This window comes from Vibrio sp. 1731 (genome assembly GCF_033339955.1).
In the GTDB taxonomy this organism is placed as follows: Bacteria; Pseudomonadota; Gammaproteobacteria; order Enterobacterales; family Vibrionaceae; genus Vibrio; species Vibrio alginolyticus.
In genome coordinates this window covers 229,911-287,581 of the sequence record NZ_JAWOVO010000003.1, presented here as the reverse complement: position 1 = coordinate 287,581, position 57,671 = coordinate 229,911, and the positions used below count along the sequence as shown (strand labels likewise).

Annotated in this window: 51 protein-coding genes and 1 tRNA gene (1 of these 52 only partly in view); 31 read left to right on the top strand and 21 right to left on the bottom strand. The window is 45.1% G+C overall.

All coding sequences use genetic code 11. The features are described from left to right. The 17 genes from R7035_RS05980 to R7035_RS05900 all read left to right on the top strand — a co-directional run. Window positions 1–1,062, top strand: the 3' portion of a protein-coding gene (locus R7035_RS05980; protein WP_318146015.1) for a TonB-dependent siderophore receptor. The gene continues 1,032 nt to the left of window position 1, outside the view; the window shows 1,062 of its 2,094 coding nt (coding positions 1,033–2,094); its start codon lies off the left edge, out of view; its stop codon occupies window positions 1,060–1,062. 74 nt (window positions 1,063–1,136) lie between these two features. Then, the gene (locus R7035_RS05975; RefSeq protein ID WP_085569258.1) at window positions 1,137–1,904 is read left to right on the top strand and encodes a DUF3450 domain-containing protein; all 768 of its coding nucleotides are present in this window, start codon (window positions 1,137–1,139) and stop codon (window positions 1,902–1,904) included. Next, a complete protein-coding gene (locus R7035_RS05970; RefSeq protein WP_085569257.1) occupies window positions 1,905–3,272 on the top strand; it encodes a MotA/TolQ/ExbB proton channel family protein in 1,368 nt (455 codons plus the stop codon). It begins immediately after the preceding gene. Continuing rightward, window positions 3,272–3,826, top strand: a complete 555-nt coding sequence (locus tag R7035_RS05965) for a MotA/TolQ/ExbB proton channel family protein (protein ID WP_017635540.1) — start codon at window positions 3,272–3,274, stop codon at window positions 3,824–3,826. The genes R7035_RS05970 and R7035_RS05965 overlap by 1 nt, the downstream gene beginning before the upstream one ends. Beyond that, entirely contained in the window at window positions 3,823–4,227 is a 405-nt protein-coding gene (locus R7035_RS05960) for an ExbD/TolR family protein (RefSeq protein ID WP_005374257.1), read from the top strand. The genes R7035_RS05965 and R7035_RS05960 overlap by 4 nt, the downstream gene beginning before the upstream one ends. Beyond that, on the top strand, window positions 4,227–4,847 hold the full coding sequence (locus tag R7035_RS05955; protein WP_005374256.1) for an energy transducer TonB: 621 nt from the start codon (window positions 4,227–4,229) through the stop codon (window positions 4,845–4,847). Before R7035_RS05960 ends, R7035_RS05955 begins: the two co-directional genes overlap by 1 nt. Beyond that, window positions 4,844–6,016 (top strand): tetratricopeptide repeat protein, encoded by a 1,173-nt coding sequence (locus tag R7035_RS05950; protein ID WP_017635539.1) that lies wholly within the window; start codon window positions 4,844–4,846, stop codon window positions 6,014–6,016. Before R7035_RS05955 ends, R7035_RS05950 begins: the two co-directional genes overlap by 4 nt. A gap of 133 nt (window positions 6,017–6,149) precedes the next feature. Next, complete coding sequence (locus R7035_RS05945; protein WP_318146014.1) at window positions 6,150–6,779, top strand: PepSY-associated TM helix domain-containing protein; 630 nt, start codon at window positions 6,150–6,152, stop codon at window positions 6,777–6,779. A gap of 21 nt (window positions 6,780–6,800) precedes the next feature. Continuing rightward, window positions 6,801–7,340, top strand: a complete 540-nt coding sequence (locus tag R7035_RS05940) for a DUF2271 domain-containing protein (RefSeq protein ID WP_053349400.1) — start codon at window positions 6,801–6,803, stop codon at window positions 7,338–7,340. A gap of 15 nt (window positions 7,341–7,355) precedes the next feature. Then, complete coding sequence (locus R7035_RS05935) at window positions 7,356–8,186, top strand: DUF4198 domain-containing protein (RefSeq protein ID WP_005374252.1); 831 nt, start codon at window positions 7,356–7,358, stop codon at window positions 8,184–8,186. Window positions 8,187–8,228: 42 nt separating this feature from the next. After that, a complete protein-coding gene (locus R7035_RS05930) occupies window positions 8,229–8,549 on the top strand; it encodes a hypothetical protein (RefSeq protein ID WP_005374251.1) in 321 nt (106 codons plus the stop codon). After that, a complete protein-coding gene (locus tag R7035_RS05925) occupies window positions 8,546–9,097 on the top strand; it encodes a DUF6162 family protein (protein WP_005374250.1) in 552 nt (183 codons plus the stop codon). The genes R7035_RS05930 and R7035_RS05925 overlap by 4 nt, the downstream gene beginning before the upstream one ends. Before the next feature lie 22 nt (window positions 9,098–9,119). After that, on the top strand, window positions 9,120–10,046 hold the full coding sequence (locus tag R7035_RS05920) for a metal ABC transporter solute-binding protein, Zn/Mn family (RefSeq protein ID WP_005374249.1): 927 nt from the start codon (window positions 9,120–9,122) through the stop codon (window positions 10,044–10,046). Next, window positions 10,046–10,774, top strand: coding sequence for a metal ABC transporter ATP-binding protein (locus R7035_RS05915; RefSeq protein ID WP_213961621.1), 729 nt, complete (start codon window positions 10,046–10,048; stop codon window positions 10,772–10,774). The genes R7035_RS05920 and R7035_RS05915 overlap by 1 nt, the downstream gene beginning before the upstream one ends. Next, window positions 10,774–11,649: a metal ABC transporter permease gene (locus R7035_RS05910; RefSeq protein WP_005393560.1), complete on the top strand. Its 876-nt coding sequence runs from the start codon at window positions 10,774–10,776 to the stop codon at window positions 11,647–11,649. Before R7035_RS05915 ends, R7035_RS05910 begins: the two co-directional genes overlap by 1 nt. 22 nt (window positions 11,650–11,671) lie before the next feature. Beyond that, the gene (locus tag R7035_RS05905; protein WP_205391281.1) at window positions 11,672–12,541 is read left to right on the top strand and encodes a metal ABC transporter solute-binding protein, Zn/Mn family; all 870 of its coding nucleotides are present in this window, start codon (window positions 11,672–11,674) and stop codon (window positions 12,539–12,541) included. A gap of 215 nt (window positions 12,542–12,756) precedes the next feature. Beyond that, window positions 12,757–13,806 (top strand): porin, encoded by a 1,050-nt coding sequence (locus R7035_RS05900; protein WP_005374238.1) that lies wholly within the window; start codon window positions 12,757–12,759, stop codon window positions 13,804–13,806. A gap of 218 nt (window positions 13,807–14,024) precedes the next feature. Here R7035_RS05900 and R7035_RS05895 read toward each other — a convergent pair whose 3' ends face one another. The 4 genes from R7035_RS05895 to speA form a co-directional block, all read right to left on the bottom strand. Then, complete coding sequence (locus R7035_RS05895; protein WP_213961614.1) at window positions 14,025–16,190, bottom strand: S9 family peptidase; 2,166 nt, start codon at window positions 16,188–16,190, stop codon at window positions 14,025–14,027. A 311-nt stretch (window positions 16,191–16,501) separates the two neighbouring features. Continuing rightward, on the bottom strand, window positions 16,502–17,707 hold the full coding sequence (gene emrD, locus R7035_RS05890) for a multidrug efflux MFS transporter EmrD (protein WP_005374234.1): 1,206 nt from the start codon (window positions 17,705–17,707) through the stop codon (window positions 16,502–16,504). A gap of 409 nt (window positions 17,708–18,116) precedes the next feature. Further along, the gene (gene speB, locus R7035_RS05885) at window positions 18,117–19,037 is read right to left on the bottom strand and encodes an agmatinase (protein WP_064369506.1); all 921 of its coding nucleotides are present in this window, start codon (window positions 19,035–19,037) and stop codon (window positions 18,117–18,119) included. Window position 19,038: 1 nt separating this feature from the next. Next, window positions 19,039–20,949, bottom strand: a complete 1,911-nt coding sequence (gene speA, locus R7035_RS05880) for an arginine decarboxylase (RefSeq protein ID WP_064369690.1) — start codon at window positions 20,947–20,949, stop codon at window positions 19,039–19,041. Between the two features lie 323 nt (window positions 20,950–21,272). Between speA and R7035_RS05875 the strand changes: the two genes are divergently transcribed. Further along, window positions 21,273–21,998, top strand: a complete 726-nt coding sequence (locus R7035_RS05875; RefSeq protein WP_033906547.1) for an MBL fold metallo-hydrolase — start codon at window positions 21,273–21,275, stop codon at window positions 21,996–21,998. Between the two features lie 66 nt (window positions 21,999–22,064). Here R7035_RS05875 and R7035_RS05870 read toward each other — a convergent pair whose 3' ends face one another. The 3 genes from R7035_RS05870 to R7035_RS05860 form a co-directional block, all read right to left on the bottom strand. Next, window positions 22,065–22,493 carry an ATP-dependent zinc protease gene (locus R7035_RS05870; protein WP_318146013.1) on the bottom strand — a complete coding sequence of 143 codons (429 nt, stop codon included), beginning with the start codon at window positions 22,491–22,493 and terminating at the stop codon, window positions 22,065–22,067. A gap of 65 nt (window positions 22,494–22,558) precedes the next feature. Beyond that, on the bottom strand, window positions 22,559–23,464 hold the full coding sequence (gene rimK / locus R7035_RS05865; RefSeq protein WP_005374224.1) for a 30S ribosomal protein S6--L-glutamate ligase: 906 nt from the start codon (window positions 23,462–23,464) through the stop codon (window positions 22,559–22,561). A 329-nt stretch (window positions 23,465–23,793) separates the two neighbouring features. Further along, window positions 23,794–24,408, bottom strand: a complete 615-nt coding sequence (locus R7035_RS05860; RefSeq protein WP_025768062.1) for a TetR/AcrR family transcriptional regulator — start codon at window positions 24,406–24,408, stop codon at window positions 23,794–23,796. A 155-nt stretch (window positions 24,409–24,563) separates the two neighbouring features. Between R7035_RS05860 and R7035_RS05855 the strand changes: the two genes are divergently transcribed. After that, a complete protein-coding gene (locus R7035_RS05855) occupies window positions 24,564–25,577 on the top strand; it encodes an MBL fold metallo-hydrolase (protein WP_318146012.1) in 1,014 nt (337 codons plus the stop codon). Window positions 25,578–25,672: 95 nt separating this feature from the next. Then, entirely contained in the window at window positions 25,673–26,017 is a 345-nt protein-coding gene (locus R7035_RS05850) for a DUF5329 family protein (RefSeq protein WP_025768060.1), read from the top strand. Here R7035_RS05850 and R7035_RS05845 read toward each other — a convergent pair. Both R7035_RS05845 and R7035_RS05840 read right to left on the bottom strand, forming a co-directional pair. Then, the gene (locus R7035_RS05845) at window positions 25,985–26,884 is read right to left on the bottom strand and encodes a LysR family transcriptional regulator (protein WP_005384184.1); all 900 of its coding nucleotides are present in this window, start codon (window positions 26,882–26,884) and stop codon (window positions 25,985–25,987) included. The genes R7035_RS05850 and R7035_RS05845 overlap by 33 nt on opposite strands. Before the next feature lie 1,332 nt (window positions 26,885–28,216). Next, entirely contained in the window at window positions 28,217–28,555 is a 339-nt protein-coding gene (locus R7035_RS05840) for a YggL family protein (RefSeq protein ID WP_054701928.1), read from the bottom strand. 266 nt (window positions 28,556–28,821) lie between these two features. On the opposite strand from R7035_RS05840, the gene R7035_RS05835 reads away from it, so the two are divergent. Further along, window positions 28,822–30,858, top strand: a complete 2,037-nt coding sequence (locus R7035_RS05835) for a PhoX family protein (protein WP_130546491.1) — start codon at window positions 28,822–28,824, stop codon at window positions 30,856–30,858. Between the two features lie 99 nt (window positions 30,859–30,957). On the opposite strand, the gene R7035_RS05830 is transcribed toward R7035_RS05835, so the two are convergent. Next, a complete protein-coding gene (locus R7035_RS05830) occupies window positions 30,958–32,349 on the bottom strand; it encodes a 6-phospho-beta-glucosidase (RefSeq protein WP_318146011.1) in 1,392 nt (463 codons plus the stop codon). 147 nt (window positions 32,350–32,496) lie between these two features. Next, window positions 32,497–34,557, bottom strand: coding sequence for a sensor histidine kinase (locus R7035_RS05825; RefSeq protein WP_215810458.1), 2,061 nt, complete (start codon window positions 34,555–34,557; stop codon window positions 32,497–32,499). Between the two features lie 178 nt (window positions 34,558–34,735). Here R7035_RS05825 and R7035_RS05820 point away from each other — a divergent pair, with 178 nt between their 5' ends. Next, window positions 34,736–36,085 (top strand): sigma-54-dependent transcriptional regulator, encoded by a 1,350-nt coding sequence (locus R7035_RS05820; protein WP_085569250.1) that lies wholly within the window; start codon window positions 34,736–34,738, stop codon window positions 36,083–36,085. 43 nt (window positions 36,086–36,128) lie between these two features. Here R7035_RS05820 and R7035_RS05815 read toward each other — a convergent pair whose 3' ends face one another. Together R7035_RS05815 and brnQ are read right to left on the bottom strand one after the other, a co-directional pair. After that, window positions 36,129–37,337, bottom strand: coding sequence for a GGDEF domain-containing protein (locus R7035_RS05815; protein ID WP_054576191.1), 1,209 nt, complete (start codon window positions 37,335–37,337; stop codon window positions 36,129–36,131). A gap of 103 nt (window positions 37,338–37,440) precedes the next feature. Then, window positions 37,441–38,751 (bottom strand): branched-chain amino acid transport system II carrier protein, encoded by a 1,311-nt coding sequence (brnQ, locus tag R7035_RS05810; protein WP_238852839.1) that lies wholly within the window; start codon window positions 38,749–38,751, stop codon window positions 37,441–37,443. Window positions 38,752–39,587: 836 nt separating this feature from the next. On the opposite strand from brnQ, the gene R7035_RS05805 reads away from it, so the two are divergent. From R7035_RS05805 to R7035_RS05785, 5 genes are all read left to right on the top strand, one after another. After that, entirely contained in the window at window positions 39,588–40,598 is a 1,011-nt protein-coding gene (locus R7035_RS05805) for a TAXI family TRAP transporter solute-binding subunit (protein WP_017635521.1), read from the top strand. An 88-nt stretch (window positions 40,599–40,686) separates the two neighbouring features. After that, window positions 40,687–42,810 carry a TRAP transporter permease gene (locus R7035_RS05800; RefSeq protein WP_226083315.1) on the top strand — a complete coding sequence of 708 codons (2,124 nt, stop codon included), beginning with the start codon at window positions 40,687–40,689 and terminating at the stop codon, window positions 42,808–42,810. Between the two features lie 8 nt (window positions 42,811–42,818). Then, on the top strand, window positions 42,819–44,051 hold the full coding sequence (lhgO, locus tag R7035_RS05795; RefSeq protein WP_053307131.1) for an L-2-hydroxyglutarate oxidase: 1,233 nt from the start codon (window positions 42,819–42,821) through the stop codon (window positions 44,049–44,051). Window positions 44,052–44,246: 195 nt separating this feature from the next. Continuing rightward, the gene (locus tag R7035_RS05790; protein ID WP_005374179.1) at window positions 44,247–44,942 is read left to right on the top strand and encodes a glycoside hydrolase family 19 protein; all 696 of its coding nucleotides are present in this window, start codon (window positions 44,247–44,249) and stop codon (window positions 44,940–44,942) included. Beyond that, entirely contained in the window at window positions 44,887–45,414 is a 528-nt protein-coding gene (locus R7035_RS05785; protein WP_258490556.1) for a hypothetical protein, read from the top strand. Before R7035_RS05790 ends, R7035_RS05785 begins: the two co-directional genes overlap by 56 nt. Before the next feature lie 42 nt (window positions 45,415–45,456). Here the strand turns inward: R7035_RS05785 and R7035_RS05780 are convergent, their stop codons facing one another. From R7035_RS05780 to R7035_RS05770, 3 genes are all read right to left on the bottom strand, one after another. Continuing rightward, window positions 45,457–45,849 carry a cystatin gene (locus tag R7035_RS05780; protein WP_206957432.1) on the bottom strand — a complete coding sequence of 131 codons (393 nt, stop codon included), beginning with the start codon at window positions 45,847–45,849 and terminating at the stop codon, window positions 45,457–45,459. A 174-nt stretch (window positions 45,850–46,023) separates the two neighbouring features. Continuing rightward, window positions 46,024–47,022, bottom strand: a complete 999-nt coding sequence (cydB, locus tag R7035_RS05775) for a cytochrome d ubiquinol oxidase subunit II (RefSeq protein WP_054574502.1) — start codon at window positions 47,020–47,022, stop codon at window positions 46,024–46,026. A gap of 10 nt (window positions 47,023–47,032) precedes the next feature. Further along, a complete protein-coding gene (locus R7035_RS05770) occupies window positions 47,033–48,421 on the bottom strand; it encodes a cytochrome ubiquinol oxidase subunit I (RefSeq protein WP_017635517.1) in 1,389 nt (462 codons plus the stop codon). 159 nt (window positions 48,422–48,580) lie between these two features. Here R7035_RS05770 and R7035_RS05765 point away from each other — a divergent pair, with 159 nt between their 5' ends. Both R7035_RS05765 and R7035_RS05760 read left to right on the top strand, forming a co-directional pair. Continuing rightward, the gene (locus R7035_RS05765) at window positions 48,581–49,825 is read left to right on the top strand and encodes an NADH:ubiquinone reductase (Na(+)-transporting) subunit B (RefSeq protein WP_318146010.1); all 1,245 of its coding nucleotides are present in this window, start codon (window positions 48,581–48,583) and stop codon (window positions 49,823–49,825) included. Window positions 49,826–50,123: 298 nt separating this feature from the next. Continuing rightward, the gene (locus tag R7035_RS05760; RefSeq protein WP_053307136.1) at window positions 50,124–51,524 is read left to right on the top strand and encodes a tryptophanase; all 1,401 of its coding nucleotides are present in this window, start codon (window positions 50,124–50,126) and stop codon (window positions 51,522–51,524) included. A 78-nt stretch (window positions 51,525–51,602) separates the two neighbouring features. Here the strand turns inward: R7035_RS05760 and R7035_RS05755 are convergent, their stop codons facing one another. The 3 genes from R7035_RS05755 to R7035_RS05745 all read right to left on the bottom strand — a co-directional run bounded on the left by R7035_RS05755 (window position 51,603) and on the right by R7035_RS05745 (window position 52,477). Continuing rightward, on the bottom strand, window positions 51,603–52,214 hold the full coding sequence (locus R7035_RS05755) for a DUF2913 family protein (RefSeq protein WP_005384170.1): 612 nt from the start codon (window positions 52,212–52,214) through the stop codon (window positions 51,603–51,605). A 32-nt stretch (window positions 52,215–52,246) separates the two neighbouring features. After that, a tRNA-Leu gene (locus tag R7035_RS05750) sits at window positions 52,247–52,330 on the bottom strand. Continuing rightward, on the bottom strand, window positions 52,295–52,477 hold the full coding sequence (locus tag R7035_RS05745; RefSeq protein ID WP_021035910.1) for a hypothetical protein: 183 nt from the start codon (window positions 52,475–52,477) through the stop codon (window positions 52,295–52,297). Before R7035_RS05745 ends, R7035_RS05750 begins: the two co-directional genes overlap by 36 nt. A 412-nt stretch (window positions 52,478–52,889) precedes the next feature. Between R7035_RS05745 and R7035_RS05740 the strand changes: the two genes are divergently transcribed. Continuing rightward, window positions 52,890–54,098, top strand: a complete 1,209-nt coding sequence (locus tag R7035_RS05740) for a NupC/NupG family nucleoside CNT transporter (RefSeq protein WP_017635515.1) — start codon at window positions 52,890–52,892, stop codon at window positions 54,096–54,098. Window positions 54,099–54,152: 54 nt separating this feature from the next. Here R7035_RS05740 and R7035_RS05735 read toward each other — a convergent pair whose 3' ends face one another. Next, window positions 54,153–55,241 carry a DUF3541 domain-containing protein gene (locus tag R7035_RS05735; protein ID WP_182015788.1) on the bottom strand — a complete coding sequence of 363 codons (1,089 nt, stop codon included), beginning with the start codon at window positions 55,239–55,241 and terminating at the stop codon, window positions 54,153–54,155. Between the two features lie 69 nt (window positions 55,242–55,310). Then, entirely contained in the window at window positions 55,311–55,916 is a 606-nt protein-coding gene (locus R7035_RS05730) for an alpha-ketoglutarate-dependent dioxygenase AlkB (RefSeq protein ID WP_318146019.1), read from the bottom strand. 132 nt (window positions 55,917–56,048) lie between these two features. On the opposite strand from R7035_RS05730, the gene R7035_RS05725 reads away from it, so the two are divergent. After that, on the top strand, window positions 56,049–57,401 hold the full coding sequence (locus tag R7035_RS05725) for a diguanylate cyclase (RefSeq protein WP_318146009.1): 1,353 nt from the start codon (window positions 56,049–56,051) through the stop codon (window positions 57,399–57,401). Window positions 57,402–57,671: the final 270 nt, after the last annotated feature.

The following is a 57,671-nucleotide window of genomic DNA, read 5'->3' as shown; positions in this document are numbered from 1 at the left end:
GATGTGACGACGGACTTTACTTTGTTCGGTACGGAAAACACGTTGTTAGTGGGCGCTAACTACTTAGATTACAGTTATGATCGCTTTATGGCATTTCATAATGAGGCGAGTATTGCGCCAGGAGAAACGGTGCCTAAGCCTAGCTATAGTAGTTCGAGGAAATCACCAACAGCTGAGTACGATACTTGGGGTATCTACGCGCAAAATATGATGACGATTAATGATTACTGGCAAGTGCTTGCAGGTGTTCGTTATGACGAAAAGCGTGATGATGAACTGACCGAAAACCAAGTTTCTCCAAAGTTAGGTGTGATATTCCACCCATCGACGAATGGCTCGGTTTACGTTCAGTATTCTGAAAGCTTCATGCCTCAAGGTGAAGTCAGCAACGGTAGTCGTACCTACATCAATGAAGGTGAGAAACTCGACGCTGAGCGTGGTATCTCTTATGAAATCGGTACGAAGTGGGAACTGTTTGATCAGCGTTTATTTGTATCTGGTGCTGTGTTTGATATCACGTTAGAGAACATCTCGCTGGATGTTGAAAGCGGCAAAGACGCGGGCGGCAATCTCCTACACAAGAAAACGCAAGGTGGTGAGCAAGTTCACAAAGGCGCTGAGTTAATGGCTCAAGGTTTTGTGAACCCAGAGTTGTCGCTAACCGCTTCTGCAATGTATTTGGATGCAGAGCTTAAGAAGGCAGAAAGATATGAAGGTAACCGCCCTGTAGACGTGCCAGAGTTCTCGGCAAGTCTATGGTCTAGCTACAAGGTTCAAGACAACACTAACTTAAACCTTGGTTTGATTTATGAAGGTGATCGCTACGGTGATGCAAAGAACACCTTCAAGAAAGATGGCTACGCTCGCGTTGATATGGGCGTGTCATACAAACATAAGTACGATGAGAACTTGGATATTATTGCTCGATTCAATGTCGAAAACTTATTCGATACTGACTACTTCGCAGGTGGTGGTAGCACGAATGGCGAGCAAAAAGGTGCGAGTGGGGTTGTGGTTGGAGAAAGCCGCAACTACATGGCAACAATCCAGTTCAAGTACTGATAACAATTTGATTATTAAAGGGGAAGGGTAGTCTTCCCCTTTGGTCGTTTTTGGAACACAGAAATATAACTCGTATGAATCTAATGAAATCAAGTATCGCTCTGTTGATATCATCGGTTTTGATTCCCGCTCACGCGGCGAACTTAAACGATGCACAAGCTGTGCAGAGTAAAACAAACCAGTCGTCGGCGGTAAGCCAAAAACGTATTGATGCAAGCGCAGAAAAATCACTTACTCTAGAAGCTGAAATTGAGCAGCTGCAAGAGGAAGTCGGTAACTTGAAGATTTATCGCGATCATCTTGCAAGCCTTGTTGAAAGTCAAAATCAAGAAGTTGATAGCTTGAACGAGCAAATTGAGCAGATTGCTCAAACTCGTCAAGGTGTCGTGCCTTTGATGTATCACATGCTTGAGGGCTTAAAAGTGCTCGTCGCTAACGACAAGCCTATACGCAAAGCGCAACGTGAGGAGCGAATTGCAAAGCTGGATTCCATGATGACGCGTGCAGACGTTGCGGATGCAGAGAAGTTTCGTCGTATTTTAGAAGCGTACCAAATTGAAATGGATTACGGCACCAAGCTTGGCGTTTACCAAGGCAAGATTAACCTGGGTGACAATGAAGTTGTGGAGGCGGACATTCTCTATTTAGGCCGTTTGTCTTTGGTAGCGCGTAGCTTATCTGGTGACACATTTTGGAGCTGGTCGCAGCAACAACACGCATGGCAACAAGTGGGTTCTGAGCAAAAATCAGAGCTAGACAAAGCGTTCGCTATGGCGAATAAACAGATCGCGCCGAGCATGTTAACTCTGCCAGTGTCGTTAACCGCTGCGGAGGGCAAATAAATGATGAAAAAATGGTTATCGGTTGCATTAATCTCGACAGCCGCATTAATGCCTCATACAACTTTTGCTAGTGATGCGTTGTTACAAAAGGCGCAGCAAGAAAATCGTCAACAGCAATCGCACAATGTCGCGCGTGAATCAGGTTTTAAGCAAACAGAGCAAGAGCTACAGACTATAAAGAATAAATTGGTGGCAGAGCGGGCTGCTCTTCAAGCAGAAGCGGACTCATTAAGTGTTACCTTCGGTGAAAATGAAGCAGAACTGGCACAGCTAGAAGAAAAGTTGCGTCTAGAAACCGGGAGCCTAGGTGAGTTATTTGGCGTCGTTCGCCAGAACGCAAAAGAGCTAGAGTCTGAGCTAAAAAGCTCAGTAACCGGTGTTGATGCAAACTCATATCAGAAAGATATCGATGCTATTGTTGCGGCTAAATCACTGCCAACGTTGACCCAACTTCAGGCGATGTGGCGCAGCATGGAAGAACAAATCAAAGCAAGCGGTGAAATGGCAAACGTCTCTTTCACACTGCTAAATGGCGAAGGTCGTGAACAAACGGTTAATGGTGTTCGTCTTGGTTCTATGGCGCTGCTGGATAAGACTGGCTACGTTAAGTGGAATGGTCAACGCGGAGACGCGGTAAACTATCTTCGTCAGCCTGAGAACGGTCCAACAGCGAATACTATTTCCTCTGGTGACATTGATGCACTTGTCATTGATCCGTCACGTGGCATTCTTCTTGAACAGCTTGCAAACTCACCGACTTTGGCTGATCGCCTAAATGCGGGTGGCGTTGTCGGTAAAATCATCCTTGGTTTATTGGCTATCGGCCTATTGATTGCGCTCGTACGTGGTGCATCACTGATGATTTCGCGCCAGAAAATCATGAAGCAACTGAAAACCCCAGCGCAGCCAGGAGACAACCCTTTGGGTCGCGTGCTAGCGGTATACCAGAAAGACAAGCATCGCAGCGTAGAAGCGTTAGAACTACGTCTTTTGGAAGCTGTTGTTGATGAGCAAACCCACCTAGAAAAAGGGTTGTCGATGCTTAAGCTTCTTGCAGCTCTAGCTCCTATGCTTGGCCTACTAGGCACGGTAACGGGTATGATCGAAACCTTCCAGGTCATCACTCAATTTGGTAATGGTGATCCGAAAGTAATGGCGGGTGGTATTTCAATGGCACTTGTGACTACCGTACTTGGCCTTGTTTCAGCCATGCCTTTGCTATTAGCGCACAACGTATTGAGCTCTCAAGCAGAAAATATTCGCAGTATCTTAGAAAAACAAGGCATCGGTTTAGTTGCAGAACAAGCTGAGCGTGATATGCCGAGTAACAAAAGCCATTCTAACACCTTAGCGGAGAACGCAGCGTAATGGAGCAGATCCTACTCAGCACATTGGGTTTGATCAGTGAGGATTGGGCCACAACCTTGATGAGCTTTATGCAGCAAGGTGGTCAAATCCTATGGTGGTTGGCCGCCGTCGTGGCGGTGTGCTGGCTGTTGGTTATGGAGCGAGTTATTTATCTCACAACGGTTTTCCCTGGGGTAAAAAAACAGCTTTGTGAGCAGTGGCAAGCAAGATCAGAGCACCACTCTTGGTACGCGCATCAAATTCGTGAAGGATGGATTGCAAAAGCGCAAATCGAACTGCGCCAAAACCTATCGACTATTAAGCTACTTGTGGCGGTTTGCCCAATGCTAGGGTTGTTAGGGACGGTGACAGGCATGATTACGGTGTTTGACGTAATGGCATCGCAAGGCAGCAGCAATCCGAAATTGATGGCTTCTGGTATCTCACTTGCTACGCTGCCAACCATGGCGGGTATGGTAGCAGCGCTTGCGGGCATGTTTATTCATGCTCGCCTTAGCAAAGTGTGTGAACGAAAAGCTATCCAGTTAGAACAATCTTTAAGGAGTCAAAAGTGAGACTCGGACGCAGACCTAACCAACAAGATGAAGCTCAAGTCGATTTAACCTCGATGCTTGATATCGTCTTCATCATGTTGATCTTCTTCATTGTGACCAGTTCGTTTGTACGTGAATCCGGTGTAGAAGTGAATCGCCCTCAGGCTTCTAATGTAGTAAGCCAAAAAGACGCGGGCATTTTTATCGCAGTAACGGCAGCGAATGATGTGTACATCGACAAACGAGTGGTTGATATTGAGCGTGTTGAGGCCTCTATTGAGCACCTGTTACTTGATCAGCCTGATGCTTCGTTAGTTATCCAAGCTGACGAGCATGCTTACAATGGCACTGTCGTGAAAGTGATGGACGCTGCAAAGGCGGCAGGTGTGAAGAACATTGCATTGGCGGCGGAGAAACCTTAATGGGCAGGCTGTTACTTGCACTACCAGCATCACTGTTAATTTCTGTGAGCTTGTTTAGCTTTATGGCGTGGATGGTTGATAAAGGCAACCAGCGTGCGCCAGAAGCTTCAGAAGCCGTTCGTTTTGATATGGTGATGGTAGAGAATGAAGCAGACGTGCAGCGTCGTCAACGTTCAGTGCCGGAGCAACCAGAACCACCTCAAGCGCCGGAGCCAATGGATCTGTCTCAAGCTGACACTCAAATGGAACCAATGAGTCAGATGACGCCAGTCAGTGCTTTAGGTTTAAACACTGCCCTTGAAGGCATCGCGATTAGTGCACCAAACTTGAAGGGAACAATGGGCAACCAGCAAGCACTGCCGTTGTATCGTGTTGATCCTCGCTATCCAAGTAAGGCGCTGAAACGTAGAGTGGAAGGTTATGTCATTATGCGTTTCACGATCGATGCAACTGGACGACCAAAAGATATTGAAGTGATCGAGGCTGAGCCCGAGCGCATGTTTGAAAGGGAAGCAATCCGTGCGCTTAAAAAATGGAAGTATCAGCCAAAAGTTGAGGATGGTGTGTCAATTGAGCAGTTCGGACAAACCGCTAAAGTGGAGTTCAAGTTAGCCAAATGATGAAAAAATTCTTAATCGGTACGGTATTAAGCCTGAGTGCACTCTCAACCATTGCCAGTGAGTTAAGCCAATACACCGCAGCGAGAGTTCAACGAGCACATAATTTGGCTCAAGAAGAGAAACTGAAAGAAGCGATTTCATCTCTTGAAGCTATGGAGCTTTCTCGTGGATATGACCAAGCTTATGTCGCTCGAATGTTGGGTATTTTTTACTGGCAGAACGAGCAAACTCAAGCGGCGATTAAGCAACTTGAGTTGGCAGTCAATAGTGGTTTGCTACAAGATGAGCAAGCATGGCAAACCCGAAAAATGTTGGCTGATATACTGCTGAACGAGCAACGTTTTTCTAAGGCTTTACCTCATTACTATGCCTTGAGCAAAAACATTCCTAAAGGTCAAAAAGCGCATGAGCTATGGCTGCGTATTTCCCAATCTCATTATCAACTGAGTCAGTGGCAAAAAGTGCTTTCAGCAATGGCTCGTTATGAGAAATTTGGTCAGCCAGACAAGCTTGGCGCATTGTCGATAAAGCTTTCTGCTGAGCTAGAACTGAAAAAGTGGAAGCCGGCAATCTCGACCATCAAACGCTTAATCGTGATTGAACCTGAGCGAATTGAATGGTGGCGTCAGCTTGTTGCTCTATACCTACGGGTTGATGACAACAAACGTGCCCTAGACTCTTTGGCGTTGGCAAAACTGAAAGGGTTACAACTTAGCCAAGATGACTTAAAGCTGCTGGCACAATTGTACGCGAAACGAGGTATTCCTGAGAGAGCTGCGTTGGTGATGAACGAGCTAGAGGATGTAAACTCGAATAGTAAGCTAAAAGCTCAGCAAGCAACGTATTGGCAAATGGCAAAAGAGTGGGAAGAGTCTATTGATAGCTGGCGTATTGCAGCTCAGCTAGATAGGCAGTATTACTGGAACTATTCTCAACTGTTGGTGCAAGAAGGCCATTATAAAGATGCCATTGCCGCGCTCGATAAGGTCAGAGGTCGTAAAGCGGATGTTGCACTTATCAAAACTCGCGCTTACTACAAACTTAAGCGGTTTGACGATGCGCTCGCTAATGCCAAAAGAGCGAATGAGATTAAGCCATCGAATCAGGCAAAGAGTTGGGTTAAGTATCTATCACAGCTACGCAAAGTAGAATCGACGCAGAACTCATAGCGAACATTTTTATTAAATACCCGAGCTCAGTCTCGGGTATTTTTTTGTTTAAAGTAAACAATGTAAATTAAATGCCAATACGAATGATTATCACCTAAATTATGCCCCACATTTATTGGTGATGATTGTTTCTATGTTGCTTAAAAGCAAAGGTGTTCAAACTTGGGCTCGCCGCCTACATATCTATATTTCGATGGCTCTTCTCTTAGTTACGCTGTTTTTTGCAGTAACTGGTATTACCCTCAATCGCCCCGAATTGTTTGAACGCAGCGAACCTATCATTCAACAACATACTCTGACGGTTCCGCACTCAGTTTTATTCTCACATTCAGATACCTTTCAACCTAATCGTGAAGGGCTGGTGGCTTTCTTGACTAAAGAAACCGAGCTTCGCGGCACTCCCTCCGCACTAGATGTGTATACCGAAGTTGAGCAAGGTGAGTTGTTACTCGGAGAGCTTTCTATGGATTTTAAAGGCCCGGGTTATAACGCTACGGTCTTTATTGATATGACTACTGGTGCAGCAGACGTCGAAACGACGCACTACGGTATTGTTGCGCTGCTGAACGATCTACATAAAGGACGCAACAGTGGTGGGATTTGGAAGTGGTTTATCGACGTCACTGCGCTTTTTATGGTGTTTTTTGTTCTTACAGGCGTGTGCTTATTACTGCCTAAGAAGAAGACGCTCAGAACGTCAATGCAATGGATGAGCTTTGGTACGTTACTGTCGCTCGTAATTTATTTTGTTGCTGTTCCATAACAGCTTTTTTAGAGAACACTTATGTTGAACACAGGAAGATTTTTCCGCCGTAATCACTTTTGTAAAGCCGCTTTGATCGCGGCTTTTGCTCCTTTCTCTCTTTCCGCGGCGCCTATACCAGATAACGCGAAGGTCGACTTCGAACTCGAACTTCCAAAGATAGATACCTCAATGTATGCACGCCCTTATGTGGCGGTTTGGGTTGAAAACGATCAGCGTAAACCGGTTAAAACCATTCAGTTATGGGTAGGGAAAGACGAATGGTTAAAAGATCTACGCAGCTGGTGGAGAAAAGCGGGTCGTTATGATCGTGAACTTGTTGATGCGGTGACTTCTGCAACACGTCCTGCTGGTCAATACCGCTTTGTCTGGGATGGAACCAATGACGCAGGGAAGCGTTTGGAACAAGGAAATTACACGTTGTACGTCGAGGTCGTTCGTGAACACGGTGGGCGAAACTACTTACGTCAAAAAATAACGCTAGCGGACAGTGACGTGCGCTATGAGCTTAAACCAACACAAGAGACGGGTGTCATCACCGTCAATTATCAAGTTAAGTGATTAAAGGACACAACAATGAAAACCAAAATGAAAGCAGTGGCATTGGCGAGTGTAATGGCAATGGGATTGGCTGTAACCACCACCGCACAAGCACATCCACGTTGGGTTCTGCCCTCTCACTTTACGGTTTCTAAAGAAGGCGGTGACTGGCTGACATTTGATGTTACTGCCTCTCACGGAACGTTTGTTTTTGATAAGCCTGCGGGTAGTGATCAGGCATTTGTGGTGATGCCGGATGGCCGCTCTGAGCGTCCTAACTTTGTTGTTCGTGGCAAGCGTCGCTCTATGTTTGATTTCTTTTTTACAGAAGAAGGCACGCACAAAGTCGCGATTAATAATCAGCCGAGCTACTACACACAATACAAAGCGGGCCGTCGTGATACGGTGAAATGGGCGCGAGCAAACAAAGCTGAGCGTGGTGACGTGCTTCCTGAGCAAGCGCGTGATGTGGTTACTCAACTAAGTTACACCCGAGCAGAAAGCTACATTACGGTTGGTATGCCAACGGACAAAGCGTTGGAGATTGAAGGCAAAATGCTGGAGATGAAACCGATCACGCATCCATCGGACATCATTGAAGGTGAGCCTGTGACTTTCCAGTTTTTCTTTAACGGAGAGCCACAAGAGGGCGTTACTGCTGAGATTACACGTGAAGGTACCATGTACCGAAACCATCAAGAACAAATCGATGTGGTGAGCGATAAAGATGGCAAAGTGATCTTCACGCCAGAAGTCGCCGGGCGCTACTTAATGAAAGCGAACTACAAAGGTGAATTAAAAGATAATCCATTGGCGGATAAAGCGAGTGCCAATGTTCACCTTACGTTTGAAACTCAACTTAACTAATCGAATTAGGCTCAGCAATTGCTGGGCCATTTTGGAATTATCATGAATAACACTTCTCTTCTAAAAGCGGTTTTGCTTTTTTCTGGATTTGCGTCCTTTCACGCTGCTGCACATTTTCCTCTGATGAGCTGTCACTTGGCGCAAGATAAAGTGATTTGTGAAGCGGGCTACTCGGATGGATCGACAGCGGTCGACTACGATGTCGAAATGTACGATTACGACGACAATCTGATCGCCAAAGAAAAAACAGATAAGCGTTCCATCGCAGAATTTACTCACCCTGAAACAGATTTCTATTTGGTATTTGATGCCGGACATGAAAGCCCGGTGGAAGTGGATATCGTTGAGCTGAAAGAGAAATGAGTGTACAGAAAGTTCGCCCTGATGATGGTAACCGAGAAGGAAAGTGGGTCGCACTGACAATCGCAGCAATTCTCAGTTCAGCAGCCATACTTATGCCCTACCATCAGGTCGCGACTGAAAAGCCAGACATGCAGTCTCATCAAGTGTTAATCACGGATTTACATCAAAATGAGTTGGGGTTGATCGCTGAGCTTAAGCTCGCTCATGAAGAGATTCGTGATTTGCAGTTAGATACCGGAACTTGGCCTGAGATCTCTGATATGGAGGTGCTTTGGATTGCTCCGTTCGTGAAAGACCAAAACTGGAAGCGTAAAGGTTCTCATCAGTGGCAACGAATTGATGACGGTGTCTACATTGGCGTGAAGACCAGTGCCCAAGGCTCTGCTTCCATGCTGTTGGATAGCCGCAGTTCTCAAGCTGATATTTGGTTTAATGATTCTAGCCGTTCGTTAAATGTGGAGGGACTAAGCGATCTAGCTAAACGCCACGATTTCGGGTGGAAACAAATCGTTCTGTCAGACTCTTCCTCTCATTCTCACGCCCATTAAGACAACATAATTGATAAGTACTATGATCAAACGCTCTCTTTTACGTCGTATTCTTACAGCCACCGCGTTATTGACGGTGTCTTCTACTGGCTTTGCTGCCGATAAACTCAGTATTGGTATTACGCTTCAACCTTATTACAGCTATGTTAAAGCCGTTGTTGGTGAGAAGGCGGACATCGTTCCTTTGGTTGATGCTGGTTTTAATCCTCACAACTATTTGCCACAACCTAATGATCTTAAGCGCTTAAATGAAATGGACGTAATAGTGATCAATGGTATTGGTCATGACGATTTTGCACTGAAAGTGATCAAGGCTTCTCAGCGTGATGATCTCGTGGTTATAGAAGCGAACAAAGAAGTGCCTTTATTGCCCGCTATGGGGCAGTCTGTTGGTCAAGGAGCAGTGAACCCTCACACCTTTGTCGGTCTATCAACAACCATTCAAAAGGTTTACACCATCGCGAGTGAGCTAAGCCAATTGGACCCAGACAATGCTACGTTCTATCGCCAAAATGCTCGTAAATACGCGAAAACATTTCGCCTGATGAAGCGTGATGCAATGTTGTCTCTTGGTGAGTTGGACACGGCTGGTATGAAGGTGGCGACAACCCACAATGCTTACGGATATATCCTTCAGGAGTTTGGTGTTGACGTTGCCGCTGTCATTGAGCCTGCTCATGGTGTAGAACCAAGTGCAAGTCAGCTACAGGAAACGATAGAGAAAATTCGTGAATCGGGCATTGATGTTCTGTTTTATGAGCTCAATATGCCGAATCGCTTTGTTGATACCATCGAAGAGGCGACCGGGGTGCAGCTTTATCGCTTTTCTCACATGACTCACGGTGAGTATGAGGCTGATAAAGTCGAGGTTGAGATGCGAGATAATGTGGAAACACTAATCGAAGCCATGAAATTTGTGGCGAGTAAGCGAGCAGGGGAAAAGGCGTGATGACTGGACCTTCCGTTTCCTTAAGTAACGTGGGCATAAAATACGCCGACAATATCATTTTGCAGAACATCAGCGCCGAATTCGAGAACGCGAAATGTCACGTGATTATGGGACCGAACGGCGGTGGTAAAACCTCTTTGCTTCGTTCGGTACTTGGACTCACGCCATTTTCGGGAAACATAGCGCTCAATTGGCCAGAACCATCAGCTGCATCGGGGAAGATAGGGTATGTGCCACAAAAAGCGATGTTTGAAGCAAGCCTCCCGTTAACCGTGATGGATTTTGTACTGCTTAACCAAACTCGTATCCCTCTATTTTGGCGACGTAAAACGAAACAAACTCAACATGCCCTGGCCCAGCTGGATCGCGTGGGTATGGCAACGCGTAGCGACCGTCGTATGGGGCAACTCTCTGGCGGTGAGCAACAGCGTGTTTTGTTTGCGCAAGCTTTACTGGATGAGCCCAATTTATTGGTTTTAGACGAACCTACAACTGGCATGGATGAGCAAGGTGTTCGATATCTTGAAGGTTTGATTCATGAAGTCGTTGGAGAAGGCAAAACGGTACTGGCAGTACACCATGACGTGACCGCAGTGCGCCGTTTAGATGCGCAGGTCCATGTTGTAAATCGTCAAATTGTGGCGTCAGGGCACCATTCAGATGTACTAAGTCCTGATCGTATAGAAACATTATTCAAGCACTACACAGCAAAAGTGGAGGCTGCATAATGGATTGGTTGCGAGAGTTAGCGGTTAGCGGCGTTGAAGCTGGATGGTTAAGCGATAGCTTTTCTTATGCTTTCATGGTGAACGCAATTGTTGCAGCGCTGATATTAGGACCATTACTTGGTGGTCTTGGTACATTAGTCATCGCCAAGCGACTGGCTTTTTTCTCTGAAGCGGTTGGGCATGCTGCGCTTACCGGAATCGCGATTGGTGTGTTGCTCGGTGAGCCGCCAGAGAATCCGATCATCGGATTGTTTAGCTTTTGTATGATTTTTGCGCTGTTGCTTCACTTTGTTCGTAATCGTACGAATGTACCTTACGACACACTGGTTGGGGTTTTTCTTGCACTAGCGTTAGCGGTTGGTGCTGCGCTGTTAATGTACGTTGCTCGCAAGATCAACATTCACATGTTGGAGAACGTGTTGTTTGGCTCGATCTTGACTGTGACGGACAACGATATCCTTATTTTAGCGATCAGTTGTTTGATCATATTACTGCTTCTTATTCCAACGTTTAACCGCATTTTGCTGACTTGTATTAGCCCGGATATTGCACGTGTACGCGGCTTTAATACCAGCTTTTATGATTACTTATTTGTCATGATGATCACCTTGGTCACCATCGCCGCGGTAAAGATTATTGGCGCTGTATTGGTTGGTGCATTGCTACTGATTCCTGGTGCAACGGCTCGGTTATTGACTAAACGCATGGGCAGTTTTGTTCTCCTTTCTTCTTTATTGGCAACCATTGCGTGTTTAGTAGGAACCATACTGCCGATGGAGCTTGAGCTACCAGTGCCATCAGGCGCATCCATCATCATTGTTTCTGCGGCATTTTTCCTAACAGCAACGGTTTACCGAATTATCCAAAAAGCGTAACCCTTTTTATAAAGTAATGAACATGAAGATAAAAAAATTAGCGATAACTTTTGGTTTGGTTATAGCGACAACACTTCCATCGTTGGCAAGCGCCAAAGACATTTTAACCAGCACTCCCGTCACGTACATGTTGTCTGAGCAACTCATGAAAGGTACAGGGATAGAGACTCAGTATCTGCCTCCAAAGCGTTACGGCGTTGAGCGTCTTGAGAACTGGTTCGCAAATAAAGGTACAGAGCAAGTTAAGCAAGCGGGTCAAGCCGCGACGGTTGCTATTACTCTTGGTGCGATTTGGAAACAAGACCCGACTTATGTTTACGCTCGACAGGGCAACATTCACTTGATTGAAATCGATGCATCACAGGCCATTTCTCCTAGAGCTCAAGGAGTTGCAGTACTGACATTGGAAAACGGGTCAACATCGAAGTACGCATGGCTGAACCCTACAAACTTAATCCGAATGGCGGGTATTGTTGGAGAGGATCTACAACGTGTATATCCTGAACACCAAAAGACGATTCAAACGAATCAACAGGCTCTTATGCTCAATGTGCGTGAACTGATCAACCAACAACAGGCAGAGATCTTCGATAAAGGCATCGATTCAGTGGTACTGATGAGTGAGTCACTAGAGGACTTTGCCTCTGGCAACCAATTGTTTGTGGTTGGGCGCGAATTTAAGCCGGAACTCGAGTGGACAGAAGAAGACAAATTATCTTTAAAAGCTCAGTTTGAGCAAGATAAAACGCTATGGTTAGTGACGGATAAACGACCGTCGAAAACCTTGACATCGCTTATTAAACCGAGCCGCATACTGCAAATTGATGTTATTGACCGCTGGGGCAGTAACGGTATCAAAACTGAGAAGCCACTCGCACGTTGGGAGATGTGACACGTAAAAAGCCACAGATTTTATGATGGGGAATGAAAAGTTCCCTATTTTTTTGTGATTAAGTTCAAAATGTGAGCATTGATACCACTGGTTGCATAAGAAAGTGTTTGTTTCATTTCTATTTCATTACTACTTTGTTATGTGTTCGTTGCGATTGATTCGGATTTAATCTGTTTCTAAGCGAACCGGTACAAACAACTATACGGATGTTAACAATGAAAATGAAAACTCTAGCCGTTGCAGTGGCGGCACTAGCATGTGGTTCACAGGCCTTCGCAGCAGAAGTTTACAACAGCGATGGTACATCTTTATCGATCGGCGGTCACGTTTCAGTTGGCGTGGGTGAGTATTTCGAAGAAGAAGTAAAAGTTCACCAAGTGTCTCCACGTATCAATGTTGCGGGCAAGAAAGACATTGGCAACGGTATCACTATCGACGCTAAAGGCGAATGGGCACTTAACTACCTAAATGGTGGTAGCCAGTCGTTTTCAACTCGTTTGGGCTACATCGGCGCGACCCACCAGCAGTTTGGCCGTTTAGTGGGAGGTACACAGTGGTCTCCGTACTACGATGTCGCTGGCGTTGCGGATCTACCAATCGCGTTCGCGAACGACTTTTTGTACGACAATCACAACAATCTAGGTACTGGTCGTGCTGAAAAAATGATCAGCTACCGTAAAAGCTTTGAGTTTGGCGAAGGTTTTGCTTTCAACCTAGGTCTTGGTTGGCAAGGTGAAAATGATGATAGAGGCCTATCATTACAACAAAACCCTAACACAGGTCTTCCAGAATACGTTTCTAAAGGCAGCAAGTATGACCAACGTGGTCAAATCGCACTGAGCGGCTCTGTTGCGGGCTTTGGTCTAGGCTACGTATACAGCGGCGGTGATGTTGAGAATTCTGGTCTAGGTACTAAAACTGCTGAATCACACCTTGTTTCTGTAAATTACGGTGAGTATGGCTCTGGTCTGTACGCAGCTGTTGTATATGGCATGAACGAATACTTCTACGAGATGCGTGAAGAAACTACTCAGATTGAGGGCCTACTAGCGTACGGAGTCAACAATTGGACGTTCAGCGTTAACTACGAAGGTGTAGAAGACGACAAAGACAACAAGACAGTTTCAAGCGAAACTGCGCTACAAGCAGAGTACGCAGTAACTCCTGCATTCGTTACTTTCGCTGGTTACCAGTTTGACCTAGGTAACGACTACAACAATGAAGAGAACGACTACTGGACTCTAGGTGCTCGTTACTACTTCTAATAAATAGGCCAGTTTCTACTGCCTAAACACATTTATTGTGTTAACGCCTACTCGTTGTGAGTAGGCGTTTTTCTTTCTGCTTTCCTTTGGCTATAAGAGACGCTGGTCGTTCTGTGCTTAGGTAACCCCACTCCTTGTTTAGAGAGTGCGTCTATAAAAAATGCCCGCAACTTGCGGGCATTTTTGTTGTTAGAAGAGATGCAGTTCTATTAATACGCTTATTTTTTATCGAGTAAATCGAGGAAGAAGGCATACTCTAGCGCATCTTCTTTTAAGCGCTTAAATCGACCAGATGCGCCGCCGTGTCCGGCTTCCATATCGGTTTTGAACAACAAGACGTTATCGTCTGTCTTCATTTCACGAAGTTTGGCGACCCACTTCATTGGTTCAAAGTACTGTACTTGAGAGTCGTGCAAGCCAGTCGTTACCAAGATGTTCGGGTAGTTTTGCGCCTTGATGTTGTCGTAAGGCGAGTAACTCAACATATAGTCATAGTATGTTTTGTTATTTGGGTTACCCCATTCATCATACTCATTGGTGGTCAATGGAATTGATTCATCGAGCATAGTGGTTACCACGTCCACAAACGGAACATGTGCACCGATACCGCGGTACAGTTCTGGTGCTTGGTTGATGATAGCCCCCATTAAGAGACCTCCTGCAGAGCCACCAACAGCGAAGACTTTATCTTTCGCGCCGTAGCCTTGTTCAACCAAACCTTTAGTCACATCAATAAAGTCGTTGAATGTGTTTTGCTTGGTTAGTTTTTTACCGTCTTCATACCAAGGGCGGCCAAGCATTTCAGATCCACGAATATGAGCAATGGCGTAAACAAAGCCGCGATCCAACAGACTCAAACGTGTCGAGCGGAAAGTTGGCTCAATGGTTGCGCCATAAGATCCATAACCATATTGGTAGAGTGGATTCGTACCATCTTTCTTAAATAAGTCTTTACGATACACCAAAGAAACGGGTACTTCTTTACCGTCACGGGCTGTGACCATGATGCGTTCTGATTGGTAATTGTTAGGATTAAAATCACCAAGTACAGGTGTTTGCTTCATGACTTCTGACCCGCCCGTTTTTAGATCGAAATCGTAGTAGGTTCCTGGAGTGGTTAAACTGCTGTAATAAATACGAACTTTCTCGTTATCCAGCTCTAGGTTACCTGTCAAATAGGCAGCAAACGCATCGTCATTAAATGTGAGGGGGAATTCTTTTCCTGTTGAAAGCTGACGTACAGTGACGCTTGCTAGGCCGTTAGAGCGCTGCTCATAGACGATGTGATCATCGAATAACTCGAAGTCGACAAGTTGAGTGTTGTTGTCTGCCGCAATCACATCTTGCCATTTAGAGCGGTCATGCATGTCATTTTGATGAACTTTCATCAAACGGAAGTTGACGGCTTGATAGTTAGTATAAATGTAGTACCAATCGCCTAGCTTAGAAATACTGTATTCAATGCCATCTTCACGAGGATAGAACGGTTTCGCCTTTGCTTTAGGGTTGTTCGCATCAATAATAGAGACCCCACTGGTTTCTGTACTCGAATGCCAGATATAAATATCTTCGCCATCTTTGCTTTTGCTTAGTGAGGTGTAATAGGCGCTGTCGGTTTCCTCAAAAATCAGCTCATCGCTGCTTTGTGGTGTGCCCAATACATGACGATAAACTTGGTAGCCCAATAAGGTCTGTGGATCTTTTTTGATGTAGTAAAAGGCGTTGTTATCGTTCTGCCATGCGACAGCGCTTGAGGCCCCTTCGATTTCATCTTGTAGGTAATTGCCTGTTGTCAGGTCTTTGATCTTAAGGGTGTACACGCGGCGGCTTAATGTGTCTTCGCCATACGCCAATAAGTTTTCATTCGGACTAACGTATAGGCCGCCGATACTGAAAAATTCATGTTCTTTTGCTAGTTCATTGACATCTAAAATGATTTGTTTGTCTTTGCCTGCAAAGTCTTTAGCTCGCAAATGGACTTCGTACTCGTTATCTCCGGTCACTTCACTGGAGTAGAAGTAGTTGCCTTTACGAACAGGTACTGAGTTGTCGTCTTTTGCGATACGCCCTTTAATTTCTTCAAATAGCGTATCTTGAAGTGTTTCAGTGTGCTTTAGAACGGTTTCTGCGTACTGATTTTCTTTCTCTAGGTGCTGTAAAATTTCAGGGTCTTTACGTTCGTCGTCACGCATCCAGTAGTAGTTATCAACGCGGGTATCGCCATGAATAGTCATCGCGTGAGGGACTTTTTTCGCAACCGGAGCTTGAGTTTGTTGAGCAACGATCTGTGTTTGGGAGTATTGAGTCATGCTAGGAATTCCTTGATTGCTGCATCCGGCGACAAGCGCGACCGAGACGGCCAACGTAGTTAAAGTGAAACGCATCTGATTTTATCCTTATTGTACACCCAAGTGGCCTCATCCTGAGGGCTGGGCTTTCATTTTGTTAGTGGTTTTCAGTTGTCCATTCTTTGTTATGGGGTATACCGAAAAAGTGAGAATCCTCAATATTTCCGAGTTGGATACTCAATTTGAAGAGAGCTGAAAACACATTGTGTAAGCAGCTGTTATTTTTAACAAATATCAATTCGAAAGTTAAATCATTCTCATCGGGAAATCGATATAGTGTGATATGAAAAAAGGGACACACTTGTTGAGTGTGTCCCTTTTGGATTTTGAAAGTAAGCTGATAATGATCAGATAACTTGCGGTACTTCGTTTGAGTGATTGTGTGCTCGATTCACCCACATTAACCCAAGCATTGCAATTACCGACATTGCCATCATCAAAATGCCCAAAGGCATCTGGTTATGCGCTGGAAATAGTGACGCGAGCAAAGTTGCGACACCTGCCCCCAAGTTTTGCATGCCACCCAATGTCGCGCCTGCTGTTCCTGCATGGTATGGGAATGGCGCAATCGCTCCAGTTGTTGCTGCTGGGAAGAGAATACCCGCACCCAAAAAGTACACGGTTGCGCCTCCAACCAGCGTTAACGCCGTGGTCAAACCAAACAAGCCTGGGATGAGCACAATAGCAGAGCCCACAAAAATAGAGACCAAGCCTACGTTTAAAGCACGACGCTCAGAGCGACGTCTTGCGATGTAGCTAGATAAGCCTGCGCCCACCAAGTAACCTGGGATCGGCAATATAAACAGCAAACTTACCGTTGTTGCAGGTAATTCTAATACCCCACCCAATAACACCCCAGCCGCCGCTTCGAATACACCCACACCAGCGAATGTTGCAACCAGGCAAATCAAAAAGCCTTGAAATCGACGGTCAGACAAAACGTGTTTGTAGCTTTTGGCTACTGGTTCGAATTTACGTTTCTCTTTTGGTAGCGTCTCCATCATGCTTGTCATCATGGTGATCACAACTGCGATAGCAAATAGCGCTAAGAACAAGTAGCTCGACCGCCATCCGAAAGCTTCTGTTAGGTAACCGCCTAATACTGGTGCCATTAATGGTGAGAAAATCACACACATGCTAATTAAGCTGTTTGCTCTGTGTAGATCAGAGCCTTCAAAGCAATCGCGAGTCAGAGTGCGTGACATCGCACCGCCGCAGCCAATACCTAAGCCTTGGATAAAGCTACCAATCAAGAACCATTCAAATTGATGTGCAAATAATGCTACCAGTGTACCCGCGATGTAGATAAGCAGCCCGACGATGATGATCGGTTTGCGTCCCAAGCGGTCCGATAGTGTGCCATACGCAAATTGCGACAAGCCATATGGGATTAGGTAACAAGCCATCACAGCTTGAAGTGATGACGCAGATACCAAAAACTCGCCCGCCATATGACCGATTGAAGGCACGTACATTGTCTGGGTCATTTGACCCACGGCAGTCAATATAGCGATTAAAAAGGTAAGTTTCGCTAATGGAAACGAAGCAGACATTTGCGTATCTCTCCAAAAAATTTAAGACGTAAAAACCCTTAGCGCTCTTTTACAGAGTGCCAACTGAATTCTTGTTTTGCGGGGGTATTTGCGCGAGATAATAGTGCTTGCTTGTATAATTAGCAATCGAAAAGTGTGAAGTTGAGCAAGATAAAAATCTATGATTTCAATTAGAAAAACTAATCCGATTTTGTTTTCAAAAAGCGGTGCATTTCTTTGTCTAATTACGTTAAATCTTTTACTTTTCGTGAATAGAATGAGCCTTATAGGTAACTGGTTTTAATGGTTAAAGTGCAAAAATAAAGCGTCTGCTCGGTTGATCTGAGTTCAAGATGAAACGAGTGAATAAAAGGTAGAGGAAGGCATCAGAAAGAAAAGGGAGCCGAAGCTCCCTTAGAAATGATTATGTCTATTCGCGCTCAGATGCGTATGCGTAAAGCATTTCTAGTGCGATGGTTGCTCCCGCTAGTGCGGTAACATCACTGTGGTCGTATGGAGGCGATACTTCGACAACATCCATACCCACGATATTCATGCCGGCTAAACCACGAATAATTTTCAGCGCTTTGTCTGAGTTCAAGCCACCACAAACTGGTGTACCAGTTCCCGGTGCGAAGGCCGGGTCTAAGCAGTCGATGTCAAAAGTGACATATACTGGCTTGTCTGCGACGGTGCGACGAATTTCTTCTAGGATCTCGTTCACCGACATGTCATTCGCTTGCATCGCATTAATCACATTGAAGCCGTGATCTTGCTGTTTGTACTCCGTACGAATGCCGATTTGTATTGAGTTCTTTGCTGAGATCAAACCTTCTTTCGGCGCATGGTAGAACATCGTACCGTGGTCGTATGAACTGCCATTTGCATAGGTGTCCGTATGAGCATCAAAGTGAATCAAAGCCATTTGGCCATGATGCTTCGCATAGGCACGCAGGATAGGTAGCGTGATGAAGTGGTCACCGCCCAATCCCAACATGGTTTTACCACTTTTTAGAATTTCACAGGTTGCCGCTTCAAGGCGGTAAGTAAAATCTTCCGCATCACCGCAATCGAACACGAGATCACCTGCGTCGATCACTTTCAGTTTATCCAATACGTTGAAGCTCCAAGGGAACTTCTTACCTTCCCATGCCAAGTTGACTGAGGCACGGCGAATTGCATCTGGACCCATACGCGCACCTGGACGACCAGATGTTGCCATGTCCAGAGGGACTCCCAACACCACAACGTCTGCGTCTGCCGATACCGGGTTACGAATGTACGGCAGACGTAAAAACGACATAGAGTTGGAGTAAAGCGAATAATCAGTTTTAGTAAACAAATCATTCATATCAGAAGTCCTCTAAATAGGTGTATCCTGCTAGACCTTGTTCTAGTTCTGCTAGGATTTGTGCTTGTTCATTGGCTTCAACTCGCTGTGAAACCAATTGTTTATAATTGTCACGAATCGCATCCACGTCGATATGAACGTAGCGCATCATGTCTTCTACACTATCACCTTCGTTGATGTAACTGATCTCAAATTGACCACGTTCATCAACATTGACTACAGCACTGTGGGTATCACCAAATAGGTTGTGCATGTCACCAAGGATTTCTTGGTATGCGCCTACTAGGAAAAAGCCCATTAGGTACGGTTTGTCTTTGCTCCAAGCTGGTACAGGTAGCGTGCTCTCGATGCCTTGACCATCAACGTAGTGATCGATCGCGCCATCAGAGTCACATGTGATGTCCAACATCACTGCACGACGCTCTTCCGCCTCGCCAAGACCAGAAAGTGGCAGAACAGGGAACACCTGATCAATACCCCAAGCATCTGGTAGAGATTGGAAGAGAGAGAAGTTCACGAAGAACTTATCTGCAAGACGTTCGCTCAACTCGTCCAGAATCGGACGGTGGAAGCGATTCTTAGTGCTCATCTTTCGGCTTAATTCGAAGTAAATGCGTAGTGACAATTGTTCTGCCCACGCACGTTGTTCCAAGTTAAGCACGCCTGTAGCAAATTGAGAGTGCACTTCTGCCAAATCACTTTGGGTATCATTGTAAATCTCAATTAACGCACGAGCGTCTGTACCATCTTGTAAGTTTTCCCAGTTTCGCCACATGTTTTGTAGCAAAAGCGGAGCGTCATCATCAAGCTCATGTACTTCTTCCGGTAGGTACGACTCGGTACCAATTACGTTAGAAATCAATACAGCGTGGTGCGCTGTTAGCGAGCGACCCGATTCCGAAATGATCACTGGCATTGGTTGTTCGTATTGCAGACACACATCGCCCACTGTGTTCACGATATTACGTGCGTATTCTGCAAGGCCGTAGTTCATCGAATTCGATGATTGGCTGCGTGTGCCGTCATAATCCACTGCCAAGCCGCCGCCCACATCGAAGTACTCGATGTTTGCACCGAGTGCGCGTAGTTCGCAGTAGAAACGTGCAGACTCGTTCACACCATTGCGTACATCACGGATGTTTGCCATCTGTGAACCAAGGTGGAAGTGAACCAGTTGCATCGCGTCTAGGTTGCCTTCGCGTTTAAGACGTTCAATAACGCTAAGCACTTGCGATGCTGATAAACCAAACTTCGATTTTTCACCGCCACTTGCTTGCCATTTCCCTGCGCCTTGAGAGGCGAGGCGAATGCGTAAACCAAGGCGCGGTTTTACACCCAAACTTTTCGCTTCTTCTAGTACCAGATCCAGCTCAGAAAGCTTCTCTAGTACGATGAATACCTTGTGACCCAGCTTTTCACCGATCAGTGCAAGACGCACATACTCACGGTCTTTGTAGCCATTACACACGATCACGGAGCTACCTTGTTGAGCCAATGCAAGTACCGCCAACAACTCTGGCTTGCTACCCGCTTCAAGACCAAGCTGCTTGGTTTCTAGTTGAGCTTGGCTCGCTAGAATTTCATCCACCACTTCACGTTGTTGGTTTACTTTAATTGGGTACACCAACAAGTATTTGTTTGGATATTGGTATTCTTCAATTGCTTGGTTGAATGCGTGGCAAATACCATGCACACGTTGGTGCACGATTTGCGGGAAGCGTACTAATACAGGCAGATTTAACTGCTTCGCTTCTAGCTCATTTACAATAGCGCTGAAAGGGATTTGATGTGCACGATCACTACGTGGTGATACATATACTTCGCCTTGGTCATCAATGCCGTAGAAACCTTGGCTCCAGTAGTGAACGTTGTAGTCCGCGCGGATGCGGTCTAATTTAGTTGCTTTTTCCAACTCGATTCTCACAAAAATGTACTTAACTCCTTAATTAATTAGAAGGAAAAGTACAAAAAAGCAAATCATGAGGTATTTACCTCATACCCTGACACGAACTCCGTGTGCGCGCATTAACGGATAAAAGGGCCCTTGAGTCTAATGATTAAAATCTATCATCTCGATTATGATTTGTTGTCGTCGCTACGTGTGAATATTTGTTTACCGAAGCGTCCATTCTGCTGTTATAGTTGGTCTGACCAGTAAGGATTCGGTCATGAAGCATCTCACTAAAATAAGGACATATTTTGCAGCTGCACAGAATTCAGGGGTACATTCAGACCATGTATCTCGCCGAATATTCCGATAAATTATTGTTGCTTGATGGTGCCAGTCGAGCAGACATCCCTCATCTTAAAGACTTTATTGAACATCAACTCCATCGTCCTTTTTCTGACCTAAAGTTGGTTGTTGTGACCCACATGCATCCAGACCATGCTGGTGGTGCGCACAAACTACGTGATTTAACAGGATGTAAGCTATTGGCCGCAAAGCGAGAGAGCCAGTGGTATAGCGGTGTAGACGGTTGGCTAATGCATTTGACCGATTTAATGTTAGCACGCTGGATGGCGAATCGGATGCGTAAACCAAAGCAAAACCTGTGGTATTCCCGCAAGTTAAAGCCAGATATTGAACTTATTGATGGAGAGTTTATTCCTGGATTTGATGATTGGCAGGTGCTAGAAACGCTAGGGCATACTGATCGAGATCTGTCGGTTTATCATTCTGAACAAGATGTGCTGTATGTGGCGGATTTAATGGTGCAGGTGAAAAAGCATCTGATTGCGCCGTTTCCCATATTTCATCCGAATCAATATCGGCAATCATTAAAGCGTGTGTTTGAGATGAATCCGCAATGTTTGCTTCTGGCACATGGGGGAGAGGTGACTTTGGATGAAAAAGCGTATCAGCACATTTTGAATACAGCGCCGACTAAGCCAATGACGCACTGGCGAGTGACAAAAGTTAAAGCGAAGGGATTGTTGTTTGCGTTATTTCGTAGGAAGTAGGCGAAGATAAAGCCAGACGAGTGATGCTCAACAAAAACGTTCGATCACTCATCTGAAGCTACGGGGTTAAGATGCCAATAAGTGAGATTGGCTAGGATCAACGAGCACTTTGTCTGCCATGCCTTGACGACCTAACAACATCATGTAAGTCATTTTTTCACGGTTAGTCAACGTAATGTCGATTGGCCATTGTTGGTCGCCCATACGCAGCATCGTCGTGATCACGCAGCGGTGCTCAAAAGTACCGTTAGAAGATTTAACCTTACGGTTTGCTTTTAGTTTCGCTGTGCAGCGAACCACTTGTTCTAAATGGTATACATCTGGGTGCAGATCGAATGCAACATAAGACTGACCATCTTTTTCAAAGCAATCAATATTGTCTACATGTAATGAAGAGGTTTGAGCGCCTGTATCAATACGCGCTTCAAGGTGAGTAATCCCTAACTCTGGCAAGCAAATAGATTCGGCATTCCCAATGATCATTTTCTGATTCATAGTGTCATCCTAGCGACGAGTAACAAGAGAGCCGGTTTTTGGCTCTCTTGTGCGTTAAACAAAAATCAACCTTTACCGCGAGTACGGTTTGAATTTGGCTTAGCGTTTTTCTCGATAAAATCGAAGATCATACCTGCAATGTTTTTACCAGTTGCTAGTTCGATGCCTTCTAGACCAGGGGAAGAGTTCACTTCCATTACCACTGGGCCATTTTTAGATTGAAGGATATCCACACCACAAAGGTTCAAGCCCATCACTTTCGCTGCATTTACAGCGGTCGCACGCTCTTCTTTGCTCAAACGCACGAGTTGTGCAGAGCCACCACGGTGAAGGTTAGAACGGAACTCGCCTTCTTTTGCTTGGCGCTTCATTGCGGCAATCACCTTATTACCGACAACAAAACAACGGATGTCCGCGCCTTTTGCTTCTTCGATAAATTCTTGCACCATGATGTTAGCTTTCAAACCCATGAAAGCTTCAATCACGCTTTCTGCCGCTTTATTTGTTTCAGCAAGTACAACACCAATGCCTTGAGTGCCTTCTAGCAATTTAATCACTAGAGGTGCGCCACCAACGTTTTTGATCACGTCCTGAATGTTGTCAGGATGGTGAGCAAAGCCAGTGCGTGGCAAACCGATGCCTTTACGTGATAGCAGTTGTAATGAGCGCAACTTGTCACGAGAGCGGCTGATCGCGACAGATTCGTTGACACAAAATGTACCCATCATTTCAAACTGACGTACAACAGCAGTGCCGTAAAACGTAATAGATGCCCCAATACGTGGAATAACAGCATCGTATTGCGGTAATTCTTCACCCTTGTAGCGGATCTTAGGGTTGTTGCTCGTAATGTCCATATAACAGTGAAGCGTGTCGATCACATCGATTTGATGCCCACGTTCTTCACCCGCCTGTTTTAGGCGCATGGTTGAATATAAATTCTCATTACGAGAGAGAATAGCAATACGCATGGCAATTCCTTAGTAAGTCAGTACCAAATTAAAATATAAGTATAGAGCATAGAATGCAGTAGGCAGGTGATCATGTTATGACATAACCTACTTACTTCAACGATTTAGAATTGTGGTTGAACAACCACGTCGTCAGAGGTGCGCACCTTAGGGCGTTTTTTTGTGAGATGAAAACGAAAAAGCATCGTCGACACGACAAAAATATTTTATCGAACGCTCACGCCTTGCGGTATGAGACTGTCAAGGGTGAGATAAATAAAATTGAGCAAAAATTTCATCGCTTTGTCACGAATTATCGCTTAAAAAAGCGGCCAATTTGACCGCTGTTTTTAGCTGTTTTGATAGTGACTTAAAAAAAGTTCCGCCGTTTGGGTAGCTAACAGCCTAGATTCTTCATTCGACAAAGAGGGGCGAATTCCCATTAACTGCGGCCAGAATGCACTGCCTTTAAGTAAGTTGTGCAATTGAGTGCTTGCTATATGTACATCATCAATTTGCAAAGCGCCACTGTTCGATTTCTCAGTAAGCCAGCGGTATAGGGCGGTTTCCTGTTTCGACATTTGTTCTGCTTGTTCTTTGAGATCTTCCGGCTTAAATAAGAAGTGCCCAAATGCCACTTTTGCCAGCTCAATATAGTTTGGTTCCGTTACCACAATGATCTCGCTGTAGAGTAATTCAATCAATTGATCTTTGAGTGGCAGAGTGGCCAAGCGTTTAATATCGCTTTCCATCATTGACGAACGCCAAAGCTCAGTCAGCAACTCCGTCACGATCGCTTCCTTAGAAGGGAAGTGATTATAGACCGTGCGCTTAGAGACTTGTGCGATTGCAGAGAGCTTATCCATGCTGGTGTTTTGCACCCCAAACTCTTGGAACGCTTGCCTTGCCGCGCATAAGATGGCTTCTCTTTTGGTTTCGCTACGACTTTTTCTTTTTACATTCATAAGCTTGCTAATTTAAGAAGATCATTTCTTGATCTATTTTACACTAAGTAGTTTACTTTTGATAATTAGAATGTAAACTGCACTGTGTAGTTTACTTTTGTTCGGGTTAACTTTTTATGAAAAAAACTTTGCTAGCCACAGTAGGAGCGTTCGCGATGGGTACATCCATGATTTCTTGTTCTAATGTTGATACTGAAAAAGCGCCAACATACCCGGACAAATTTGCAAATACAGAGTTGGAATACAAAAGCGGTTTGGGCGACATGTTCGAAATCATGAAAGCGTATTTTACGACTGGGCGCCTTAACCCAACACCAACGATTGAAATTCCAGTGCATGCGATCACAGCGCGGCAACTGTTAGAAGAGCAAGATGACCTCATCTATCGTCTGGGTCACTCAAGCGTATTAATGAAGCTCGATGGAAAACTGGTGATGACCGACCCTGTATTCAGTGATCGCGCGTCTCCTGTGAAATGGGCTGGGCCAAAACGTTTTCACAAAACTCCCATCACGATAGAAGATTTGCCAACTATCGATGTGGTGGTGATCAGTCATGACCATTACGATCACCTAGATAAAGCTTCTATTAAAGTGCTAGGCGACAAGGTGGGCACTTTCTTGGTGCCGTTAAAAGTTGGCCAATTACTGGTGAATTGGGGTGTACCCAAAGAGAAAGTGATCGAACTAGACTGGTGGGAGTCACACTCTGTTGACGGCATTGAATATACACTAACTCCGACTCAGCATTTCTCTGGTCGAGGTTTGACAGACCGCGATACGACTCTGTGGGGCAGTTGGGTTATCAATGCACAACAACACAAAGTGTTCTTCAGTGGTGACTCTGGTTACTTCAATGGCTTTAAAGAGATTGGCGAAAAGTACGGTCCGTTTGACTTCACCATGATTGAAACAGGTGCGTACAATGAACTCTGGTCAGACATTCACATGTTCCCAGAGCAAAGCGTTCAAGCACACATCGATGTGCAGGGCAAAGTGATGATGCCGATCCATAACAGCACGTTTGATTTATCAATGCACGATTGGAATGAGCCAATGCAACGCGCGTTAGATATTAGTGAAGAGCGCGGTGTAACGTTAGTGAGCCCTGAGATTGGTCAACGCTTGGCGATTGCGGAGCCTCAGCCTGCTCAGGCATGGTGGCAATAATTGCTGAGCTAAACAGTCAAACACCAGAATAGTTAAGTCACTTATCAGTAGTTACTATTAGTAGTTATGTGGTCAGGGATAAGGATAAAGGTGCGATGAAAGCAAAGTGGACGTTGTTACTTACATTAAGCATTCTGCCTACCTTTGCACTAGCAGGGGTAGAGCAAGATATTTCGACGTTGATAAAACGAGTTGAGCAATCCTCTTGCACCTTTATCCGCAACGGCAAGGCGTACACTAATCAAGAAGCGGCAGAACACATGCGCAATAAATGGGATTACGCCAAAGATGACGTTGATTCCGTGGATGTGTTTATAAAAGAGGTCGCGTCAAAGAGCTGGTTATCTGGCAAACCATATTGGGTGGATTGCCAAGACAAACGCATTACCAGCGAAGAGTGGCTAACATCATTGATGCGCACCACCGATCACATCCAATAACACTTCTTTGATGGTCTGATAGCGCAGAGGTAGAGCACGACTGCGCTTACGAACTAGAAATAGCTCTTCACATACAGTGTTTTTCAATTGAGCAATGTGTAACGTGTCTTTTAGCGGAAAATTGTCGACCGCACTTTGAGGCAGCACGGTGAAGCCAAGTCCTTTGCTGACAGGTAGCAAAATTTGGCTCAATTGATTTACGTAGCCGGATAATGGTAAATCGCTCATCTTAATTTCTTGGAGCTGTGGTTCTTCACACTGGTCAAAAAACAGCGTCATGTAATGCTCAGCATCAGGGTGGCTAATGACACCACAGTCATGCAAGAGTTGTGGCGTTATCTGCTTATTTTGATAATGCTTTGGCAGAACCAAGCACAACCTCTCTTTACCAATTCGCTCACTGTGAAACAGACCTTTGTTGGGAACATCAGTCACGATACCAATATCGATGTGCCCTTGCGTTATGGCGTTGAGAATAGATTGATTTGGCGCGGCTTCTAAATGTAACGATAAGCTCGGGTGCTGTTTTTGCTTCTCCAAAATGGGCCCATACAACATTAACGCCATTGCACCAGAACAAGCCAGTTTACAGTGGCCTGAAAACGCATCATCAAAACTGAGCTCTTCGAGCAGCTTCTTCTCTCTATCTTCTAACTCGAGCGCATATGCGTAGACAATCCTGCCTTGTTCGGTTAATTCGAAGCTTTTGTTTTCGCGCTTGATCAAGGCATGCTGACAACTTTGCTCTAATTTTTTGATGTGTTGGCTGACGCCAGGCTGAGTCATAAAAAGTTTTTCTGCAGTTTGCGTAAAATGACCGACTTCAATCAATGTCTTAAATGTATGTAACCAAACAGGATTAAGCATAGTGTGTGATTTTCTGAGAGCTTCGTTGGGAGACGTAAAGAAAATGATAGCACGGTGTTTTATGAAAACAGAGAAGACTTAAACGATAAAGATGAATCGCTATCAATACATTACAGACAAAATAAAACCCCGCCTGGTTTCCCAGACGGGGCTTATTCTTTTTCGCAGCAATCCAGCTACTAATAGGTGCTCCCTGCATCTATCCTTGATTGTGGCTAAGTCCTTTAACCGAGTTCCTTGTTCATCGCCTTCCTAGCGGTGTCCATTCTTGCCTATCATCCTGACGGGCGAACTCTATCCTAGAGCTTAACTACTTCCTTGCTGACAACTCATCCTAAGCTATCAAATCTTCATCCTGAAGATACCCAATCCTTTAGGCTTTTTTCCTGTTCCCGCCAACATCCTGTCGACAAGTTGAGTATTGATGTTTTGCTGATTTGACTCAATTAACTTTTCTAAATTATTTTTACTTATTATTTTAAGTGAATTTAAATATTACTTTTAAATCATATATTTAATGTTTTTTTCTGGCATTGATCTTAGAGGTGATTAATCTATTTGCTTACAACTCTTGTAAGAGATCTCGCACAAGTTTGGTGGTGAATGTATTAATGTGCGCTTTTTGTTCCGAGTTCTGTGGATTGAACTGGATCACAATGCGTTAAAAGGGAGACGATAAAGATGAAAGTGAATTGATCTTGAGTAGAGATTTGTTTGAAAAGAAATAAAAATTCTTGCGGTTTTTATAAACAGTATGGTAAATCTGAAATGCCCACCTTGTTAATCCTTATTAAGATTCAATGACAGTATAAGTAGGGAACTTGATTGCCATTTTTCTGTCATATCTGGTGAGTAAGTTAACTGTGTCAGATAGATAATATGCCGTTTGCCAGTAAAAACAGGCTGCAAGATATCGGTAATTATCATTATGTTGTGAAATTGGTCACGGTTAAATGATTGATTCCCTTATAGATTGAAGGGGATACGACCTTAGACAATAAGCTCCATGAGGAGCGTTACTTATATAAGATGAGGGACTTTACTATGAAAAAGACTAGAAGAGCTCAGCTACATCGTGTGCGTATTCAATACTGGAAAGACACGAAAGACGCCCCAGCTAAAAAATCATAGTTAATTATACCTAAAGGCACGAGCTGGCTGTGGAACGCAGTTTCCCGTTGATTGCCAGCTCAAAAATGCCACAATCACTCCGCGCAACTTCCCAAGCACCCTATTTTTAATATCGCATTCTTCCAAAAATAAAAAAGCCAGTCTTAAGACCAGCTTTCTCTACCATTTATTGAGCTCTGCGTATTACAGGTTGCCCTTTAGTTACAGGTAGTTGGCGTCAACTAGTTCGCCCGCTTGCGCGCTTTTCACTTCTGGGCGTGCTTCTAACCATTTGATAACTTGCGCTTTCTGTTCTTCAGTCGCACTGCCGTAACGGTTAGTAGAACATAGGAAGCCTTCAAACAGTTCTAGACCACCGCCACCGAAGCAAAGACCAAGCTCGTCAATGTAGTCGATAAAGTCATCAACGAATGCATCGTAACGGTCGAAGTCGTTAATGTCTGTTTCACAGCTGATCTCGAAACCTAGGATTGCGAACTCACCTAAGAACAGCTTTTTACGGATACGACGGCTCTTGTTATCGATCTTGTCTAATTTCATGATTATCTCTCGTAGATGATTTGATTTCGTACACCTTATACCTTCTATCATACTTTAGCCCAAGTAAAATCAGAATGAAGCGATACAGTTGGTGATTATGTGACCAGAATTTAATTGCTTCGTTAGCTGTGTTGGTTGGTTTGCAGTATTGTTGAAACACAAGTTTCATATGTTTTAAGCACTTTTGTCATTTTTCTTATCCAAACTTCTTGCCGTTCAACTAATCACTTATTTATTAATTAAACTATAAGATCGGGAAAGTAAAAATGAGCAAGGAAACCTTTGACGCGACGCGTTATAACCAAAGTGAAAACAAACCATTTGAAGAAGTATTAGAAGCGAGCCTATCTCGACGCAGCATTCTAAAAGGTGGTTTAGGTATCAGTGCGATGACAGCGTTTGGTGCTTTCGGATTGGCTGGTTGTAACTCGTCTGACTCAGGGAGTACAGTAAGCAGTGGTTCGGGCGCATCTAAAGCCGTTCTTAACTTTGAATCTATCCCTGGCTCACTCACTGACGCAGTTTCAATTCCACAAGGCTACACCGCACAAGTACTAGTACCTTGGGGAACACCACTTAATGCGCAAGGCAGCGCATGGCAAAATGATGGTACCAACACCAGTACCGATCAGTTAAATGCGCTAGGCATGCACCATGACGGCATGCATTTTTTCCCATTGAACGATAGCACTACAGATGGCTTGCTATGTATTAACCACGAGTACATCGACACATCAGCACTGCATCCAAATGGTCCGACGGTTGAAAATGGCGTACGTACCATTGTAGATGAAGTGCGCAAAGAGATTAACGCGCACGGTGTGTCAGTGGTTCGCATTCAACTGGAAGACAACATGTGGAAGTTGGTTGATACCGATCCACTAAACCGTCGTTATACTGGTGCGACAGTCATGGATTTGTCTGGCCCGGTGGCCCACACATCTTTAACTGTCACTCGTTTCTCGCCAGATGGCAGCCAAGCGCGTGGTACGTTAAACAACTGTGGCAACGGCTACACGCCGTGGGGCACGTACTTAACGTGTGAAGAGAACTGGCCAGGTTACTTTGTTAATGCCGGGACTCGTACAGAAGAGCAAGATCGCATTGGTGTCGATGATCAAAGTACACGCTACTTGTGGGAGACATTAGCAGGAAATTCAGAAGAGCGTCTTGATGAGTTCTCTCGCTTTAATGTGGCTCCAACAGGAGCAAGTGCGATGGATGATTACCGTAATGAAGCCAATGGTCACGGTTACATTGTCGAGATTGACCCTTACACGCAAAACTCACGTGCGAAGAAACGTACTGCGCTAGGTCGTTTCCGTCACGAGGGCTGTACTTTCGGTAAGCTTGAAGAAGGCAAACCAGTGGTATTTTATTCTGGCCACGATTCTCGCTTTGAATACCTATACAAATTTGAATCTGCGGCAGCGTGGGATCCAGCAGATGCTAACCCTGATAACCGCTTGGCGATGGGTGACAAGTACATGGACGAAGGCACACTGTATGTGGCGCGCTTCAATGAAGACAGCACAGGTACTTGGTTACCATTAACGCTTGATAGCGTAACAACCGCTGGTGGTACGTTAGCGGATCACTTTGATTCACTGGCTGAAATTATCATCAATACTGCGGGTGCGGCGGATTTAGTTGGGGCAACACCAATGGATCGACCAGAGTGGTGTACGGTTGATCCATTCACGGGTTCAGTATATTTAACATTGACGAACAATACGCGCCGTACAGATGAAACCAATCCTGCGAATCCACGTTTGAATAATAAGTTTGGTCATGTTATTCGTTGGGATGAAGGTGCTTCAGCAACTGACTTTACTTGGGATATCTTTGTGTTTGGTTCGCCAGCAAATGGTGATGCAGATACCAACCGTTCTGGCTTGAATGAGTTAAACCAGTTTGCGAGCCCAGACGGATTAGCGTTTGATGGCCGTGGTATTTTGTGGATTCAGACTGATAACGGCGCAGATGAAGTCACGTCTTACACCAATGATCAAATGTTGGCTGTTGTTCCATCTAAGCTAACAGATGAGAATGGTGATCAAGCTGTGATTGGTGCGGATAATCAAGCTGAATTGAAACGCTTCTTTGTCGGACCAAATGGTTGTGAAGTAACAGGCTTTACCATCAGCCCTGATTACAAATCATTGTTTGTGAATATTCAGCACCCAGGTAACTGGCCATACAGTGAAGATGCAGCCGAAGAAACGCCTGCTGGTGTTTCTGTGCGCCCACGAGCGGCGACAGTGGTTATTCGCCGTGAAGACGGTGGAGAGATTGCAGTTTAATCTCTAAATGAATAAACACCTTAAAATTCAAGCCCTGCAATTGCAGGGCTTGATGGTTTAGGCGAATGCCTAGTTGCACTTTATACCTAGACAACAGGCTTAGCTTTTCAATGAACCGCCTGAAGTACGAATCACGTCTTGATACCAGAAAAAGCTTTTCTTACGTTTACGTTCTAGCGTTCCTTGCCCATCATCATGACGATCGACATAGATAAAGCCGTAACGTTTGCTCATCTCAGCGGTTGAATTCGCGACCAAATCGATTGGCCCCCAGCTGGTAAAGCCCATCAACTCAACGCCATCCAGAATCGCTTCGTGTGCTTGCACAAGGTGGTCGTTCAAGTAAGCGATGCGGTAATCATCTTGAATCTCACCGTTTTCATCGATTTCATCACGTGCACCTAAGCCGTTTTCTACGACAAACAGTGGTTTTTGGTAGCGATCGTGAAGGAAGTTCAGCAGAATGCGCAGGCCTTTTGGATCGATCAACCAGCCCCATTGGCTCTTCTCAAGATATGGGTTTGGTACGCTATCGACGATGTTACCTACTTCCTTCTGTTTCGGGTCTGCACTTGCACAGCCACTTGCGTAGTAGCTGAATGAGATGAAATCGACACTTGCCGATGCAATTTCTTCTAAGTCGCCTGCTTCCATCTGAATTTCGATGCCGTTTTCACGGAAGTAACGCTTCATGTAGCCAGGGTACTGACCACGTGTTTGCACATCACCGAAGAACAACCACTTGTTGTTTTCATGCATTGCTGCCAGCACGTCATCAGGATTACAGGTGTATGGGTAGTTGATTGCGCCAAGCAGCATGTTACCAATCTTGCCGTTTGGTACGATTTGCTGACACAGTTTTACCGCTTTTGCGTTTGCGACTAGCTGGTGGTGAATCGCTTGGTAAATATCTTGTTCATTGGCGTCTTCTTGCAAACCAACACCAGTAAATGGTGCGTGTAGAGACATGTTGATTTCGTTGAACGTTAACCACAGCTTCACTTTGTCTTTGTAGCGTTCCAGCACTGTGCGAGCATAACGTTCGAAGAATTCGATGACGCGACGATCGCCCCAACCGCCATAGTTTTCAACCAGTGCGTAAGGCATTTCGTAGTGAGATAAGGTCACGAAAGGTTGGATGTTGTGCTCGGCAAGTTCGTCAAAAATTTTATCGTAGAACGCCAAACCTTCTTCGTTCGGTTCTAACTCGTCCCCGTTCGGGAAGATGCGGCTCCAAGCTAAAGATAGGCGCAGACAGTTAAAGCCCATCTCTTTGAACAGCGCGATGTCTTCTGGATAGCGATTGTAGAAGTCGATCGCCACGTCTTTGATACCCGGTGTACGCTCTTCACGGGTTTGATGCGGACTCAAAATACCGTTTGGCAGCATGTCTGATGTCGATAACCCTTTACCCCCAAGGTTGCACGCCCCTTCTACTTGGTTTGCAGCAATGGCACCGCCCCAAAGAAAATGTTCAGGAAACTTAATCATGTTTCTCACTCTTTATCGTTCGGAAGTTATTCGTCTTATTTGCTTGAGAATAGTGTAGGTCAAGGAGGGATTCTTGTATCGAGATCGTGTTTTTCTCAAACAGCGGGGATGCCTAGTTCTAATGATGATTTTGTAATCAATATCACCTTAGGCTGATTTGAACAATAAAGTGAAAGTCAGCCCATTTTGTTCATTCTTATGCACAGTAATTTGTCCGTTCATATCACGCATATTGTTGGCCGTAATCGCTAAACCCAGCCCCAATCCTTCACCAATTTTCTTTGAGGTTTGGAAGGGTTCGAACATGGATTCAAGCATCTCATCCGACACGCCGCAGCCATTATCACTGATGATCAGTTCGACCTGATTGCTGGTTGGGTTGACGATCAAGCTGAGCTGCGGGTTGGTGGTATTGTTCATTGCGTCTAGCGCATTCGAGACAAGATTACCGAGCACCTGAAGCAGTCGTTGTTCTTCACCCATGATATTAGGTAAATCATGAGGAACGCGCACACGCACATCCACCTTGTCTAATTGGGATTGATAAACGCGTAAGGTCTCTTCGAGTGCGGAGGTAAGAGAAATCGCCTGTAGGCTTTCTGGTTTGTTGTAGGCGAACGTCTTTAACTGACTGGTCATGCTTGCCATGCGATCAATCAGCTTCTGGACCAATACGTTGTTGGCTTTCATCATCTCGGTTTCACCGCGTTCCGCTAGTAGCTCGTTCGTGGTGAGCAGGGTGCGCAAGCCCGTCAGTGGCTGATTGAGCTCATGAGTGATCGCGCTCGACATGCGACCCAAAGCGGCCATTTTGCTCGATTCAATTAATTGGCTTTGTGCTTCTTTTAGCGCTTGAGTACGCTCTTCTACCCGCTGCGCCAGTTCTTGGTTGACCTGTTGCAGTGATTGCTCGGCTTTTTTCCGCTTGCTGATGTCGATGATCGTCGCAAGGAAATACTGCTCGCCATGCCAAGGGAAACTGGTTAGCGAGAACAAGACAGGGAAGACGCTTCCGTCACTGCGTCTGGCAATGGTTTCGACCGTGCTGATCTCTGCGAGCTCTTTATGTTTAGGTAAATCCTTGAGCAACTTAAGTGTGGTGGAATTGGGATTGCCTGCGTCGAATAATTCCCAAGCAAAAGCATGTCGATTGACGCTTTCTGGTAAACAGAACAAACGCTTCGCCATTGGGTTGAGATCGAACAGTTGACCTTGTTCATCAATCAATAGCAAACCAACGTGGGTCTTATTGATCATCTGTTTCAAGCGGCGTTGGGACTCTTCCAGCAGGGCTTGAATTCGTTGTTGGTTGATGTGTTTTTGGCGACGTTGTAGACCAATGATGACGAGTAATACAACCAACAAGAGCAGCGTCGCTACGCTCCAACCAATCACGTTGATGGTTTGTTGAATCGGCTTAGAAGGGGTGAGGTAGCTGACGTACCAATTCAAATCATCCAATTTAACGGTGTGCGCAAAGTAGCGTTGCTGGTTGAGCGTCCACACACTGATGTTGGTGTTGTCGTATAAGCGCTGCGTTTCTAACTGAACGGTGTTGCTCGGTTCGTTAAACCAGTCAGCGTTATAGAGCGAGCTACTCGATAGGAAAAAGCGTTGCTGGCGATTTTGCAACGTAATGATGTCTTGGCTAGTAATGGTCTGTTCGGTTAATAAGCTAAGGTTGATTTGCACCACCACAATGCCAGCGATATTCAGACCATTGTAGATAGGGGCTGCAAGATAATACAACGGGCTCGAACCTTTGGTTTTGTTCACCAAGGAAACACCGCCGCCTTGATTGTGAATTTGTTCCACAATGGCTTTTCGGTCAGACAGGCTAAAGCGCTCTTCGATCAAACTTGAGACCAATACTTCGCCAGAGTTAGACAGGATTAGCCAACCTTCCGTATTGGCGGCTTTATCGAGTTGAGTCAGCTGGGTTTGCAACGGCTCGTAATAAGTCAGATTCCCTTTCACAAACGCGATGGTTTCTGGATTGTTGGTGACGAGGTAAGGCAGGTGATAGAAGCGTTTAAGTGCACGACGAACTTCACCAATATAGTCGAGCAGTTTTTGTTGAGCTTCGGTTTGAGTTTGTACACTCAACCACTGACGGGCAACCTCTCTGCTGGCGCTATAGCAAGACAACATCAGCACTGCCGCAATTGCGACCACAAGCCATGTTTTGCCATTCCTTTTGCGCTGCATACTGACTCCATTCAGCTAATGCGTTCTCATCGACAGTCATTAAAGAGTGCGCCTAACTGGTTGGATGTTAAAGACTTGTAAGTAAGAAGTGAGATCTAGCTCCTTTTCTCCTCAGTGGTTTTTGCTACCGTTAATAAAGAGCGATTTCTTTCCTACCCCATAAAGCAGGCAGTAACTCATGGCTTTTGACGACATCCCTAAAATTGCACTTATCGAAGACGATGACATTGTTCGTCAGGCTACCAGCCAATGGCTGCAACTGGCAGGGTTTGACGTGACCGCATTCAGTTTAGGCGAAGAGGGCAAAGCGGCCATTCTTAGCCAAGAATTTGATGCGATTGTCAGTGATGTTCGCCTGCCAGACACCGATGGTTTGTCGATACTAGAAAGCCTGATTGCCAATCACATTCCAACGCCAGTTATCTTGATCACCGGACATGGTGACGTTGATATGGCGGTAGGCGCATTACAAAACGGTGCGTTCGATTTTATCGAGAAACCTTTCCAACCGGAGCGCTTATCTCAACGTGTGACCGAAGCGGTTGAGAGTTATCGCGCACAAACGTCTACTCAAGATCGTCAAGAGTACCTTTCTAGCGTTAGCGGCTTAGAAGAAGTGTTGATTGGGCGAAGCCGAGTTATGCAACAGCTTAGAGAACAAGTAGCCAAGTTAGCGCGCATTGATACTAACGTGATCATTTACGGCGAAACCGGTTGTGGTAAAGAGCTAGTAGCGACCAGTTTGCATAATGAAAGCCAACGTAGAACCCATCATTTTGTGCCAATCAACTGTGGCGCGATTCCTGAGAACCTGTTTGAAAGTGAGCTGTTTGGGCATGAAGCTGGAGCATTTACCGGAGCGGGTAAAAAGCGCATTGGTAAATTGGAATACGCGGATAAAGGCACCTTGTTCTTTGATGAAATCGAGAGTATGCCGCTGTCGATGCAGGTGAAAGTGTTGCGTTCATTACAGGAACATACAGTAGAGCGCGTTGGGGGCAATCAGCAGATCTCAGTTGATTTGAGAGTGATCGCCGCCGCGAAAGAAGATCTCAATGATCATGATGAGTTTCGTCAGGATTTGTATTATCGACTCAATGTGGCGCAGATCTATTTGCCACCGCTACGTGAGCGAGAAGAAGACGCGTTGATCTTGTTTGAACACTTTGCTCTGAAAAGTAACCCTGAGAGTCGTCCACTGAGTGAAGCTGATAGAAAGGCCATTCTTGCTTACTCTTGGCCTGGTAACGTACGTGAGCTTAGGAATGTAGCGATGCGTTTTGCATTGGATGAAACCGTCTCCGTGATGGAAATTATCTCCAGTCGACCATCCTCAACAACCGAAGAGACGCATGCGGGCGTGCCGTTGGCGATTCAGCTACATAACTTTGAACGTAAGGTGCTACATGATTCTTTAGTCAGGCATCATGGACGCATCAATGAGGTGATGCAGGAGTTGGATTTACCACGTCGAACCCTTAACCAAAAGATGCAGAAGTTTGGTTTGAATCGCTCCGACTATACTTAGTGCGATTTCTAGCTAATGTAAAATCATTGGCATAACAAACACGTTATGCGCTTTTGGCTGGAGCTGGGACAAACTTATAATTTAGGTCTTTCCCTTCTCCAAACAAGGTAACGAGGTTCCTTCCAGTATGTTTAGAGCTATATAGCGCTTCGTCTGCTTCAGCAAGCGCCTCTTGAAGTGATTGCCCCTCAGATAACTGACTGATACCAAAGCTCATGGTCACTTCAGTTTTAAATGATTGCAAAGCGGTTTCAGTTTCGACCGCAAGGCGAATTTGCTCTGCGAAAATTTTGGCTTGCTGTGCTTTTTCGAGCAAAACAATCATGAACTCGTCACCACCAAATCGCACAATGCAGGCTGACTCAGGAAGATGCTTTTTAAAAATAGTGGAGATCGTTGCCATGACGGAGTCGCCAACCGTGTGACCATAGTGATCATTAATCGCTTTGAACTTGTCTACATCAGTCATAATAATGCTGATTGCTTGGCTTTTTTTATGTGCTTTATTAACCAAGTTTGGAACGATTTCTTCCATGGCTCGACGATTATATAGCCCTGTGAGTGCATCTAAATGAGAGAGATCATTAATGGATTGCACCAAGCGTCCGTTAATTAACCACAGCATACTAAAGCTCAAAGCAACGATCAGGCAGATGCTAAATAAGAAAGTCAGCTGATGGATAAGGCCTGCGACCATAAAGCTTGGTAACTCACCTGAAAAAGTACTCCAAAGCGCCCTAAATCCCATAAAAAAACTAAATCCAAAGAAAGAGTAAGCCATTGCTTTAACAGGGAGCTTTAAGTCCTTTTGGGTACCTTTAAGCATAGCGACACCACTAAAGAAGGTGACGATACAAATATACATGCTCAGATAAATAATACGGCTTTTGATAGAAGGATCATGGAAGGTGAAATAGTAAAATGAACCACTGAAAACAGGTGTTAACAAGGTGAGACAGTGAGCCAATTTTAAAGGGTATTGACGAAAAATGCTTACGCTATATAGCGTAAGCAAGAAGCCGACTAATATGAGAGTGTTGGCTATGACGATGGTCAGCCAGTCTGGCGCAGAGCCTCTAAAGCCAAGTAAAAAAGGGCCTAAACCAATGAACAGTAGTGATATCGAGAAGGTTTTTAAGCCTTTGACTCTACCCTGAGTGTATTGATAACAAAGCAGACTAATAGAGTAAATGCAAGAGAACAGAATAACGATAAAGTTCAGTGTTCTGATGTCTAGATACTGATTATCCATAGGCGACCCATATCAATCTTTCATTCAGGCAACTCCTTTGCCTGATATCAATAAGCGAGCTACATAGTAACTCACTTATTGAGCGATGTCTTATGTTAAATGGCTATTCATTCACCAGCTCGAATTGTTCGGTTTGGTTGGTTTTCGTCGTAAACAGCAGACCAACAATCATCATAAATACGCTAGGCATAATCCAGCTAGCAAAGTCATTGTACAGAGGCATGTAATTACCCATCCACTCATCGGTGGAATCTGGCATGTAACCTAGGATGTGCAGCGCATCAACACAACCAAACGTTAAAGCAGTGAACGCCGTCGCTACCACCATGATTTGTGACATCTTGTTGCGCACTGGTGCCATGACCATCAACGCAATCGCGACTGGGTGAAGCGCCACAACCGCTGGCAATGTGATAGCCAATAGTTGCTCTAGACCTACGTTAGCGATCAAACCTGCCAATACCATGGTCGTGATAACGCAGCCTTTGTAGTTCACTTTGCTGAAAGTGTTGTCGTAGAACTCACTGCCTGCGGTGGTTACGCCGATAGCAGTAGTCAAACACGCCAATACCATCACGGCCCCTAGTAATAGTGAGCCAAATGCGCCGAAGTGGCTAAAGGTGAATGCCGTTAAGATGTCGCCACCGTTACTGAATTCAGAGCCTAAGTATGAGCTTGTTGAGCCAATGTAAGCCAATGAGATGTAAACAAATGCCATGGCAACCGCGTACATTAAAGCAGCAATTAGTGTGTATTTTGCAGTGGCTTTCGGGCTATCCACACCCATGCTGCGAATCGCGCGGAAGATAATCCAACCAAAACCGATAGAACCTAGCGCATCCATGGTCATGTAGCCTTGGGTCAAGCCTTCAGCAAATGCACCAGATAGGTATGGTCCCGTTGCGGCAGTTAGCTCACCTGCAGGAGAAACCAAAGCCGTCACAGACATGATGATCAAGATTGCCATCAAGGCAGGCGTTAAGATCTTGCCTAGGTTGTCGACCAATTTACCCGGATATAGGGCAAATAGAATGGTGATAGCACAGAAGGCAATAGTGAAAGGCACCAAAGCTGCATCACCAAACATTGGCGCAAAGCTAAATTGGTAAGCCACGGTAATTGCACGTGGGATCACGAACGCAGGGCCAATCACGATAAACACCATCACCCAAAAACTGGTCGCCAAAGGTTTAGGTAGGGCAGCGGTTAATTTGTCTGAACCGTTTACGATAGCCACCATCACCAGTGCCATCGCAGGCAGACCTACACCCGTCAAGAGGAAGCCAGACATCCCGCTCAGAAAGTTTTCACCTGCTTGGTAACCCAAAAATGGAGGGAAGATCAGGTTACCCGCGCCTAAGTACATGGCGAAAGTCATGAAGCCCAAAGCGGCGATATTGCGTGCGCTTAACATTGTTATTCCTCTTATGTTTCGCTTGGAAGAAACTGAAAGGAATGGGAGGAGTATGTGGTGTTCCCGTCAGCTTCTTCTCAAGCTGACAGAAAGTTTAGATATAGCCTGTCAGCTCTGAATCAGTTTCAGAGAGAGCAGGAGGATCGCAGCAGCAACGCCAGATGGGCGTTTTAAAGCGAATTGTAATTGCGCAGTTGCTGACATGGGTGATCCTTAAAGACGAAAAAATACCAAGGAATACGTTTGCCTTGGCGTGTTGTTACACTAACGAACATAGGGCCATTGGCACAACCCCGAAGTAGAAAATAAGTTGATACGGTCAATGTTTATTTCTGAACTGGTGGATCGAGCTGCTTTTTAAATTAAAAATTAGAATAAATGACTTTTCATTTTTGTAACATGGCTTTCTTTGCTGTATTTTTGTGCTATTTGTAGTCGTTTAGGCTATAAACCTCAGCTGATAAACTGAGCAGTTTAGAATGATGCGCTTTTTCTTCTTATTGTTAAGACGCTCATTAGTTGCAATTCAATCCAAAATTGCATCGGCAAAATATTGCTTATTAGTGAATCGTGCATTTATTTTGTCTTGATCACATTTTATTAACCTTTTGCGATCTAGGCGTGCAACCTTCTCCTCTTCAATGAGCAAGATCTTGCTCATTACTTTGCTATCAAATCAGCATGATTTTGCTCATTTTTGATGTCTTTCAGCTCTTAGTTCAATAAATACAAAGGGTTAAAAGTTGGCATTTCAATTGCTCTAGGGAATGTGTTGTTAATAAAGGTTTAACATGATGTAAATCCCCAATGGTGAAACGACTACACGGAGAGTAATAATGAAAATGAATAAGCTGGTAAAAGCTTTGGCTGTCGCTGTGACTTCTTTTGGTATTGCTGCTAACGCTGCGGCAGAAGATCGTAGCTATATTCTTGCAACGGCATCGACAGGTGGTACTTACTACCCTGTGGGCGTAGCGTTGGCGACGTTAAGCAAAGTGAAGTTGGCACCAAAGCACCACTTCTCCCTTTCTGCAATCAGCTCTGCGGGCTCTGGTGAAAACGTTAAACTGCTGAATGAAAACGAAGCACAGTTCGCGATTCTACAAGGTCTTTACGGTGCGTGGGCTTGGTCTGGTGAAGGTCCTTATGAGAAGAGCGGTCGCCAAGAACAACTGCGCTCAGTCTCTATGCTTTGGCAAAACGTTGAGCACTTTATTGTTCGCTCTGACCTAGCAAAAACGGGCACAGTGACTGATCTGAACAACCTAGATGGCAAGAAGTTCTCTATCGGTAAGAAGAACTCAGGTACTGAGAACTCTGGTCGCCAAATCATGAAAGGTCTGAAGGTCGACCCTGATAAATTCAATCTTGCTTACATGGGTTACGGCGGCAGTGCGAGCGCACTTCAAAACGGCACCATTGACGGCATGAACACGCCTGCGGGTGTACCTGTTGGTGCGGTCACTCAAGCTTTTGCTGCGTTGGGTAAAGACATTTCGATTCTTTCGTTTACTGACGAACAAATCAAAGAGGCGAACGGCAATTACAACCTATGGACGAAGTACGAGATCCCAGCGAACACGTACCCAGGGCTAGATAAGCCGATCACCACCATTGCACAGCCAAACTTCTTGGCAGTTCGTGAAGATATCTCGGAAGAAGACGTTTACCAGCTAACCAAAGCGATCTACGAGAACCTGCCTTTCCTACAAGGCATCCACAAAGCAACAAAAGCAATGGCGATTGAGAAAGCGATCGCTGGCTTGCCAGTGCCTCTTCACCCAGGTGCGGTGCGTTACTACAAAGAAATGGGCATCGAAATCCCATCAGACCTAATGGCGAAATAACGCCAACTTCGCCCCGAGTTTCGGCTCGGGGCATTTTATCCCTACCGATTTCTAAGATGGAAAAAGCCGCCAGAGCTTGGAGTATGAGATGAGCGACTCAATAGAAAAGGAATTGCAGAAGTTTGAGCTGCCCACGCGCACTGATTTTCCGTGGGTAACCACCACAATCACAGTGTTTGGCGTGGTGTTGTCTGCTTTGCACATTTGGTTTAATACCTTATCGACGTTACCAGAGTTATGGATTTCCGCGACCCACTTTGCTGGCTTTGCGGTGATTTGTGCGCTTTGGTATCCGGCTCATATCTCTCTCAAGCAGAGTAAGCTTGCACTCGGCATCGATGTGTTAATTGCTATGGGCGCGGTCGCGTGTTTGCTCTACATTCCCTATGCCGAAGATGCGCTGTACGAACGTGGCGTGAAGTTCGTGACCAGCGATTGGGTCTTCGCCATCATGGCAATCCTGATTGTGATTGAGCTGATCCGACGCACCATGGGCTGGTTTATTCCTGTGCTGATTGTGGTGTGTCTGAGTTACGTTGTGCTTTGGGGTGAGTGGGCGACAGGTATTTTCCATTTCCCGGGTTTGAGCATGGAAACCTTGCTCTACCGTAGCTTCTATTCTTCTGAGGGCATGTTTGGTTCTATCTCGCGCATCAGTTGGACTTTCGTATTCATGTTCATTCTGTTTGGTGCGTTTCTTGTGCGCTCTGGTGTCGGTGATTACATCATCAATGTGGCACGTGCTGCGGCTGGTAAAATCATCGGTGGTCCCGGTTTTATCGCAGTGATTGGCTCGGGATTGATGGGCTCAGTATCTGGATCTAGTGTGGCAAATACGGTTTCAACTGGTGTTATCAGTATTCCTTTAATGCAAAAAGCAGGTTTCCCTTCGCGCTTTGCAGCGGGCGTTGAAGCTGCGGCGTCGACAGGTGGTCAGCTGATGCCACCAGTGATGGGCGCGGGCGCTTTCATCATGGCGTCTTACACGCAAATTCCTTATGTCGATATCATCGCGGTTTCTTTCATTCCTGCTCTTATCTATTTCTTGTCCGTGGCGTTCTTTGTGCGTATTGAAGCCAAACGCAGCGGCGTTCAAAAAATCACGACAAGTGATGAATCTCTATTAAAAGTGCTGATCAGCGGTTGGCACAACCTTATCCCACTGGCGGTATTGGTCACTTTGTTGGTTCAAGGTTTTACACCGACTTACGCTGCAGGTTTGTCAATCATTTCTGTGGTGGTGGCTTCTTGGTTCTCGAAAGATCATAAGATGGGACCAAAAGCGATCATCGAAGCGCTATCGCAAGGTGCAAAGAACATGGCGACAACCGCCGTATTGCTGGTGGGTATCGGTTTGGTGATCAACGTGATCAGTACAACTGGCATCGGCAACACCTTCTCACTGATGATCGACGGTTGGGCGAATGGCGACTTGTTCATCATGATCGTTCTGATTGCGCTCGCTTCTCTTGTTTTAGGTATGGGTTTACCTGTGACAGCGGCGTATATTGTATTGGGTACTCTGTCTGCCCCTGCGCTTTACAAGTTAATTGCCGAAAACCAATTGCTTGAATTGATGGTGTCGGGTCAATTGCCTGAACAAGCAAAAGCTATCTTCATGTTGGCGGCGCCAGAAAAGTTGGAACTGCTTAATGCACCAATGGCGTTGGAAACCGCGAAAGAAATGGTGGCGCTAGTACCTGCGGACTTTATGGAAACCCTACTAGAGCAAAGTTTGGGTATGGAAGCGGTAGGCTTGGCATTGCTGGCTGCTCACCTCATCATCTTCTGGTTATCGCAAGACAGTAACGTAACGCCTCCAGTGTGTTTGACCGCATTTGCAGCGGCAACCATCGCGAAAACACCTCCAATGCGTACCGGCCTGATGGCGTGGAAAATCGCTAAAGGTTTGTATCTTGTACCGCTACTTATTGCCTATACAGGCTTGGTCAGTTGGGATGTGACGTCGGTAATTACCGTAGGCTTCTTTGCCATCATCGGTACCTATGCATTGATTGGTGCGATTGAAGGCTACTTGGAAGGTCCTCTAAACATTCTGACGCGTCTCTTGTTGGTAGTGGTGGGTACATTGCTGGTTTGGCACGATATCCCAATGTTGGTTCGTGTGGCAAGCTGCGCGGTATTTGTCGCGGTGTTCATTTACAGTGGTCGCAAGTTCAAATTGCAACAATCTCAACTATCGGTTTTATAAGAGGTCGTATGAAATCAGTCTATGACTACATCATTGTTGGTGGCGGTATCGTTGGTGTGTCGACAGCATGGCAACTACAGCAACGTCATCCAGACAAATCCATTTTATTGGTTGAGAAAGAGTCCGGTTTTGCCCAGCACCAAACCGGACACAATAGCGGCGTGATTCATGCCGGGGTGTACTACGCACCGGGCAGCTTAAAAGCGGATTTTTGTAAGCGTGGGGTAGAGCGAACCATTTCGTTCTGCGCCGAGCACGATATTCCGGTGGAGAACTGTGGCAAGTTACTGGTTGCGACCAATGAGCAAGAAGTCGAACGCATGAATGCCCTCTATGAGCGCTGCCATGTCAACGGCATCGACGTAAAGCTACTCGATGAAGTTCAACTTAAACTGGCTGAACCAAACATCACGGGATTGGGCGCGATTTATGTCAAAACCACCAGTATTGTGGACTATCGTTTGGTCACTGAGCAGATGGCGGAAGAGTTCAAAAAGCTCGGCGGTCAAATCAGCTTGAGAACCAAAGTGGTGGCTGCCGAAGAGAAGGACGAAGAAGTTCAACTGACCTGTATTTCAGACGGTCAAACCATGCAGCTCAATGCTAAGTTCTTGGTTACTTGCAGCGGCTTGATGGCGGATCGCATGACGAAGATGATGTCTATTCCGACCGATTTCCAAATCATCCCTTATCGTGGTGAATACTACCGCTTAGATAGCAAACACGACCAAGTGGTGAATCATCTTATTTATCCAATTCCCGACCCTGATTTGCCATTCTTGGGCGTCCACCTGACTCGCATGATTGATGGCAGTGTGACCGTAGGTCCAAATGCGGTGCAAGGCTGGAAGCGAGAAGGGTACGACAAGGTTAACTTCAGCTTGCAAGATACCATGCAAATGCTGAGCTTCTCCGGTTTCTGGAAGGTGACACAAAAGCATCTAAAAACCGGATTGGATGAGTTTAAGAACTCGTGGTGGAAGCCGGGCTATCTCAAGCTGGTCAATAAATACTGCCCAAGCATCAAGGTAGACGATCTCAAACCATATCCTGCGGGTATTCGTGCGCAAGCGGTGTTATCCGACGGAACCTTGGTTCATGACTTCTTGTTTGCCGAAAGCGCCAGAAGCCTGCACGTTTGCAACGCCCCCTCTCCAGCAGCGACATCTGCAATGCCTATTGGAGAGTACATTTGCGATAAAGTAAATGAGAAGATAGAGGCGAAAACCGAGACGGTTTAACAGTAAAAAGCCATGTTAAAATATATGAGCGAAAAGAATGCTTTTCTAGAATATTGACTGGTATGTTATTTGCCGCACAATAATGTAATTAGTATGTAAGAAATGGTTTTAAAATGTCGTAATACAATGTCAACTTCAAATTTTATAGGTGATTTTTTGTTCTTTCAGTTTTAATCTTCATCAGATGGAGGGACTATGATTACAAAACAGCACCTTAGAAAAGTATGGAAGAATGAAACTAAAGTTTCAGAAGACTATTTAGTGATTATAAGCAAAGAACTTTCTATGAAGATCTCTGAATGTAAGTTAGACAGTGAACTGAGACTGTCACACTTTGTCGCTCAATTAGCAAAAGAGGTTGGTCCTGGAATGAGAATGGAGGAAAACCTGAATTATTCAGTTCAAGGATTGAAAAGCACTTTCAGAGTCTATCGGAATAGGCCGGCGTTAGCTGAAAAGCACGGGAGAAAAAATGCCATCAATCAAAAAGCAAACCAAGAAGCGATAGCAAATAATGCCTATGCCATGAAAATAGGCAATGGTGATGCAAGTACCGGAGATGGATGGAAATATCGCGGTAGAGGAATGATACAGTTAACAGGGAAAGGAAACTATTTAGCGACAGAAAGCATACACGCAAATATTTGGAACGAAAATACGAGTTTCTCTTCTTCGCCTCAGTTAGTTGCTCAACCTAAATATGCCATCAGGACTGCTATGATTTTTTGGCTGAAGAATAAGCTATATTTAAAAGCCGATAAGGGAGCATCTAGAACGGTGACTGATAGTATTACTAGGGTTATTAATAAAAATACAGATTCATATGGACAACGACATGAGATATTTACCGAACTGTATAAAAAAGGCATTTTCAAAGAAATTTTTAAGTAGGGCTTTTGGAGCTTGTTTGATAGTACATTACCCTGCATTTTCCTTTCAGTTAACTAGTGTCGACGATGGTTATTTGCTGACTGATAATAAGTTTGAATCGGATTATATGGTATATACTCCGGGCGCGAAGGAAGCGGAAATTACTGATGCATATGACTTCACTTGTGTTGGTAGCAAAATCGAAGTGGTTAAAGTTAGAAGTGAAATTAACAATGCCGTGACTCATGGAGAGCAGCTCCAATATTACTTTTTTCTTGTTACTGAGAATAAAGCTTACTGGCCACTTAGAATTGTTGAATCTTTCCAGACCGTGGACAAAGATTCCCAGGAATTAGTGTCAGAACATTTACCTTTCACAAAAAATGATGACCTTGGGTTAGCTTGTGATTTAGTTAGGCCTCAGGTTGAAAGCTATTACTTTTCCCAAGCTTTTGAAGCGATACCTAAACATACCAACAATAAAGGCGACTGAATCAGTCGACTTTATTGTGTCGTAAAGTTGTAGTGTCTATTGCTATTTAGGGCAGAGTTCCCCTTTCTTGGCGTGTCTTTCTATCATGTAATCGCCTCGGGCACTGTGCAATACAATTGCATTCCAGACCTGACCATCTTGCAACTCGAACTCAAACGCATAATGGGTGCCGCCGACCATTTTCGTTCTCACCTCATGAATTGCTTTCAATTTATCATCGGCATTCATTTGATAAAGCACCATGTTGAGTGAGCGTCTGGCGTCAGGAGTTGCTTCAGCAAGTTGCCAATGGCCCTGCTCGTCTGTTGCGGAGCAAATAGACCGCATTTTACTTTTCATGACGGATGACATCTGCTTGTCTACGGCCAATGCATTTGGTGAAAACAGTGGAACCGTCAAAAGAATCAAAGTTACCAGAAACCGCTTTAAGGTCATAAAAACACTCCGTTGTTTTACTCTTGCTTGAGTATAGACCTCAATGGCTTCAGATGTGGTGCAGTAGACTCTGGGCCTACAATATCGCAGTTCGTATCAACGAACTGATGATAAACAAGGCGACCACGCTTGCCAGCCAAATGCCAATGAACCACAAAATGGGTTTTAGTTTCATCAGTGATATCCTTCTCCACGTTTCATCTTGCCGCGGAAAACCCAGTACGAATAAGCCGTGTAGGCTATGATCAGAGGAAGTAATACCACCGCACCGGCAAGTAAAAATGCCAAACTTTTGTCTGGCGCGGCGACGTCTTGATAAGTGAGTGCGAATGGGACCAAGTAAGGGAATGTACTGACACCGAAACCCATCGCGGACACAAGAAACAGGCCGATCGCAAGAACGTAGGCTCGGACGGCTTTGTGGTCGAGTAAGGCTTTGAATAACTGCCAAATAAGTGCCGCAGTAATAATTGGTAAAATGAAAAACAGTAGCGAGTTTGGTAATGAGAACCAACGTTCAAAGACGATATTTTGGCTCAATGGCAGCCACAAACTGGCGATGAATATACAGGCTACCATCGCTAGTCCCCATCGTCGCGCGACCACGTAATAGCGCCCCATCAGCTCTTCTGGAAGCTTGATTAATAACCAGCATGAACCGAGCAGAATATAAGCACAAACAAGCGCCAGGCCACAAAATACGCTAAATGGTGAAAGCCAATCAAACCATCCACCTGCGTATGCTCGTTCACTAACCTCTATACCTTGGAGCAGGGTTCCGAGCATAATGCCTTGCATCAATGCCGCGGTGAGTGAACCAATGAAAAAAGCGCTATCCCATAAAAACTTTCCGCGTTGTGTTCGGAAGCGATACTCAAAAGAAACCCCGCGCAGAATTAACCCGAGCAGCATTAAAATCAGGGGAGCATAGAGTGCTGGCATAATGACCGCGTAGGCGAGGGGGAACACGGCAAAAAGCCCACCACCGCCAAGAACTAGCCAAGTTTCATTCCCATCCCAAACAGGAGCGATGCTGTTCATCATCATGTCGCGCTCTTCATCGTCATTAGCGCTGAGGAATAGGATACCAATACCGAGATCAAAGCCATCTAACACGACATAAATCAGAACGGCGAGCCCAATCAAAGCGTACCAAATTAATGCGTAATCCATGAGTTAGCTCCTAGGTTAGATGGTTAGAATGTGTGATGGCATCGGTTTTCGTGCCATCAGGAAGTCGGCTATCTAGGCCTTCTTCATATCGAGTTGGAGACTTACGCATCAAACGTAGGAGATAGAAGAAGCCAGCTCCAAAAACCACAAAGTAAACCACGATGAACGCCGTCAGGGAGACGCTCACCGCGGCGGCATCAATAGGCGATGCCGAATTGGCTGTGGTTAAAAGACCGTATACGGTGTAAGGCTGTCGACCGACTTCGGTAGTTATCCAGCCTGCTAAAACTGCAATGAACCCCGCTGGGGCAAACAGGACACAAATACGTTGAAGTGCCCTTGAATCAAAAAGTTTGCGACGTTTTCTTAGCCAAAGGCTCCACAAACCAATAACAAGCATGCCAAAACCAAGCGCGACCATTACTCGGAAAGACCAGAAAACGATAGAGACAGGAGGGTGTTCCTCCTCTGGAAAAGCATCTAATCCCTTCACTTCACCGTTGAGGTCATGAGTTAAGATCAAACTACCGAGTTTGGGGATTTCCAGTGCGTATTCCATGCGTTTTTCTTCATCGTTAGGGATACCGAAGAGGATCAATGGCGCGCCTTGGTGAGACTCATAGTGCCCTTCCATCGCGGCGACTTTGGCGGGTTGATGTTCAAGGGTGTTTAAACCATGCATGTCTCCAGCAACGATTTGAATTGGTGTCACGATGGCAGCCATCCACATTGCCATCGAGAACATAATTCTGGCAAGAGGGTTATGGTTTGCTTTTAGCAAGTGATAAGCGGCAACGCCGGCTACAACAAAAGCAGTAGTAAGGTAAGCGGCGAGCAACATATGAACGAGCCGGTAAGGGAAGGAAGGGTTGAAGACAATCGCCCACCAGTCTTCTGGGATAAACTGTCCGGCTTCGTTGATACTATAGCCCGCTGGTGTTTGCATCCAACTATTAACCGAAAGTATCCAAAACGCAGACAAAAACGTCCCGAATGCAACAATACAAGTCGCGGCGAAGTGAAGCTTCTTACCCACCTTATCCATACCGAAAAGCATCACGCCTAAAAACCCCGCTTCGAGGAAAAACGCAGTAAAAACTTCATAACCCATTAGTGGGCCTAGGATTGGGCCTGTTTTGTCGGCAAACACGCTCCAGTTAGTACCGAATTGATAGCTCAACACGATGCCACTCACCACACCCATACCAAAACTGATGGCAAAGATTTTGAGCCAGTACTTATAGATTTGCATGTACTGTTTGTTGCCCGTTTTTAAGTACAAGCCCTCTAATACAGCGAGATAACTTGCCAAACCAATCGTAAAAGCTGGAAAAATAATGTGGAAAGAGACAGTAAAGGCAAATTGGAATCTAGCTAGGTCAATGGCGAGTGTGTCCATGAGCGGTCCCTTTTTCGTTGGATAAACTGTTCGCCGGATTTAAAGAGGAGACAGAAGAGTGGCGAACAAGGTGAAATACGAAGAAGGAAGACGAAGAGATTAAAAAACGATCGCTTTTTACACATGTGCGTACCATCTTTTAAATAAAGGAGGAGTGTTATGAGCCTTAAAGATTACTTTGAGAAAGCGACACCTAAGTTTGGTCCAGGTGGGAAGTATCACAAGTTCTACCCACTTTTCGAAGCTGTCGAAACCATTTTTTACACGCCTGGTAAGGTAAACCAGGGCATGACTCACGTTCGAGATAGCATTGATTTAAAACGTATTATGATCATGGTGTGGTTGGCGGTCTTCCCTGCCATGTTCTGGGGTATGTACAACATAGGCCAGCAAGCGAGTGATGCCTTGTTGTATGGAATGGATCAAGCCTCAGCTCAGCAAGCGCTTGTTTCTTCATGGCAACTGAGTTGGGTATGGGGCTCGTTAGATGCGGTCTCACAAGCGGGGTGGGGAAGTAAAATGTGGCTTGGTGCTACTTACTTTCTCCCGGTTTATGCGACGGTGTTTATCGTTGGTGGTTGCTGGGAAGTTCTGTTTGCTATTGTGCGAAAGCATGAGGTGAACGAAGGTTTTTTTGTCAGCTCTGTACTCTTTGCGCTGATCCTTCCCCCGACAATTCCACTATGGCAAGCGGCTTTAGGTATCACTTTCGGTATTGTTGTGGCGAAGGAGATTTTCGGTGGTACTGGACGAAACTTCCTAAATCCAGCTTTAGCAGGGCGCGCGTTCTTATACTTTGCCTATCCTGCCAACATGTCCGGTGGTGCCGTGTGGGTCGCGGCTGATGGTTACTCTGGCGCTACTCCACTTAGCCAATGGTATGAAGGAGGGCAAAGTGCTTTGATAAATAATATGACGGGAGAGCCAATTTCATGGGGAGATGCTTTTGTTGGTAATTTACCAGGCTCGATGGGTGAAGTCTCCACGTTGTTGATCGCACTAACAGGCTTGGTTCTCATCTTTATGAAGATTGCATCGTGGAGAATTGTTGCGGGCGTGTTGGTCGGTTTAATCGGATCTTCATTACTATTGAATGCGATCGGTTCAGACTCTAACCCCATGTTCTCCATGCCGTTCTACTGGCACTTCGTGATTGGTGGGGTTGCGTTTGGTACCTTCTTTATGGCGACAGACCCTGTCTCGGCAGCTTTTACCAATAACGGGAAATGGGCATACGGACTATTAATCGGTGTGATGACGATTTTTATCCGAGTGCTGAACCCGGCTTATCCAGAAGGCATCATGTTAGCGATTCTATTTGCTAACTTATTCGCGCCACTTTTCGATTACCTAGTCAAAGAAAGTAATATCAAACGCAGAATGAAAAGGGCGAGACCTTCTTAAAATGAGGGTGACCTCACTGAAAATTGATTGAAAACTGCACTATATTGAAAAGGTCAGAGACATAGGGTTTCTGACTTTTTATTTTTATCAGGAGGACGAAGACGATGAGAATAAAGGATATTCTCGATAGCCGTTTGGTGCTGTCGTTCTGGTATAACCTAGACTACTGCTTGTCTCTTCTTAGTAAAATCTCTTCTCGTTGATTTCCTCAATGCAATTGCATTGAAAAGCATTCTATCTATTTGTTTTTTAGTCTTACGTGAAACTGCGTAGGGCAATGCGTATAAGGAAATTAACAATGAAACGTATTCCAGAACCTTTCCGTATCAAAATGGTTGAGCCAATCAAAATGACGACTTTGGCAGACCGTGAAGTCGCGTTAAAAGAAGCGGGCTATAATCCATTTCTTCTTCGTAGTGATGATGTTTATATCGATTTGCTGACTGACTCTGGCACTGGTGCCATGAGTGATAATCAGTGGGCTGGCATCATGATGGGGGATGAATCCTATGCGGGGAGTCGAAATTACTACAACCTGTGTGATGCAGTGGAGCACTTCTTCGGTTATAAGCTCACCGTGCCTGCACACCAAGGGCGTGGTGCCGAGCAAATTTTGTTCCCAGCCTTGATTGAGCGTATGCGTCAGGTGCGTGGTGGCGAAACGCCAGTATTTATCTCGAACTACCATTTTGATACCACAGCGGGTCACATTGAACTCAATGGCGGTAAAGCGATTAACGTGGTAACGGAAGAAGCATTCGACACCACTACGCCTTATGATTGGAAGGGCAATTTTGATATCGATAAGCTGGTGGCAACAATTGAAGCGCACGGTTCGCATAACATTTGTGCAATTATCACCACGATTACTTGTAATAGCTCCGGTGGTCAGCCTGTGTCGATGGAAAACATGCGCAGTGTGTACGAGATTGCAACCAAGTACGATATTCCAGTGGTGATTGACTCGGCTCGTTACTGTGAGAACGCCTACTTTATCAAGCAGCGTGAAGCGGGTTACGAGAATAAATCGATTCTGGAAATCATCCGTGAGATGTACCAGTACGGTGATATGCTCACCATGTCAGCTAAGAAAGACCCGATGGTAAACATTGGTGGCATGTGTTGTATTCGTGATCATAAGGAGTTGTTCCAGGCGGTGCAGACGCGCTGCGTACCCATGGAAGGATTTGTAACATACGGCGGCATGGCTGGGCGTGATATGGAAGCGCTCGCTCGCGGTTTGTATGAAGCCGCGGACGAGGATTTTCTTCACTATAGAATTAGCCAAGTTCAATACTTAGGTGAGCGCTTACGTGAAGGCGGTATTCCGATTCAATACCCAACGGGTGGTCATGCGGTGTTTGTGGATGCCGCTAAGATTTTGCCACATATTCCAGCGGATCAGTTTCCTGCGCAGGTATTGTGTAATGCTTTGTACTTGGAAGCGGGTATTCGAGCAGTAGAGATAGGATCGTTGCTGCTTGGTCGAGATCCGGAAACGGGTAAACAAAAAGTGTCAGAGCTTGAGTTGATGCGTTTGACCATTCCACGTCGTGTCTACACAAACGATCATATGGATTACATTGCGGATGCGATTATCGAACTGAAAAATCGTGCACATGAGTTAAAAGGGCTCACTTTCGAGTACGAGCCACCAGTGCTGCGCCACTTTACTGCTCGATTTAAAGAGATCGATTAACTCAAGTTTAAATCTAGATAAGCAAAAGGCCGCGAGTTTCACGGCCTTTTTCGATTCGTTTATTTCTTAGCGTTACAGTTACGCTAACTCTAATGTGATGCGAACGAACTGGTCGTCTTGATACTGCACTTCATAATTGAAGGTACCACTGGCGTAAATGCTGCCAAGGAAAAGTGAGCGTTGACTCATTGGTCCGCGGAACAGCATCGAAATAGGAGCGATTAGGGCGTTATTATCATCGAAGTGCTGATTTAAGTTCTCAGAAAGCACACACAGCAAACAGCCGTGTTGGTCGTGAGATAAGTCGACGTCTTCCGGTCGCGATAATAACACGGTAGTCCCCAGTTTCTTCTCAATCTCGTTGATCAGCAGCAAGTAGCTATCTAGATCGGGTTGAGGATTTCTGGGTTTGTCTGCACCGACGCAGCGCTCGAGTAATTCTTCCAGATTTCCGTTCTCACCTTTTGCCTGCTGAGTCAAAGATTTTAACGGCTTTTTAATCAGCTTATAGCGATTACTCTTCAGTTTTGGTTTCAGCCATTTCTGAAGTAAGTCATTACGTTCTTTAAGGGAGAGGCCATGCGAGGACGCGTGAATTTTAAAGTGCAGGTGTAATAAAGCGTGAACCGCAAGCTCACTCAGAAGTTGGTTAGCATCTGTAGACTGTCTTGCCTGCTTAGAACTTTGCATTACACTCGAACAAAATTAGGGAAGAAGGATAATGGTGCCGAGAGAGGGACTCGAACCCTCACACCAAAGGCACTAGCACCTCATGCTAGCGTGTCTACCAATTTCACCATCTCGGCATCATGATGCTCTGAATACTCAGAGGCCTCGAAAGAAGCAACGCGAATTATAACCAAAATCCACCTGTTGGCGAGAGCAAAATGACGAATTTTGGCTCTTTCGAGTTTGATTGCATATTTATTGGTCACTTTTATGTTTTTTACCATCAACGCCTATCCTTATGCCCTTACTTTTATTAATGGTATGACGACAAAAGAGTACTTTTGCCTAAATTTTGAACGCTTGAACGTTTGCGTAAATAAATGTGATGAATATCTCTTTTTGTTGGCTATACTTGCGTCCCGTTTAAGCGGGAATTAGGGTTTAGTTGTTCAAGACCCTTACCCATACAAGCCGTCACATGGAGCAGGCCAAGCAACATGCTCGCCAGCAGTGAATGACCCCACGGACCGGACCAGCTACGTTCAATTGCTTGTATAAGGTAAAAATAAGATGTCGAACTATTCGTTCTGTCTACATTCTGGATCTAAAAGTGAGTTATCACTCGCTGCGTTGTCCCTTTCTTCTGCCAATTCCTTTGGCTCTTTTTTCTTTTTCAACGTTTAGTAGGTCCAGCTCATGAGTGTTCTATTTAGTCTATTTGGTATTGTTGCACTGCTAGGTTGTGCTTTCCTACTTTCTGAGGGTCGTTCTTCCATTAATTGGAAAACTGTATCTCGCGCCTTGATGCTACAAATGGGGTTTGCTGCTTTGGTGCTCTATTTCCCGTTGGGTCAAGCGGCGCTGGCGAGTTTAAGTAATGGTGTCGCGGGGCTACTCAGCTTTGCTGATGAAGGGATTAAATTCCTCTTTGGTGACCTCGCTTCTTCTGGCTTTATCTTCGCTATCCGTGTCCTTCCTATCATCATCTTCTTCAGTGCTCTTATCTCCGCCCTTTACTATTTGGGCATTATGCAAAAAGTGATTCAATTTATTGGCGGCGCTATCCAGAAGTTCTTGGGTACGAGTAAAGCAGAGTCTTTGGTTGCAACAGGGAACATTTTCTTATCTCAAGGCGAGTCACCACTTCTTATTCGTCCATTTCTTTCTAACATGACTCGCTCTGAACTGTTTGCCGTGATGGCTGGTGGTATGGCTTCAGTGGCGGGCAGTGTGCTTGGTGGTTATGCTGGTTTGGGTGTCGACCTCAAATACTTGATCGCGGCAAGCTTTATGGCAGCACCAGGTAGTTTGATGATGGCAAAAATCATCGTTCCTGAGCGTCAAACGCCAAGCGATTACAACAATATTGAGCTAGATAAATCAGAAGAAAGTAACGTTATTGATGCGCTAGCAAGCGGTGCCATGGGCGGTATGAAAGTTGCCGTTGCTGTTGGTACCATGCTTATCGCTTTCGTGAGTGTTATCGCGATGGTGAACACGGGGCTAGAAAACTTGGGCGAGATACTTGGTTTCTCTGGCGTAACGCTACAAGCGATTTTTGGTTATTTGTTTGCACCTCTAGCGTGGTTGATTGGTGTGCCAAGCCACGAAATCCTAGCTGCGGGTTCATACATTGGTCAGAAAGTGGTGATGAATGAGTTTGTTGCGTTTATCGATTTTGTGCAGCACAAAGCGACACTGTCTGAGCATACTCAAATTATTATCACTTTTGCGTTGTGTGGTTTTGCGAACATTGGCTCAATTGCGATTCAGTTGGGTTCTATCGGCGTGATGGCACCTGAGCGCCGCAAAGATGTTGCAAGTCTAGGCCTAAAAGCGGTTGCTGCTGGTACACTCGCTAACCTGATGAGTGCGTGCTTAGCGGGCATTTTTATCTCTCTCTAATTTAGATTGAAGATACACACTAAAAACCCGCCTAAATGGCGGGTTTTGTTATTTCTAAGGCTTGGGCATTAAGCCGTAAGGTATCGATTTAAAAGCCTCTGGGTGCTCTTGATAAGTTGGCGCTTTATGTACCCCTTTCCAATCGAGCAGCATGATGGCTAGCACGTTACGGTGTTCGCCGTACTTGAGATCAAAGTTACCGTCGACCGACGGAATCATCCCTTTTTCTGCGTTGATTGCGTGACGAATGGCTTGGCGGGTTTTCTTTACGACCGGATCATGGTCCAAGCCTGCTAACAAAAACGAAATGCCGACTTCCGCAATCACGTCTTCTTTGGCGCGCAGTAGGATAGTGTCGATGTTGTTGCGAAAGTAATCATAAATCCATTGGTGTTTCTTCTCGCTTACTCGCTCCTGATAATACTGTGAATCGGCAAAGATGATGTGCGTCATACCATAGAGTTTGTTCCAATACTGCTGAGCTGAAAGCATCTTATCTTTATCGTCGGGGTAGGTGTTCCGGAAGGTTTGAGTGAATTCCTCGACCACATCTTGCTCTCCTAGCTGACGAAGCCAGTATACTTGGTTTGCAAGCTGAGCTGCCCATGCCTCTATCATCTCTTTGTCCGTAACGTAACGCGAGAAATCGTAGCGCCTAATAATTTTTCTCAGCGTTTTGTCTTGTTTATGTTGTAGGCCATATTCGTTTGCTCTTGCCATTGCGCCAAGCAAATCCACACCAAGATAAAGGTACTCAGGATGGTGTTTAGTCACGGTATAGCGTCGCTGACCTCGTTCGGTTTCTTTCTCTTGATACGTGGTCAGCCTTTGAGATGAATAGAGAATGATGTCTTCTGGTTCAACGACTTCATTAGCAAATTGGTTTAACCGGCTGGCTACTTGTGCCATGTCGGTCCAAATGGCAGCGTGATATTTCTCATCTAATGTTTGGCGGTACATGCGTAAGCCAAAATGGCCCTCTTTAAACGCCGGGAAAGTGAACAGTTCTTGTTCGTAGGTACTACGAATCAACTGCGCTGATTGAGTATTATCGAGAAGCGGTACGTCTTCCTGTGATGCCTGAGCAGCAAAGGTAAGTGAGCAAGAGAGTAAGACCGCTAAGCTAAGAGGTTTAATACGCATAAATCCATTCCCTATGAAGTCCTGAACCTAAACCTACCATCAATATTAATTGAGAATGTAAAAGCTGAGTCAATAGTTAAAAATTTGCCTAAAAGTCAGGTTGATACGTTCATCTTTGGTTTTCGCGGTTTTTGGTACGCAGTGCTTCCAGTGATGCTGGAGCTCGCCAGCCATAATCAGTAAGGAGCCGTGAGAAAGCTCGCATTCAATCTCAGTTTTACAATGTAAATTTCTAAGCAAAAATCGACGTGTTTCACCTAAGTTCAAAGATGCGATAACAGGGTCTCTACCTAACTCTGGTTCATTATCTTGGTGCCAGCCCATTGAGTCTTGGCCGTGTCGATATAAGTTAGCGAGAACAGAATTAAAAGTGACATCAGCAACTGATTCACAACGCACTTTCAGCTGAGTTAACTCAGGAGTCCAAGGGTGAGGCTGCATGGTTAAGCCTGAGTAAGTATATGCTGCATCACCGTGCCACGCTTGTAAGCGAGGTTGAAGTACTGATTTGCCGAACATAGTAATGTGTTCTTGGTGCCATGGCAGTGTCTTTCGAAGTTGGTCAAAGTAATTATCCGCCTCAAGATGGTTAAGAAATTGAGGATCATAATAAAGCTTTCCTCTTTCTACTTCTTGCCATAGATCGCCGCCAAATAAATCGCCTTGTTGATGCATCATCTCACACCTAAAACATAAAAGTTGTCAATCACTGTTACCTTTCTGATTATGATTGGTTATTCTTGTGATAATAAGAATTTTAACAATAAATAAAAAATCTCGTAGTTGTATACGAGTTGTGGGGAGAAAATGCGTTATTTACCCAGAAAACGATGCTATTTTGCATTGTTCTTCCTCACCTTTTTCGCTTTGTGTATTGGGGTTATCGAGCTGTTAAATCGAAACCAGCAAGAGCTTCACAAAGAGCGAGTTCAAGTTGAGGCCAAAGAACAACTTTCCATTCTCCGTTCCAATTTGGAAGCGGTACTTATGGCGGATATCTACAAAGCCAGTACTTTAGCGACACTCATTACGTTACTTCCTAAAAACCAAGAAGAAGAATTGAGTATCGCCGCTCACCGAATCCTAAATAAAAGTAAACATATTACAATCATCGGTATCGCGAAAAATGATGTAATTAGTCATGTATTTCCACGCCAAGGTAATGAGCGCCTAATCGGCCTTGATTACCGCGCAGTGCCACAGCAGTGGGTACAGGTGCAAAAAGCCAAGGATGTACAAGAAATTTTCATCGCAGGGCCAGTGACTTTGATTCAAGGTGGCCGAGGTTTGATCGTGCGTGTGCCTGTTTTTCTTGATCCTCCAATGAATCAGGACTACTGGGGAGTGATCAGTGCGGTGATTGATTTCGATGCTCTGATGAGAGAAACCGGCGTAATTGATTTCTCGTATCGTTACCCTTTAATGATCCGTGGTTACGATAGCGGTGGCTCATTTGGTGATGCTTTCTTTGGCGCGCAAAGTGTAAATAGCATGGCATATGCAAAAGAGATGGTTCATTTTCCTTATGGTGGGTGGAGTATGGTGGTTTTCTCTGGAGGCAAAGCTGATCGCCAAATCTCTTGGCATCAGTTGCATTTAGCTAGAGTAATCGGCTATCCCATTATATTCGCACTTAGCCTCGCGCTGTTCGCCATTTATCGACTGTATACCATTGCAGATGACAGAGCTTTACACGATGAACTCACGCGTTTACCAAACCGTCGCTATTTTATGAAGTTTTACAAGCAGCAGTTTGAAATAGCGAAACGTTATAAAAAGCGTTATAGCTTCGCCTTAATTAATATTGACCTAGATAGGTTTAAACACATTAACGACACCTATGGTCACGACGCAGGTGACAAAGTTTTAATCGCTACGGCTGAAAGGGTAAAAAGCTCTCTGCGTAAATCAGACATCGTGGCCAGAATGGGCGGTGATGAGTTTTTAGTTGTAGTCCATCACCCTGGAACGGAAGAAAATGTTCAGTCCCTTCTACAAAAACTTCGATTAGCGCTATGCTCGACGCCCGTCATTTACGATGAAACGCTTATCTATTTGAAAGCCAGTATTGGGTACGCGATATTTGACCCGAAAATGTCATCTCCTGAGCAAATGATGAAAATAGCCGATGAGAGAATGTATCAGCAAAAGCATGGCTGATGAGCCTGAGCCCAGTTTCAATAAGGGGTTAGAAGAGTGGTAAAGTTGGGAGCCCGAAATCTCATCATCATTGAGATACACGAATATGTGACTTCATATGTTCACAGACACTTTGCTGAGAGAGTCGTTATTAGCAGTGCATTAAGTGGCATATTTGCATAACTTTGCATTTTGCAAATGCAGTTTGCGAAATTAATGGTTAATAAAGCAACGATATGCATCTGGATCTACTAAAAAACGGCTTTTTTAAAGTTGGCACGCATCGTGCTT

What these genes read in the sequence shown, in the direction of transcription:
- R7035_RS05975 (WP_085569258.1), top strand. Translation starts at nt 1,137, where the DNA reads ATGAATCTAATGAAATCAAGTATCGCTCTGTTGATATCATCGGTTTTG.
- R7035_RS05970 (WP_085569257.1), top strand. Translation starts at nt 1,905, where the DNA reads ATGATGAAAAAATGGTTATCGGTTGCATTAATCTCGACAGCCGCATTA.
- R7035_RS05965 (WP_017635540.1), top strand. Translation starts at nt 3,272, where the DNA reads ATGGAGCAGATCCTACTCAGCACATTGGGTTTGATCAGTGAGGATTGG.
- R7035_RS05955 (WP_005374256.1), top strand. Translation starts at nt 4,227, where the DNA reads ATGGGCAGGCTGTTACTTGCACTACCAGCATCACTGTTAATTTCTGTG.
- R7035_RS05950 (WP_017635539.1), top strand. Translation starts at nt 4,844, where the DNA reads ATGATGAAAAAATTCTTAATCGGTACGGTATTAAGCCTGAGTGCACTC.
- R7035_RS05945 (WP_318146014.1), top strand. Translation starts at nt 6,150, where the DNA reads ATGTTGCTTAAAAGCAAAGGTGTTCAAACTTGGGCTCGCCGCCTACAT.
- R7035_RS05940 (WP_053349400.1), top strand. Translation starts at nt 6,801, where the DNA reads ATGTTGAACACAGGAAGATTTTTCCGCCGTAATCACTTTTGTAAAGCC.
- R7035_RS05935 (WP_005374252.1), top strand. Translation starts at nt 7,356, where the DNA reads ATGAAAACCAAAATGAAAGCAGTGGCATTGGCGAGTGTAATGGCAATG.
- R7035_RS05930 (WP_005374251.1), top strand. Translation starts at nt 8,229, where the DNA reads ATGAATAACACTTCTCTTCTAAAAGCGGTTTTGCTTTTTTCTGGATTT.
- R7035_RS05925 (WP_005374250.1), top strand. Translation starts at nt 8,546, where the DNA reads ATGAGTGTACAGAAAGTTCGCCCTGATGATGGTAACCGAGAAGGAAAG.
- R7035_RS05920 (WP_005374249.1), top strand. Translation starts at nt 9,120, where the DNA reads ATGATCAAACGCTCTCTTTTACGTCGTATTCTTACAGCCACCGCGTTA.
- R7035_RS05915 (WP_213961621.1), top strand. Translation starts at nt 10,046, where the DNA reads ATGACTGGACCTTCCGTTTCCTTAAGTAACGTGGGCATAAAATACGCC.
- R7035_RS05910 (WP_005393560.1), top strand. Translation starts at nt 10,774, where the DNA reads ATGGATTGGTTGCGAGAGTTAGCGGTTAGCGGCGTTGAAGCTGGATGG.
- R7035_RS05905 (WP_205391281.1), top strand. Translation starts at nt 11,672, where the DNA reads ATGAAGATAAAAAAATTAGCGATAACTTTTGGTTTGGTTATAGCGACA.
- R7035_RS05900 (WP_005374238.1), top strand. Translation starts at nt 12,757, where the DNA reads ATGAAAATGAAAACTCTAGCCGTTGCAGTGGCGGCACTAGCATGTGGT.
- R7035_RS05895 (WP_213961614.1), bottom strand. Translation starts at nt 16,190, where the DNA reads ATGCGTTTCACTTTAACTACGTTGGCCGTCTCGGTCGCGCTTGTCGCC.
- emrD (WP_005374234.1), bottom strand. Translation starts at nt 17,707, where the DNA reads ATGTCTGCTTCGTTTCCATTAGCGAAACTTACCTTTTTAATCGCTATA.
- speB (WP_064369506.1), bottom strand. Translation starts at nt 19,037, where the DNA reads ATGAATGATTTGTTTACTAAAACTGATTATTCGCTTTACTCCAACTCT.
- R7035_RS05875 (WP_033906547.1), top strand. Translation starts at nt 21,273, where the DNA reads ATGTATCTCGCCGAATATTCCGATAAATTATTGTTGCTTGATGGTGCC.
- R7035_RS05870 (WP_318146013.1), bottom strand. Translation starts at nt 22,493, where the DNA reads ATGAATCAGAAAATGATCATTGGGAATGCCGAATCTATTTGCTTGCCA.
- rimK (WP_005374224.1), bottom strand. Translation starts at nt 23,464, where the DNA reads ATGCGTATTGCTATTCTCTCTCGTAATGAGAATTTATATTCAACCATG.
- R7035_RS05860 (WP_025768062.1), bottom strand. Translation starts at nt 24,408, where the DNA reads ATGAATGTAAAAAGAAAAAGTCGTAGCGAAACCAAAAGAGAAGCCATC.
- R7035_RS05855 (WP_318146012.1), top strand. Translation starts at nt 24,564, where the DNA reads ATGGGTACATCCATGATTTCTTGTTCTAATGTTGATACTGAAAAAGCG.
- R7035_RS05850 (WP_025768060.1), top strand. Translation starts at nt 25,673, where the DNA reads ATGAAAGCAAAGTGGACGTTGTTACTTACATTAAGCATTCTGCCTACC.
- R7035_RS05845 (WP_005384184.1), bottom strand. Translation starts at nt 26,884, where the DNA reads ATGCTTAATCCTGTTTGGTTACATACATTTAAGACATTGATTGAAGTC.
- R7035_RS05840 (WP_054701928.1), bottom strand. Translation starts at nt 28,555, where the DNA reads ATGAAATTAGACAAGATCGATAACAAGAGCCGTCGTATCCGTAAAAAG.
- R7035_RS05835 (WP_130546491.1), top strand. Translation starts at nt 28,822, where the DNA reads ATGAGCAAGGAAACCTTTGACGCGACGCGTTATAACCAAAGTGAAAAC.
- R7035_RS05830 (WP_318146011.1), bottom strand. Translation starts at nt 32,349, where the DNA reads ATGATTAAGTTTCCTGAACATTTTCTTTGGGGCGGTGCCATTGCTGCA.
- R7035_RS05825 (WP_215810458.1), bottom strand. Translation starts at nt 34,557, where the DNA reads ATGCAGCGCAAAAGGAATGGCAAAACATGGCTTGTGGTCGCAATTGCG.
- R7035_RS05820 (WP_085569250.1), top strand. Translation starts at nt 34,736, where the DNA reads ATGGCTTTTGACGACATCCCTAAAATTGCACTTATCGAAGACGATGAC.
- R7035_RS05815 (WP_054576191.1), bottom strand. Translation starts at nt 37,337, where the DNA reads ATGGATAATCAGTATCTAGACATCAGAACACTGAACTTTATCGTTATT.
- brnQ (WP_238852839.1), bottom strand. Translation starts at nt 38,751, where the DNA reads ATGTTAAGCGCACGCAATATCGCCGCTTTGGGCTTCATGACTTTCGCC.
- R7035_RS05805 (WP_017635521.1), top strand. Translation starts at nt 39,588, where the DNA reads ATGAAAATGAATAAGCTGGTAAAAGCTTTGGCTGTCGCTGTGACTTCT.
- R7035_RS05800 (WP_226083315.1), top strand. Translation starts at nt 40,687, where the DNA reads ATGAGCGACTCAATAGAAAAGGAATTGCAGAAGTTTGAGCTGCCCACG.
- lhgO (WP_053307131.1), top strand. Translation starts at nt 42,819, where the DNA reads ATGAAATCAGTCTATGACTACATCATTGTTGGTGGCGGTATCGTTGGT.
- R7035_RS05790 (WP_005374179.1), top strand. Translation starts at nt 44,247, where the DNA reads ATGATTACAAAACAGCACCTTAGAAAAGTATGGAAGAATGAAACTAAA.
- R7035_RS05785 (WP_258490556.1), top strand. Translation starts at nt 44,887, where the DNA reads ATGAGATATTTACCGAACTGTATAAAAAAGGCATTTTCAAAGAAATTT.
- R7035_RS05780 (WP_206957432.1), bottom strand. Translation starts at nt 45,849, where the DNA reads ATGACCTTAAAGCGGTTTCTGGTAACTTTGATTCTTTTGACGGTTCCA.
- cydB (WP_054574502.1), bottom strand. Translation starts at nt 47,022, where the DNA reads ATGGATTACGCATTAATTTGGTACGCTTTGATTGGGCTCGCCGTTCTG.
- R7035_RS05770 (WP_017635517.1), bottom strand. Translation starts at nt 48,421, where the DNA reads ATGGACACACTCGCCATTGACCTAGCTAGATTCCAATTTGCCTTTACT.
- R7035_RS05765 (WP_318146010.1), top strand. Translation starts at nt 48,581, where the DNA reads ATGAGCCTTAAAGATTACTTTGAGAAAGCGACACCTAAGTTTGGTCCA.
- R7035_RS05760 (WP_053307136.1), top strand. Translation starts at nt 50,124, where the DNA reads ATGAAACGTATTCCAGAACCTTTCCGTATCAAAATGGTTGAGCCAATC.
- R7035_RS05755 (WP_005384170.1), bottom strand. Translation starts at nt 52,214, where the DNA reads ATGCAAAGTTCTAAGCAGGCAAGACAGTCTACAGATGCTAACCAACTT.
- R7035_RS05745 (WP_021035910.1), bottom strand. Translation starts at nt 52,477, where the DNA reads ATGGTAAAAAACATAAAAGTGACCAATAAATATGCAATCAAACTCGAA.
- R7035_RS05740 (WP_017635515.1), top strand. Translation starts at nt 52,890, where the DNA reads ATGAGTGTTCTATTTAGTCTATTTGGTATTGTTGCACTGCTAGGTTGT.
- R7035_RS05735 (WP_182015788.1), bottom strand. Translation starts at nt 55,241, where the DNA reads ATGCGTATTAAACCTCTTAGCTTAGCGGTCTTACTCTCTTGCTCACTT.
- R7035_RS05730 (WP_318146019.1), bottom strand. Translation starts at nt 55,916, where the DNA reads ATGCATCAACAAGGCGATTTATTTGGCGGCGATCTATGGCAAGAAGTA.
- R7035_RS05725 (WP_318146009.1), top strand. Translation starts at nt 56,049, where the DNA reads ATGCGTTATTTACCCAGAAAACGATGCTATTTTGCATTGTTCTTCCTC.